The organism is Acuticoccus sediminis (assembly GCF_003258595.1).
Classification (GTDB): domain Bacteria; phylum Pseudomonadota; class Alphaproteobacteria; order Rhizobiales; family Amorphaceae; genus Acuticoccus; species Acuticoccus sediminis.
Genome location: NZ_QHHQ01000001.1, coordinates 1 through 57,671 on the forward strand (window position 1 = coordinate 1; position 57,671 = coordinate 57,671).

Sequence of the window (57,671 nt, forward strand, 5' to 3'; positions counted from 1 at the left end):
CACCTTGATGCCGCCGCTACCCGGCCCGGGGCCTCGTCTCCGCCCGGCCGGCTCCGGAAATCCGGCGCCGCGCCATGCGCGTCGGTCCCGAGCCTCGCCTCCGGCGGCCACAGTCCCCGAAAACCGCCGCATGCCATGCCCGCTGCGAGGGCCCGGGGCCCCGCCGGCGCCCGCCGGCTGTTGCTGCAGCCTCGCGCCATGGTGTTGCAGCAAGGATGCGGCGGGCGGGCAACATGTGTCCACTTCGTGCGCGTGGTGCCGTGGATGGTGGCACAACCGTGACTTTCAATGCCGGCTGAGCAAGAGTAACGTTATAAAACCATAAGGCGATGCGCATGCACGATCAGAACTCTCCGAACCTCGGCTCAGGAACGTTCGTGCCGCGTGTCCGCTCGTCACCGGTGGCAGTGTTCGACCGCCCCCTCAGAATTGCCCTCGTCTGTCCAAGATTCGAGCCGTCGTTCTACGGCGACGACTACTATGTACCGCTCGCCTCGAGCAGGGCGCGGGCGACGATGGCGCCGGGGGTGCTCCCGCTGCTGGCCGCCCTGGTACCCGGCCGGCACGAGATCGTCCTCTTCGACGAGAATACGGACGCCCTCGACTTCCAGGAGCTGAGAACCTTCGACGTCATCGGCATCACCGGGATGATCGTGCAGCGCATCCGACTGCGGGAGATCCTGGCGGAACTGCACGACTTCGACGGCATCCTCGCCGTCGGCGGACCGTACGCGAGCATCGACGAGGACTTCTTCTCGCACCGCTGCGACGTGATCTTCGTCGGCGAGGCGGACGAGTCCTGGCCGCGGTTCGTCGAGGACGTGGTGGCCGGCCGCCCCCTCCCCCGGCGCCTCGAGCAGTCGGCCAAGACGGACATGACGAAGCTGCCGCCCCCGCGGTACGACCTCGTCGACCACACGAAGTACCTTAGCGCGTCGGTACAGTTTTCGCGCGGGTGCCCGTTCCTGTGCGAGTTCTGCGACATCATCACGATCTACGGCCGCAAGCCGCGGGCGAAGGATCCCGCCGCGGTGATCGCCGAGCTCGACGTGCTCCGCAAGCGCGGCGTCGGCACGGTCTTCCTCGTCGACGACAACCTGATCGGCAACAAGAAGCTCGCCAAGGGGCTGCTGGTCGAGCTGGTGGCCTGGCAGAAGGCGAACAACTATCCGCTGAAGCTCGCGACCGAGGTGTCCATCAACCTCGCCGACGAGCCGGAGCTGCTCGAGCTCATGTACGAGGCGGGGATGAGCTCCATCTTCATCGGGATCGAGTCGCCCAGCGAGGCGGCGCTCGCCGAGACGAAGAAGGTGCAGAACATCCGTGGCGACAGCCTGGCGGACAAGCTCACCCGGATCCGCGAGGCGGGACTGCTCGTCACCGGCGGCATGATCGTCGGGTTCGACAGCGACGGGCCCGAGATCTTCGCACTGCAGGAGGAGTTCGTGCGGGAGGTGGCGCTGGCCCGCGTCGGAATCGCGACGCTGACGGTGCTACCGACGACGCCGCTCTTCGACCGGATGAAGAAGGAGGGCCGGCTCAGGCTCGACAATCCCAACTGCAACTTCCAGCCGCTGCAGATGACGCCGGAGGAGCTGTCGGCGGGATGCGCCGCGCTGAATCAGCGCCTGTTCGAGCCCGAGGCGTACTTCGACCGCTACTTCTCGACCATCGCCAACTTCCCGGGGCTACGGCAGAAGCGAAAGGAGCTGGCGGCACGGCGGGGCAAGCCTCCCGCCGCCATGCGCGCGCTGGCCTACGTCGGCGCGATGCGCCAGCTCTGGCGCCTGACGAAGGCGGCGAAGTCCGCGGGCGAGCTCGGCAACGTCATGCCGCGCTACGCGAAGATCTTCCGTGGCCGGACGCGTTATGCCGGCGGGTCGGAGACGTCGTTCCCGATCTTCGTCAATGCCTGCGCACAGCACTGGCACCTCTACTACCTCTACAAGTCCTTCCGCAGCCAGAAGCACACGATCACGAACACCTACGCCTACGGGTCGGACACGCCGGTGCCGCAGATCGTGGAGCGCGAGCCGGCCAAGCTGAGCGCCTAGCGCGCCAGGGAGCCGGTCCCGCCCGGGTTATCGCATCGGAAGGGTGCCGCATCCGCGTCGCGCAGAGGCTGTCGACGGCCAGTCAGGCGACGGTCCTGACGTTCAGCGTCACCGGGACGTTGCCGCGGATCGCCTTGGAGTAGGGGCACATCTGGTGCGCGGCCTCGACGAAGCCCTCCGCCGTCTCCTGCGGCAGGCCCTTGATGGTGACGTCGAGCGTGACGGTGAGGGTGAAGCCGACCGGCTCGACCGGGTCGAGGCCGACGGTCGCCGCGACCTCGATCATGTCGTTGTCGACCTTGATGTCCTTGCCTCGCATCAGGAACATCGTCGCGCTCTGGAAGCAGGCGGCGTAGCCGGCGGCGAAGAGCTGCTCGGGGTTCGTGGCACCGCCGAGGCCGCCCATCTCCTTCGGCATCGCGAGCTTCAGGTCGAGGATTCCGTCGTCGCTCCTCACCTCGCCGCGGCGTCCGCCGGACGCGGTGACGCGGGTGGAATAGGTCGTTGCCATGTGTGGCCTCTCTGGAGTTGGGCCGGCCGGCACGGGCCGACCGGCGGAGACGGCGTTGACCCGCGTCTCCCGGAAGGGGTTGGTCAGGCACGGGCCTGGCGCGCGGCGGCGAGACCCGCGAGGCGCCCCAGCGCGACCGCCGTGAGCAGCCCGTTGCCGGACAGGTAGCCCGCGGCCGAGCGGCCCGAGACGCCGCACGCCGCCCCGCCCGCAGCGTAGAGGTTGGGAAGGAGCGTGCCGTCGGCCCGGGTCACATGCGCGTCGCCGTCGACCACGAGGCCGCCCTGCGTATGGAACAGTGCCCCGGTGACGCGGACGGCCCGGAACGGTGCGGCGAGCGGCGCGACGCCGGCGAAGGCACGCCCGAACGTGTCGGCGCGCTCGCCGCGCTTGGCCGCGTCGACGGCAGCCGCCGTCCGCTCCAGGGCGTCGGGGGGGAGATGCGCGGCCTCGGCGAGCGCCGCGACGGTGTCGCCCTCGACCACCGCGCCGGCGGCGACGGCGTTGCGATAATCCTCGAACTGGCCGGCGATGTCGGCGATGCGGGCGTCGAAGATCGTCCACGCGACCCCGTCCTGCTGCTCGAGGACCCGCGCGGCCTGCTCGGAGTAGCCCGTCGCCTCGTTGGAGAAGCGCTCGCCGGACGCGTTCACCTGGAAGCCGCCTTCCATGACGGTCGCCCAGGTCAGAAGGATGCCCGCGGGGTGGGCGACGGACCCGTGCCCCTGATGGCCCGAGAGGTCGCGCACCGTGGCCCCCAGCGCCTCGCCCCACAGGAGCGCGTCGCCCTGGTTGCCGGGATGGCCGAAGTAGAGCGCGTCCGCCAGCTCGGGGATGTGCCTCGCGACCAGCGCCCTGTTCCCGCCGTAGCCATTGCAGGCGAGGATCAGCGTCTCGCAGCCGATCTCCTCGGCCGTCCCGTCCGGCCGCCCGGCGACCACGCCGCGGACCCGGCCGTCGGGCGCCGCGACCAGGGTCGTCACGTGCGCGTCGCAGATCATGTCGATGCCAGCCGCCTCGGCCGCCTGGCGCAGCCGGTCGATCAGTTCCTCGCCGGAGCGGGAGGGCAGCCCGTGCATGCGGTAGGCCGAATGGCCCGGATAGCGGAAGTTGTCGACCACCGAGAACGGCAGCCCGTGCGCCTCGCCCAGCCACTCCAGCGCGGGACCGACGGCCCCGGTGACGGTCGCGATGAGCGCCGGGTCTGGCTCGTCGTGGGCCTTGGCCATGATGTCGGCGGCGAAGCCGGCGGGCGCGTCCTCGATCCCCGCCTCGCGCTGCCAGCGCGTGCCGGCGGCCGGGACCAGCCCGGCGGATAGCGCGGTGGAGCCGCGCGGCAGGCTGTCGCGCTCCAGCACCAGCACCTCGGCCCCCGCCTCGTGCGCCGAGAGCGCGGCCACGAGGCCCGCCGCTCCCGCGCCGATGACGAGCACCGGCACGGTCAGCGCGAAGTCGCGATCGGAGACCTCGACGGTGCTCACGCGGCGAGCACCTCGGCGGTCATCTCCGCGACCGTGGCGACGCGGCACACCGGGCGCAGCGCGTCGATCGCCGTGTCGTGCACGTGCTCGGAGAAGGCGGCGGTGCCGTCCGACAGCACCACCGGCTCGAGGTCGCGCACGTGGGCGTCGCGCACCGTGGAGGCGACGCCGCCGTTGGTGACGATCCCGGCCACGATGAGCTTATGGATGTTGCACTTCTTCAGTACCCACTCCATCCGCGTCATGTAGAACGCCGAATAGGCGATCTTCTCGACCGTGAGGTCGGCGGGCTGGAGCGTGTCGACGAGCTGATGGCCCCAGGCGCCCGGTGCGAAGTCGCCCTTCTTCAGGAAGGGGCGGAGCTGCTTCAGGTGCGGGGAGATGATCGGCTCGCCCCCCTTGGCCGGGACCAGCGTGAACTGGGTGGAGATCACCCAGCCGCCCTTCTGGCGCAGCGCATCGGCGAGCGGCTTCACCCGCTCGGGCAGCGCGGCGATCGGGGCCGCCGTCTGGCCGGCGCGCCCGTAGGCGCCCTCCGGGTGGACGAAGTCGTTCTGCAGATCGACGATCAGGAGCGCCGTCTGCTCCACGGGGATGGTTGCGTCGCTCATTTCCGCTCCACGATCACGTTGCCGAACCGGTCGACGCGGGCCTTCAGGTCCGGGTCGACGACGGTTGTGGCGTCGGGCTGTTCCAGGATGGCGGGGCCGTCGATCTCGGCCCCCACCGGCAGGTCGAGGCGGGCGTAGATCGCCGTCTCGTGCCAGGCGCCGGAGAACCACACGTCGCGCGTGCCTGTTCGGGCGGCGGCGATGGTGGTCGCGTTCTGCGGCGCCAGCGCGGCCATGTCGAAGCTCGGCCGAATGCCGATGGCGCTGGTGCGCAGGTTGACGATCTTCATCGGCACGCCCGGCAGCAGACGGCTGAACGAGCGCTGGTAGGCCGTCTCGAACGCCTCGCGGATCATCGCCTCGGAGACGCCGGTGGTGTCGCCCTTCAGCTCGGCCGGAACGGTGACGCTGATGGTGTGCGTCTGGCCGATGTAGTGCATGTCGAGCTCGAAGCGCGTCTCGATTCGCTCCACGGCGAGGCGGGCGTTCTCGACCACCTCGCGCGTGGCGCGCGCCTCGTGCGCCATCCGCCTGTCGAGCGACTCGATGTCGATGCCCTCGAGGGCGACGTTCACCGTCTGCACCTGGTCGTGGCGGATGTCGGCGATGACGCAGCCGAGCGCCGACGTCACCCCGGGATAGCGCGGGACGAGCGCCGCCTTGAGGCCGACGTCCTTGATCAGCGCTCCGGCATGGAGCGCGCCGCCGCCGCCGAACGGCATCGCCGCGAAGCGTGCCGGGTCATGGCCCCGCTCGATGGACATGAGGCGGATCGCACCCGCCATCTTGGAGTCGGCGATCCGCACGATCGCCTCCGCCGCCTCCATGACACCGAGACCCAGCGGCTCGCCCACCTGCCTGGCGATGGCCGCCTTCGCGGCCTCAACGTCGAGCCTGGCGAGCTTGCCGCCGATCGGCTTGTCGGCGTTGATGCGGCCAAGGACGACGTTGGCGTCGGTCAGCGTCGGCCGGTCGTTGCCGCCGCCGTAGCACACCGGGCCCGGGACCGAGCCCGCGCTCTCCGGCCCGACCTCCAGCAGTCCGCCACGGTCGACGTGCGCGATGGAGCCGCCGCCCGCGCCGATGGTGGTGATCTCGATCATCGGGGTGCGGATGACGAGACCGAAGTCGATGGTCGTCTGTGCGGAGAGCGCCGTCTTGCCGTCCACCACCAGCGAGACGTCGAAGGACGTGCCGCCGAGGTCGCCGGTGATGACGTTCGGGAAGCCGGCCTCCGTCGCGATGGCCGCCGCCGCGATGACGCCCGCCGCCGGCCCCGACAGCGCGGTGCGCGAGGGGAGCTGCCGCGCCATCTCGGTCGACATGACGCCGCCGTTTGACTGCACGATATGGAACCGGCCGGCGAAGTCGTTCTCGGCGAGCGCGCCTTCGAGGCGGCCGAGATACGAGCCGACCACCGGTTGCAGGTAGGCGTTGAGCACCGTCGTGGACGTACGCTCGAACTCGCGGATCTCGGGAAGGATCTGCGACGACGCGGCGACGCAGTCGTTCGGCCAAACCCTGCGGGCGGCCGCCAGCGCGGCCTCCTCGTTGGCGGGATTGGCGTAGGCGTTGACGAAGACGATGGCGAGCGCCTCCGCCCCCTTCGCGATCAGCGCCTTCGCCGCTTCCTCGACCTCGGCGGGGTCGAGCGCGACGCGCACCGTCCCGTCGGCGAGGGTGCGCTCGGCCACCTCGAGGCGCATGTCGCGGTCGACCACCGGCACGAAGTCGCCCCAGAGGCCCCACGTCTTGCGGCGGTCGCGCCGGCGCATCTCGAGGACGTCGCGGAAGCCGGCGGTCGTGATGAGGCCGGTCCTCGCCCCCTTGCGCTCCAGCAGCGCGTTGGTGCCGACCGTGGTGCCGTGGACGATGGAGGAGAGGTCCGCCACCGCGCCGAAGCTCGACAGGCCGTCCATGAAGCCGACGGCCTCGTTGCCGCGGTTCGATGGCACCTTGTTGGTGCGGAACGCGCGCGCGTCCTCGTCGTAGTAGAACAGGTCCGTAAACGTGCCGCCGACGTCGACGCCGACGATCTTACCCAGCGCGCTCACTCGGCCGCCTCTTTCATTCCGTAGACATCACGCGCCACCTCGGCGCTGACGAAGCCGAGGCGCACGTCGCGCCGCACGGCCTCGGGGTCGCGCTTCGACGGGTCGCCCCAGCCGCCGCCGCCGGGCGACTCCAGCCGTACCCGCTGCCCGGCGCGGACGCGCACGCCGGTGATCTTGGACACCATCGGCGGCGACTTCTCGCCCTCGTCCGACTGCCAGGTGAAGCGGTTCGTCGCCGCCTCGCCGCCGCCGACGACGCCGAACGGGGCCGCCTTGCCGCGTTCGCCGAGCAGCGACACGTCCGCGTCCGTCAGCGGCTCGATCTCGTAGATCGCGCCGACGCCGCCGCGGTGCTCGCCCGCGCCCGCCGAGTCCGGCCGCAGCGCCCACTGGGTGAACATCACCGGATAGGCGGCTTCCAGGATCTCGATGGGCGGGATCGTCGCCGTGGAGATGGGGTTGTTGGCGTGGTTGAGGCCGTCCGTCTCCGGGTTGCCGCCGAGGCCGCCGCCGAAGAACGAGAACATCACCCAGCGCGAGCCGTCGCCACGGTAGCCCGCGATGGAGAGCGCGTTGATGGTGCCGAACGGGGCGGCCATGGCGCGCGACGGATCCGCCTGGGCGATGGCACCGAAGACGACGCCGATGAGGCGCAGGATTGTCTCGGTGTAGCCCGCCGTCGGCTTCGGCGCCTTGGCGCCGAGGAGGGAGCCGTCGGTGATCTCGAACGAGATCGGGCGAAGGCACCCGGCGTTGGCCGGAACGTCGGTGAAGACGTGCTTCAGCGCCACGTAGCAGGCGGCGATCGTCGTCGCGCGCGAGATGTTGATCGGCCCCTGCGGCCCCGGCGAGGATCGCGAGAAGTCGAGCGTCATCGTGTCGCCGGCGATCGTGAGGTCGAGCGCGACGGTCAGCATCTCGTCGACGATGCCGTCGTTATCGAGGACGTCCTCGAACGAGTAGCGCCCGTCCGGCAGCGCCTCGATGGCCGCGCGCATCAGCGCCTCGGCACGATCCGAGAAGGCCTCGAACGCGGTGGAGATCGTCGCGTCGCCGTACTCGTCGAGCAGCGCGACGAGGCGCTTCTCGCCGAGGTCGAGGGCGTTGAGCTGGCCGTTGAGGTCACCCCAGTTGGACATCGGCACGCGCGCCATCGCATCGATGATGTCGAGGATGTCCTGCTGCATCTCGCCGGCGCGGATGAGCTTCACCGGCGGGATGCGCGCGCCTTCCTGGAAGCTTTCGGTGGCCTTCGGGTTGTAGCCGCCGGGGACGTTGCCGCCGACGTCCAGCCAGTGGCCCACCGATGCCATCCAGCAGAAGAGCGTGCCGTCGCGGAAGATCGGCCGCACGAGGCGGAAGTCGTTGAGGTGCGTGCCACCGTCGTACGGGTCGTTGAAGATGAAGGTGTCGCCCTCCTTCAGCCCGCCGTCCCTTGCCACCTTGTCGATGACCGCCTTCACCGCGAACGCCATCGCCCCGACGAAGATCGGCAGGCCGTTGGCGCCCTGCACCAGCGTCTCTCCGGTCTCGGCGTGGTAGAGGCCGTGACAGGCGTCCTTCGCCTCGGCGATGGTCGGGTTGAAGGCCGAGCGGTAGAGCGTCGCGTCCATCTCGTCGACGATCTGCTCGAGCCGCCCCTTGAGGACGGCGAGGGTGACTGGATCGAGCGCGCTCACGCCACGTCCTCTTCGGTGTCGGGGGTCTCGTAGGCCCTGCCGCGCTCCAGCATCTCGGGCGTGCCGATCAGCGCGTTGAGGTTCGTGAAGTCGAACATCCTGTCGGCGAACGGACGGTTGGAGCCGTTCGTGGCCAGCGAGCGGTAGTAGTCCTGCGCGTGGCGGGCGAGAGCGCGGACGATGCCGCCGGGGAAGATCACGATGGAGAAGCCCAGCGCGCCCAGCTCGTCGGCGGAGGAGATCGGCGTGTCGCCGCCCTCCACCATGTTGGCGAGAAGGGGCCTCATGCCGCCGAGCGCCGCGGTCACGGCCTTGAGCTGGTCCTCCGAACGCGGCGCCTCGACGAAGAGGATGTCCGCCCCCGCCTCGGCGTAGGCGCGCGCGCGGTCGATGGCGCGCTCGAAGCCTTCCACCGCCACGGCGTCGGTCCGCGCGACGATCAGCGTGTCCTCGCTGACGCGCGCGTCGACGGCGGCCTTCACCTTGCCGACCATCTCGCCGGCGGTGATCAGCGACTTGTCGCGCAGGTGCCCGCAGCGCTTGGGCATCGTCTGGTCTTCGAGCTGGATCGCGGTTGCGCCGGCGCGCTCGAACGTGCGCACCGTGCGCTCCACGTTGAGCGCGTTGCCGTAGCCGTTGTCGGCGTCGACGATGAACGGCGTCGGCACGCGGTCGCGCACCAGGGCGATGGTGTCGGCGACCTCGTTCATGGACACGAGGCCGATGTCGGGCCGGCCGAGCCGCGTGTAGGCGATCGCCGCACCCGACAGATACAGGAGCTCGAAACCGGCATCCGTGGCGATCGAGGCCGTCAGGGCGTCGTAAACGCCGGGCGCCACGACCGGCCGCTTGTCTTGAAGTCGCTCCCTCAAGCGCATTCTTGTAGTCCTTGGTTTGAAGCCCTCAGAGGCCCAGATACGCGCGCTTCAGCTCGGGATCGTCCCGCAGCGTCTCGGCCGGACCGGACAGTGCGACCTGCCCGTTCTCGAGGATGTACGCCCGCGACGCGAGCTGAAGCGATTGGACGACGTTCTGCTCCACCAGCATGATGGGCAGACCGCTCGTGTTGAGCTCCGCAATGAGCGCGAACATCTCCTCCACCAGGAGCGGGGAGAGGCCGAGCGAAGGCTCGTCGAGGATGAGGAGCTTTGGCTCTCCCATCATGCCGCGGCCGATGGCCAGCATCTGCTGTTCACCGCCCGACAGCGTCCCCGCCGACTGGCGGTGACGTTCCTTGAGGCGCGGGAAGGTCGCGAACACCCGCTCCAGGTTGGTTTTGCGCGCCGCCCCGGCCCGGCGGTAGCAGCCGCACTCGAGGTTCTCGCGCACCGAAAGGTTCGGGAAGATCCGCCGCCCTTCCGGCACGTGGATCAGCCCCCTGGCGACGATCTCCGGCGCCGGGAGGCCGTCGATCCGCTCGCCGTCGAACACGACGGCGCCGCTGTCGCGCTTCACGAGGCCCGACAGCACCATGTTGAGGGTCGTCTTGCCGACGCCGTTGGCGCCGAGCACGGCGACGATCTCGCCGGCGTCGACCTTGAGGTCGATGCCGCGCAGCACCTCGGTGCCGCCGTAGCCGGCGCGGATGGCGGAGACCTCAAGCATGGGAGCCCGCCTGCTGCTGCATCCGCCCGGCCGCGCCGTGGCCGAGGTAGGCCTCGATCACCGTCGGGTCGACGCACACCTGCTGCGGCGTGCCGGCCGCGATCACCGCGCCCTGATTGATGACGGTGACGTGCTCGCAAAGGTCCATCACGGCCTGCATGATGTGCTCGATCATCAGAATGGTGACGCCGTCCTGGTCGCGGATGGCCCGCACGATCGGCAGGATGTCGCGGATCTCGGACGGGTTGAGCCCGGCGAGCACCTCGTCGAGCAGGAGCAGCCTGGGCGACGTCGCCAGCGCCCGGGCGAGCTCCAGCCGCTTGCGCCCGGCGACGGTGAGCCCGGACGCGGGCCGGTCGAGCTGGGAGCCGAGGCCGACGCGCATCGCCACGTCCTGCGCCTTCGCCATCGCCTCACGCCGGTGGCGGGTGTGCAGATAGGCGCCGACCGCGATGTTCTCGCGCACCGACAGGCCCGCGAACGGCTTCACGATCTGGAACGTCCGCGCGAGGCCGCGGCGGGCCCGCACGTGCGGCTTCTCGCGGGTGATGTCCTCGCCCTCGTAGACGACGCGGCCCTCGGTCGGCGGCAGGAAGCCGGCGATCATCGCGAACAGCGTCGTCTTGCCGGCGCCGTTGGGGCCGATCAGCCCGGCGATGGCGCCCTGCGGCACCTCCAGCGAGACGTTGTTGACCGCGACGAGGCCCGAGAAGCGCTTGGTCAGTCCGTCGACCTTCAGCATCACGCGTCCTCCGTCCGCGTCCGGCGACGGCCGAAGAGGCGCGACGCGAGGCCGGTGATGCCCGTCGGCGCGAACGCCACGGTCAGCACCAGGATGACGCCGAAGACCGCGAGGTCCAGCCCGGGGATGTTGCCGGAGAAGGTCTTGGTGATCTCCGACAGGCCGTGCAGCACGACCGCGCCGAGGAGCGGCCCCAGCATCGTGCCGAGCCCGCCGACGATGGCGGCGAACAGCGCCTCGATGGAAATCCACGTGCCGTACGCCACGTTGGCGTCGATGAAGAGGTAGTTCTGGGTGTAGAGGCAGCCCGCCGCCGCGGTCACCGCGGCTGACAGCGTGATGCCGCCGAGCTTGACGCGGAAGACGTCGACGCCGAGCGCCTGCGCGGCCTCCTCGTTCTCGCGCACCGCTACCAGGTGGGCGCCGAACCGCGAGCGTTCGAGCCAGCGCGTGATCAGGAGCACCACGCCGACGAACGCGACCAGGATGAGGGCGAAGATGCGGCGGTCCTCGAACTGAAGGTTCCACGCGCCGTAGTCGATCGGGACGAGCAGCCCCGCGGCGCCGCCGGTGAAGGACGCCGAGTTGGCGCAGATCCGCAGCACCTCGGCGAAGGCGAGCGTCACCAGCGCGAAGTACGAGCCGCGCAGGCCCGAGCGGAACGACACCGCGCCGATGAAGGCGCCGACGAGCGCGCCCGCCGCGATGCCGGCGACGAGACCGGCCCAGGCGTTGATGCCGAAGGTGATCTGCAGGATCGCCGTCGTGTAGGCGCCGGTCCCGAAGAAGGCGGCGTGGCCGAACGAGGTCTGACCGCCAAAGCCGCCGAGGATGTTCCAGCCCTGCGCCGTCATCGTCACGATCAGCGTGAAGATGAGGAGGTTCATCAGGCTGCCCGACAACCCCGCGAACGGCAGCGCGGCGAGGATGACCAGCGCGACGAGCGCCGGAATGAAGTCGCGGGTGCTCACTGGCGCGCTCCGAAGAGGCCCGTCGGCTTGAAGAGCAGGACCAGGATGAAGATGAGGAAGATGCCGATCTGGCCGAGGCTGTCGCCGAGATAGAGGCTCGACGCGCTCTCCACGACGCCGATCAGCAGCCCGCCGACGAGGGCGCCGGTGATCGACCCCATGCCGCCCAGCACCACGATGGTGAAGGCGACCAGCACGAACGCCGCGCCGGTGCGCGGGTTGACGTAGAAGGTCGGCATCAGGAGGCCGGCCGCGACCGCGAGGCAGGTGCAGCCGAGCGCGAAGGTGATCGCGTAGATCTTCGGCACGTCGATGCCGGAGAGGCTGGCGCCCGTCTTCTCCTTGGCGACGGCGCGGATGGCGCGGCCGATCCTGGTCTGGTTGAGCACGATCCAGAGGGCGATCGCCGTCACGATCGCGACACCGAGCCCGATGACGCGCGGGTACGACAGGAGCAGCGGCCCAGCCTCGATCACCTCGAAAGCGTAGTCGGTCGAGATGGTGCGCGTGTCGGACTGGAAGACCGCGAGCAGCACGTTCTCGATCACGATGGAGAGGCCCAGTGTCACCAGCAGGATGTTGTTGTCGCTGCCGTGCGAGGCGGGGCCGATGATGTAGCGCTGCAGGCTGTAGCCGATGCCGAACATGACCGGCCCGACGACGAGGATCGACAGGTACGGGTCGAGGCCCAGCGTGGCGGAACAGATCCACACCCCGAACATCGCCACCGTCAGCAGCGCGCCGTGGGCGAAGTTCACGATGTGGAGGACGCCGTAGATCAGCGTCAGCCCGAGCGCCACGAGCGCGTACACCGCTCCCAGCATCAGGCCGTTGATCAGGGCTTCAGCGACTATGATCGGCGAATACATACGCGCTTTCGCTCGGACAATGGGGAACGGGGGACCGTCGTGCCCCCCGCCGCGGGGTCCGGGAGGGGCCGTGCGGCCCGCTCCGGGGTGTTACTTGTTGGCCGGGAAGACCGGCGCGGCCTGCGCGAACTCTTCCGGGTAGATCACGTTGATGTCGCCACCCTGCACCTGGGTGTTGAGCGGCAACGCGCTGGTGTTCTGGCCCGTCTCGTCGAACTTCGACATGCCGTAGGGCATCACGCCGCTCTCGAACTCCTGGGTGGAGAGCGCCTCGATGATCGCCTCCTTGTCGGTGGAGCCGGCCTTCTCCAGCGCCTGGGCGAACACCTTCACGACCGAGTAGTTGATCGGCGTGTTGTAGGCGTAGAACTTGCCCTGCTCCTCGACGATCGTCTTCAGCTCGGCCGACTTGGGGTTCTTCGGATCGCCCCAGTGGTTGCAGTCCATCACGCCCTCGGCCGCCTCCGGGAACTCGTTCACGAAGCGGTAGGAGGACGCCGCGCCGCCGAATACGGCGTAGACGCCCATCGGCTTGACGCGCTGCTGCTGCATGGTGCGGGCGAGCAGCACGAACTCGTTGTAGTACATGGACGGGATGACGAGGTCCGGACGCAGCGAACGCAGGCGCAGCACGACGTTGGACATGTCGCGCGCCGGGGTCGGGTGGGAGATCGTCTCGATGATCTCGAAGCCGAGCTCGGGCAGGCGGTTCTTCATGATGGTCGCGAGACCGGAGCCGAACAGGCCGTCCTCGTGCACCAGCGCGACGGTCTTGGCCGGCTTGCCGGCGTCGTCGTTGAGCTTCACGAGGTTCTTGAGCGCCGTGTCCGTCGCCATCGAGAAGTTCGGGTTGAAGCGGAAGGTGTTCTTCAGGCCGCGCTGGGTGATCGTGTCCGACACCGCGCAGTCGACGATGTAGGGCAGGTTGTAGCGCGAGGCGGCCTGCGTAGCGGTCAGCGCGATGCCGCTGGCGAAGCCGCCGAGCACGCCCGCGACGCCGGCCGCGTTGAGGTCCTCGGTCGCCTGGGCGCCGGCCTCGGCGTTGGAGCGCGAGTCGCCGACGACGAGCTCGATCGGAGCGCCGTCCAGCGCCTTGATGCCACCGGCCTCGTTGATTTCCTTGACGGCCTGCTCGGCGCCGATGCGGGCGAGGTCACCGTCGAGCGCGAAGGCGCCCGAGATCGGCTGCAGCAGGCCCACCTTGACCGGCGCCGGGCTCTGCGCGCGCAGGATGCCCGGGGCGGCCAGCACCGCCGCGGCGGCTACACCACTCTTGAGGACCGTCCGGCGGGACTGTCCGTACAGTTTGTTCGTCATGCTCTCCCCCTTTTTTATCGATCCTGATCGCCCGGCGTGGGTGCCGCCGGGACGGTCGCAGCCGGGCTCCAGCGGCTTTCGCCTTCGCCCCTGGTCCGAACGAGATCCATCTGCAGGCTGTACCGGTCGGGCCGGTAGAGCGCCTGCAGGTATTCGAGCCCCTCCCCGTCGCGGCCGTACACCGCGCGGGTGAGCGAGATCAGCGGCGCGCCGACCGAGAGGTCGAGCGCCTCCGCGACGTCGGGGCTGGCGAGCGTCGCGCTGATGTCCTGCGTCGCGGTCTCGGCACTGTGGCCGCTGCGCTCGATCAGCTCCAGCAGCGGCAGGGCGGCGAGGTCCTCGCGCGAGTAGGCACGGCCGATGCGCTCGGGGACGGACGCGGTGAGGTACGAGAACGGCACACCGTCCACGTGGCGCACGCGCACGGACACCTGGACGCGCTCGTCGTCCTCCATCCTGAGGGCGTCGCGGATCCATTCCGTCGGCATCTGGTAGGCGAAGGTGAGGAGCCGCGCTTCCGTCGAGCGGCCCATCTCGCGCAGGTGCGTGAAGACGTTGGCGACATCGGCGATGATGCCCTGGCGCTTGGCGACGTCCTTGCGCACGAAGGTTCCGGAGCCGGGCCGCTTGTCGATGAGCTGTTCGGCCGCCAGCCGCTCCAGCGCACGGCGGATGGTGACGCGGGAGACGTTGAAGGCGTCGGCGAGCGCGGGTTCTGCGGGAAGGCGGCTGCCCGCCGGAAGCTGTCCGGCGGCGATCTGGTCGCGGAGCAAGAGGTAGACGCGTTGCGTCTTCAACGGCTCCGTTGCCTCCCTCATACCGCGGCCTCCATCGGTATCAATCTTGATACAAGCATTGTATGAAAGGCGTGACAGCTCTCGTCAAGCCGAATATGATGCCTGCGTGTGCATGACCAAACACCGAGCACCGCTCACGGTCACGCGCCAATCCTACGAACGGACTTTGGCTGAGCTTATGGCAGAGCACCTGTCGCGTGTCTTGGAACCGCTCCGGGTCGGCAATCTGACCTTCCGCAATCGGATCTTCGTCCCCGCCCATACCACCAACTACGGCGAGGACCACCTGCCGAGCGACCGCCACCGGGCCTACCACGAGGCGCGCGCCAGGGGCGGGGTCGGGGCGATCATCTTCGAGTCGATCCGGGTTACGGCGAACTCGCTCGGCCGCCCGCAGGCCGTCTGCGGCTTCGACCCGGCCTGCATCGCCCCGTTCCGCCGCGTCACCGACGCGGTGAAGGCGCACGACACGCGCATCCTCGGCCAGATCATTCACCTCGGCCGGCAGGTCGAGGGCGACTTCGAGCGCACCGTGTCCTGGGGCCCGTCGCCGATCCCGTGGTCGACCACCGCCCTGCCGCCCCGTCCGATGGACGAGGACGACATGGCCGAGGTGATCGAAGGCCACGTCGTCACCGCCCTCAATCTCGTGGAGGCGGGGTTCGAGGGGATCGAGCTGCAGATGGGCCATGGCCACCTGCTGCAGCAGTTTCTCTCCCCCCTCTCCAACCAGCGCGAGGACACGTACGGCGGCACGACGGAGAACCGCCTGCGCTTCCCGCTCGCGGTGCTCGCCGCCGTGCGCGCCGCCATCGGCCCGGACATCACCCTCGGTATCCGCGTCAGCGGCGACGAGTACGTGGACAACGCCCTCCATATCGAGGAGGTCGAGCGCATGGTGCCGATGCTGGCGCAGGCCGTCCCCGTCGACTTCGTCAACGTGTCGCACTCGGCCTACCACGCGAGCTATTCCCTCGCGACGCAGATGGCGGACATGGCCATCGACCCGGCTCCCTTCCGCACGCTCCCCGAGCGGATCCGGGCCGCCCTGCGCGCCGCCGGGCACGAGACGCCGGTCTTCGCCGTCTGCCGCTTCTCCCGCCTCGCCGAGGCCGAGGAGATGATCGCCTCCGGCCGCGCCGACGCCGTCGGCATGGCCCGCGCCCACCTCGCCGAGCCCGCCATCGTGAAGAAGACGCTGGAGGGGCGGGAGGACGAGATCCGCCCCTGCATCGCCTGCGACCAGGGCTGCGCGGGGATGCTGGAGAAGAACCTCCCCATCCGCTGCCTGGTGAACCCGGTCGCCGGGCTCGAGGCCGAATGGTCCGAGCCCGAGGATGCGCCCGCCACCCAACCGCGCCGCGTCCTCGTCGTCGGCGGCGGCCCGGCCGGGCTCGAGGCGGCCCGCGTCGCCGCCAGCCGGGGCCACAACGTCACGCTCTGGGAACGCACCGACGGCCTCGGCGGCCAGCTCGCCACCGCGGCCGCCATGCCGAAGCGGTCGAAGTTCGGCGACTTCCTCGCGTTCGAGCGGAGCGCCCTCGCCCGCCTCCAGGTGCGCGTCGCATACGGCGAGGCCGCTGACGCGGACGCCATCGCCGCCTTCGGCGCCGACACCGTGGTGCTCGCCACCGGCTCCGACCCCGTCCGCCAGCACGTTCCCGGCGGCGGGCGGACGGTGACGGTCACCGAAGTGATCGCCGACCCGGATGCCCTGGGCGGCGCCGTCGCGGTGGCGGACGTCACCGGCGAGTGGACCGCGCTCGCCGCGATCGAGCACCTCGCCGACCTCGGCAAGCGCGTCACCGTGTTCCTGCCGATCAACGCCTTCGCCTGGCGCACGACGATCTACTCCACGCTGGCGACCTCCAGGCGGCTGCGCGAGCGCAAGGTGAAGCTGATGCCGCTGCGCAAGGTGCTCGCCTGGGACGGCACGACGCTCGACGTCGAGGACGTCTCCACCGGCGAGCGCGAGGCCCACGGCCCCTTCGGCGCGCTCGTCTTCGCCCAGCACAATTTTGCGGACCAGTCGCTCTACCGCGAGCTCAAGCGCCGTGGCATCCCGGTCCGCCAGGTCGGCGACAACGTCGCCCCCAGAACCGCCCTCGAGGCCGTCTTCCACGGCCACAAGACCGCTCGGGAGATTGCGTAAGTGTCGATACTGGTGACCGGAGCCGGCGGGTTCGTCGGCCTCAACGTGGTGGAACGCCTGCTCGACGACGGACACACCGTCGTCGCCCTCGGCAACCGCCCGCTGCCGCAGATCGTGCGCGACCGGTTCGCGCGGCGGCCGGGTACGCTGCATCCCGTGACCGCGGACGTGCGCGACGCCGCCGCGATGCGCGCGGTCCTGAAGGACTACGGCGTCGACCGCATCTTCCACGGCGCGGCGATCACCCTCGGCGTCGCCGGCACCATCGCCCCGGCGACCGACGTCGTCGACATCAACGTCGTCTCGACCGCGGTCCTGCTGGAACTCGCCCGCGAGGTGGAGATCGTCCGCTTCGTCTACCCAAGCTCGACCGCCGTCTACACCGGCTACGCGTTCGACGCCGGCCCCGTCACCGAAGCGCACGCGCCGACGCCCACCGCCCTCTACGGCTTCACCAAGCTCGCCTGTGAGCGGCTGATCCGCGACGCCGCCGCGCGCCACGGCCTCTCCGCGGTGTGCGGGCGCATCACGGCCGTGTTCGGTGCGTGGGAGCACGACACCGGCGCGCGCGAGACGCTGAGCCCGCCCTACCAGATCGCCCGCAAGGCGCTGACGGACCAGCCGATCGTCATCTCGCGGGGCGGCTGGCGCGACTGGACCTCGGCCCGCGACGTCGCCCGCGTCTTCTCGCTCCTGCTGACGCGGGACACGCTGCCGCACGATATCTACAACATCAGCCTCGGCGAAACGTGGGACCCGGCGCTGCTGTGCGAGGCGCTAAGCGCGCGGATCCCCTCGATCGACTGGTCCGCCGGGGAGACGAACCTCTCCTACAACGACGACCTGACGCGCAAGCGCTCGGCCCTCTCCAACACCCGCCTCGCCGAGGACTTCGGCTTCCGCTTCATGCCCCCGGCCGAGGCCGCGGCTGACTACGCCGAATGGGTCGCCGAGTTCGGCGCCGCGGGCTTCGAGGCGCTGGAAAGCCGCTGAGCCCGGCCGGGGCGCGCGGGGCCGCGTCAGGTCGCTGTGTAGCCGCCGTCCACCAGCATGTCGGTGCCGGTCATGAAGCTGGCGCCGTCGCTGGCGATGAACAGCGCGGCCTCGGCGATCTCCTCCGGCCGGCCCACGCGGCCCAGCGCGTGGAGCTTGCCGAGCCGCTCCTGAACCCCGTCCTCGCCGCCCATCACGCTGGTCAGCCGGCTCGTCATCACGGCGCCCGGCGACAGGCTCACCGCCCGGATCCCGTCCTCCGCATGGTCCACCGCCAATGTCCGCGTCAGGGAAATCAGCCCCGCCTTGCTCGCCGAGTAGGGCGCGCGGCCCTTCGTCGTGACGGTGCCGAGCTGCGAGGCCACGTTGACGATCACGCCGCCCCCGCCAGCCGCCATGTGCGGGATCACCTGCTGGCACATCAGGAAGGCGCCGGTGAGGTTGATCTCCAGCGTCTCGCGCCATGTGGCCGCGGTGATCTCGGTGACCTTGCCCACGAGCACGGGCCCTGCGGCATTGTTCACCAGAATGTCGATGCGCCCGTACGCGTCGAACACCGCCGCCACGGCCCGCGCGACGGCCTCGTCGTCGGCGACGTCGCAGGCCATCGCCATGCCGCCTTCGGGCGCGGCCGGCACCCTGCCCTCGATATCGAGCGCCGCGACGCGCGCGCCGGCCTTGGTGTAGCGCGCCACGATGGCCGCGCCGATGCCGCCGCTGGCGCCCGTGACGATCGCCACGCGCCCGTCGAGGAGTAGGTCCGCCATGAAGTCCGTTCCTTTCGTCATGCCGCCCGGTGTCGCCGAACCCTCTCGCCGACCCGGGCGATGCACCTTAACTTGGATGCTGTATGGTGTTTAATACAGGAAACAATGCGACCCCGGCTCGGGCGTCGCAGGCCGCGGAGGAAGTGTGATGTCGGCCCCCGACACCCCGAAGACGCTCTACGACAAGGTGTGGGACGCCCACGTCGTCGTGACCCGAGAGGACGGCGAGAGCCTGTTGTGGATCGACCGGCATTTCGTCCACGAAGGTTCACACCACGCATTCAATACATTGAAATCGCGGGGCGCAAAGGTCACGCGGCCGGATCTCACGTTCGGCATCGCCGATCACTATGTGCCGACGCGCGGGCGGGCCACGATGGCCGGCGCCGATCCCTCCATCGCCGGCATGGTGGAGAAGCTGACGGCCAACTGCGCGGCCAACGACGTCCACATCTTCGGCCTGACGGACCCGCGGCAGGGCATCGTGCACGTCGTCGGTCCTGAGCAGGGGCTGACCCTGCCGGGCCTGACGATGGTCTGCGGCGACAGCCACACCTCGACCCATGGCGCGTTCGGCGCGATGGCGTTCGGCATCGGCGCGTCCGAGGTGGCCCACGTCCTCCTCACGCAGACGATCTGGCAGCGCAAGTCGAAGCGCATGCGGGTGACGGTCGACGGTGCGCTCGCTCCCGGCGTCAGCGCCAAGGACATCGCTCTGTCGTTCATCGCGAGAGTCGGCGCGGACGGCGCGCGCGGCCACGCCATCGAATATGCCGGCTCGGCGGTGCGCGGCCTGTCGATGGAGGGGCGGCTGACGCTGTGCAACCTGTCGATCGAGAGCGGCGGCCGGCTCGGCATGGTGGCTCCGGACCAGACGACGGTCGACTATGTCCGTGGCCGCCCGATGGCCCCGCAGGGCGCCGTCTTCGATGCCGCCGCGGAGCTGTGGCTCTCCCTCGCCAGCGACGCGGACGCAGCGTTCGACCGCGAGGTGGTGCTGGCGGGTGCGGACATCGTGCCCGTCGTCACCTGGGGCATCAGCCCGGAGGATGCGCTCCCCGTCACCGGCACCGTCCCCGACCCGGCCTCGATCAGCGACGAGGCGCGCGCGGCACACGTCAGGTCGGCGCTCGACTACATGGGACTGACGCCGGGCATGAAGCTCGAGCAGGTGCCGGTGGACCGCGTCTTCATCGGCTCCTGTACCAACGCGCGGATCGAGGACCTGCGGGCCGCGGCCGCCGTCCTCGCCGGGCGCAAGGCGCGGGTGCCGGGCCTCGTGTCGCCGGGCTCGTCGCTTGTGAAGCGGCAGGCGGAGGAAGAGGGTCTCGACCGGATCTTCGCCGACGCGGGGCTCGAATGGGTGGAATCCGGCTGCTCGATGTGCGTCGGCATGAACGGAGACCTGGTGCCGCCGGGCGAGCGCTGCGCCTCCACCACGAACCGCAACTTCCGCGGCCGCCAGGGACCGGGCGCGCGCACCCACATCATGTCGCCGGCGATGGTCGCCGCCGCGGCCGTCACCGGCCATCTGACCGACCCGCGCCCGCTGCTGCACGGCCGGCCCCTGGAGACCCAAGGCGCATGACCCCGTTCACCACCCTCACGGCCACCGCCTGCCCCCTGCCCTACTCGGGGATCGACACCGACCAGCTGATCCCGGCGCGCTTCATGAAGCGCCCGCGGTCCGAGGGCTACGGCCAGTTCCTGCTCCACGACCTGCGGTTCGACGAGGCGGGGGCACCGCGCGCGGACTTCCCCCTCAACGCCCCGCAATACGGGGATGCAGCGATCATCGTCGCCCGGCGCGGCTTCGGCGGCGGCTCCTCGCGCGAGGCGGCGGTCTACGCGCTGGTCGACTACGGGATCCGCTGCGTGATCGCGCCGAGCTTCGGCGACATCCACGCCTCGAACGAGGTGAACAACGGCATGCTCCCGGCCCGCGTCACGGAGGAGGACGCCGAGCGGCTGCTCGCCCGCGCCCCAGAAACGAAGCTGACGGTGGACCTCGAGGCACAGACCGTCACCGCCGGCGACATCGTCGTGCCCTTCGAGGTGGAGCCGGTGTGGCGCACCAAGCTCCTCAACGGCTGGGACGACCTCGACCTCACCGCGAGCTTTGCCGACGCCATATCCGCGTTCGCCGCGAACGACGCCGCGCAGAACCCCTGGAAGACCCCCACCCGCACCGCCTGATCCCGGTCACGGCGCCGCCGCTCCGCCTCAGCGCCGGCGGTCTTCTCCCTGGTGAGCGCGGTTCGCGACCGCGCTCCGTCGTTGCGGAGAGGTGGTGGGCTACGCCGCAAGGCCACGGCCGATACCGCGAGCGGCGGCCGCGCGCCTAGCGGGAGCTCCGGGCCGGAACGAGGGTTCCGCTCTGGAACGGGCCGGCGGCCGGGCGCCGCGTCAGGTGGTGCCGCCGTCCTTTTCCGCGGCCGCGCCCTTGCGGCGCCGCAGCGGGAGGACGTTACCGGCCTTGTTCATGAGGTCGGTGACGCGCGCGCCAAGCGACAGGAGCTGGATCAGCCGGTCGGTCTCGAGCCCGTTGATGTCGTCGTACCAGCCGGTGAGGAGCTCGATGAGCTGGGTCAGCTCCTCGATGCGGTGGTTGGCGTACTCGTCGCCGTCCAGCTTGTCGCGAGACATCTGCAGCTCGCGCAGCTTCGTCAGCGTCGGGTCGATCTCGCGGCGCTTGCGCTCCTCGACGAGGGTCCGCACGATCTCCCAGAGGTCCGTCGGGGTGGTGAAGTATTCGCGCCGGTCGCCGGGGAAGTGCTTGAGGCGGACGATCTTCCAGGCCTGCAGCTCCTTGAGGCCCATGGAGACGTTGGAGCGCGAGAATCCGAGGCTCTCGGCGATCTGCTCGGCGTTGAGCGGGTGCTCGTTGACGAAGAGCAGCGCGTAGATCTGGCCGACCGTGCGGTTGATCCCCCACCGCGACCCCATCTCGCCAAAGTGGAGGACGAACTCCTCCTGCAGCGGTGGCAGATTCACGGCGGCTCCATTGTCATGCGGCGTCCCGTGCCGCGTCCTCGCCCGGTGCGGGCGCCGGTCGCGCCGCCCGCAACACTCCAGATTGGCAGTGTCGCCCTTTCCGCGTCGCGGACGAAGTCCGGGATTTTGGAAAACGCTCTTGCAGATAAGGTGCACTTGACGCCGACCACAATCCCAAAAGAGGGATCGTGAGCCGGCCAACTGTTAATCAAGATCGATCGGCGGGGCCAGAACGTCCGTCCGCCGTCCCCGGTGCGGTCCCGCGCCGGCGACCGGAGAGCGGCCCGGGCCGCGTCAGTTCGTGTAGAACGAGGTCACTGTATCCTGCGCGACCTGCCGGAGGAAGGCGGCCGTGTCCGGGTCGACGCGGCCGAAATAGTCGTACGTCAGGTCGACCGGGGACCTGCCGTAGACGCTCGCATAGACCGTCGCCGCGGCGAGGTAGGTGCCGGCGAGCGTCGGGTGCGAGTGGTCGTAGTCCTGCTGCAGCTCGAGGTCGGGACGGCGGCGTCGCGCCTCCTCGAAGGCGAGGCCGACGGGGATCACGAGGGCGTCCGCCCGGGCGCCCGCCTCGTTGTAGAGCGCGCGGATCTTCTCGATGTTGTCCGGGTCGTACTGCTTGTGACCCTCGTCGTAGGCGTGGGTCATGTAGAGCGCCGGAGTCGCGCCGGCGGCCTTGATCTTCGCGGCCGCCGCGTCGACCGCCTCGTCGAAGGCCGCGGTGCGCTTCTCGCTGAGGGCAGCGGCGCTGTGGCCCTGGAGGATCACGAGGTCGAACGGCCGGTCCGCGCCGACGTTTCCGCTCTCGAGGTAGTGGTCAATCGGATGGTAGCCGAGCGAGCCGCCCGAGATGGTGATCGACACGTACTTCAGGTCGCCCATCGGCACGCCGAGCCCTTCGGCCACCATGCGGCGGACGTGATTGTGCAGACTGTCGTTGTAGTAAAAGTAGCTGTTGCCGATGAGCAGGACGTCGTCCGGCGCGTCGATGCCGAGCGACGCCGCGCTCTGCTGTGCGATGGCCGGCCCGCCGAGCAGCGGGGCGGCCAGGAGAATCGCAGGCAAGATCCGTTTCATGGGCCGTTCCTCCAGCGTCTTCTTATGTTGTGCGACGATGGTGGACCGGATTGCAGCGGATGGCGAGCGGAGATTTACCAAAACCCCCGCCCAACCTGACGTTACTTGTAGCCGACCTCGTTGTAGATCTTCTGCGCCGCGCTGCTCGCCGCGGCGACCTTGCCGATGTCGACCGTGTCCGGGGTGAACTCGCCCATGGACGCGACCGCCTCGGACGCCGGGACGCCCTCGAGCACCGGGAACTCGTTGTTGTCGGACGCAAGCAGGCCCTGCGCCTCGGGCGTCAGGGTGAACTCGATCAGCTTGCGGGCGGCCTCCGGGTGCGGCGCATACTTCGCGACGCCGATGCCCGAGATGTTGATGTGCGTGCCGTTCGTCTCCTGGTTCGGCCAGACGATGCCGATGCCGTCGACGCCTTCGGTCAGCCCGGCCACCTCGCCCGAGAGGCCACGCGCGAAGTAGTAGTGGTTGGAGAGCGCGATGTCGCACTCGCCGGAGACCAGGCCGCGAAGCTGGTCGGTGTCGCCGCCCTCGGGGTCACGGGCGAGGTTGTTCTTCACGCCCTCGGCCCACGCGCGCGCCTTCTCCTCGCCCTCGTTGACGATGATCGAGGCGAGCAGCGACTGCATGTAGACGTTGGAGGAGGAGCGGGTGCAGATCAGGCCCTTGTACTTCGGGTCCGCGAGGTCGTCGTAGGTCTGCGGCGGATCGGTGACGTCGGCCTTGTCGTAGAAGATGATCCGCGCGCGGCGGGAGAAAGCCGTCCAGTCCTTGGTGTGGAGGTTCGCCGGCACCACCTCCTTCACGACGTCGACGTCGAGCGGCTGGAAGATGGCGGCGTCGTCGGCCCGGGCGAGACGGCCCACGTCCACGGTGATGAAGACGTCGGCGGCGCCGAGGTCGCCCTCGGAGCGGATGCGCTCGATCAGCACGTCGGCGTCGTCTTCGATGCGGTTCACCGTGATGCCGGTCTTCTCGGTGAAGGCGGCGAAGAAGGCGTCGTCCGTATCGTAGTGGCGTGAGGAGTAGACGTTCACCTCCTCGGCCAGGGCGGACGAGGCACCGAGGACGGTTCCGACAAGAAGGGTTGCAATCGTCAGTCTCTGCACTCTCAGGCTCCCTAGAATCGAGAGCCCGGGCCTAAGCTGCGCGCAATCTTTCGTCAATCCGACGCAAGCATCTCAACATTATAGCGAGTCAAAACTCGCATCAGATCAGAATAACTCTAAGCCGTAAGTCCGCACTAATACTCGCGTTCATAGTAGAGACCGATGGTCGACTCGTCCGTCATCGCCTCACCCCGCGCCTTTAAGCCGCGGGTGATGTCGATGCTGACGGTGACGCCGGAGGACTTCTCGCCCGCCCGGACGCCCACGTAGACGTTGTCGGCGATGTACCGGCCGGCCTGGACGGCGGTGCTGCCAGTCTCCGTGGTGATGATCTCCAGGTTGTCGAGACCGGAGAAGGCGCGAACCTGGTCGATGATCGACGGGCCGTTGCCGACGCCGGCGAGCTCGGCCACCGCGGCGGCGAGCTGGGCGAGCTGGAAGGGCGACAGGTCGTCGATCGACTGGCCGAAGATGAGCTGCGACAGCACCTCGTCCTGCGGCAGGTCCGGGACGGACTCGAAGCGCACCTGCGGGTCGTTCGCCGGACCGTCGACGATGACGCGCACGGTCACCTGATTGCGGCTCGTCTCGGCCACCAGGTAGATCTGCGGGTTGAGGTCGCCGAACAGCGTCACCCGGCCCTCGTCCAGCACGATGCGCTGGGTGAGGATGTTCATCTGGCCGCGGATGAGGTGGAACTCGCCGACGGGCTGGATGTCCGACACCGGACCGGTCACCCGCAGCTCGCCGCCGAGCTCGGCGTCGATGCCGCGGCCGCGCACGAAGATCCGGCGCGGCGCGCTGATGGTGACGTCCAGCGTGAAGCCGGATGCGTTTGAGCCGCCGTCGTCGTCGCTGTCGGTGAACGGGCCCGCGTGGGCGCGGCGCAGCGTCTCGAGCACCGGCGACGGCGTGTTGAAGTTGGACACCTCGAGCAGCGCGGCGGTGCCGGAGAGGCGCGTCGGCACGGTGATCTCGGCCCGGTCGATGTCGACGCGGCCCTCGACGCGCGGCCCGGTCAGCGGGCCCTTGATGCCGAGGTTGGCGCTCAGCGTCACGGCGACGAGCTGGCCGTCGGAATACCGCGCGTTGTTGGCGACGAAGGTCAGGTCGGCGGGGAAGCCCGCGCCGAGGCCGATGCTGCCGGTCACGCTGACCGTCCCGTCGCCGAGCGAGGCGGTGAGCCGGTCGACGACGATCCGGTTGCCGTCCATGCTGGCGACGAGCTGCCCGTTGTTGAGCACGAGGTTGCTCAGCGGGTCGCGCACGGTGAAGCCGGAGGAGCGCACGCTGCCGGAGACCGTGGGGTTGGAGAGAGATCCTCGCGCCCGCACGTCCGCCACCACGTCGCCGGAGAGCGACGAGCCGCGGGAGGCGAGGAAGTGATTGGCGAGCGACAGCGGCGCGTTCGCCCGCACCGCGACGTCGAGCCCGCCACCCGACAGCGGCACGAACCCGGACGCGGTGACGTTGAGCCCGCTGCCCTCCGCCCGCGCCGAGGAGATCGTGATGCCGCGTCCGCCGTATGAGCCGGCCGCGTTGACCGTCAGCACGCCGACGCCGGCGTCCTGCAGCGGCAGGGCGGAGATGCCGGTGCCCGACAGGTTGAAGTTCGCGGACGGGTTGCTGAGCGAGCCGGTGGCGGTCGCCGAGCCGGACAGGCGCCCGGTGAGGCCGAGGTTCGGCACGAAGCCGTTGGCGATCGCCACCGGCAGGTTGGAGAGGTCCACCGACAGGTTCAGCCGGCGGCCCACGGTGCCGCGCGCGTTGAGCGACCCGCCGCCGAGGTTCACCGCGGCGCGGTCGATCGTGACGGTCTGGTTGCGCATCGAGCCCGCGGCGTCGATGGAGCCCGGCCCCATCCCGGCGTCGCGCAGCGGCGCGGCCGAGACGGAGGGCGCGTTGATGGTGAAGCGCACCTGCGGGTTGGAGGGCGAGCCCTGCGCCGTCACTTCGCCCGAGAGCGCGCCCGCGACGCCGAGCTCGGGGGCGAAGCCGTTGGCGATCGCCAGCGGGATCTGGCTGAGCTTGACCGTCAGGTCCATTGCCCGCGCGCTGACGCTGCCGGTGGCGGACAGGGTGCCCTGCCCGAGGCGCGCCTCGGCAGTCGTCAGGGTCGCCGTCTCGTCCGCGTAGCGGCCGGCGACGGTGGCGTTGACGGCGCCGACGTTGGCGCCCTCGAGGAGCCGCGCCGAGGCCCGGTCGACATTGATCGAGAAGTCGGCCGCCGGGTCCTTCATCGAGCCCGACACATCCGCCCGGCCGGTCACCGTGCCGGAGAGGCCCAGCGACGGGTCGGCGGCGTTGGCGAGCGCCAGCGGCAGGCGGTCGACGTTGACGGTGATGTCGAGCGCGTCGCCGATGGTGCCGGCCGCGCGGATCGCGCCGCCGCCCACGGTCGTCTCGAAGGTCTGCAGCGTCGCCACCTTGTTGGCGTAGGAGCCCCGCGCCGTCGCGTTGAGCGGCTGGATCCCGCTGCTGCGAAGCTGCGCCACCGTCGCGCCGTTCACGTCAACGGCGAACTCGGCGGAGGGATTGTCGAGCGTGCCGGACGCGCTCACCCGGCCGGACAGGGTGCCGGAGGCGTCAAGGCTCGGGTCCACCGCCTCGGCGAGGGCGAGCGGCAGGTTGATGATCTCGGCGGTCACGTCGAGCTGCTGGCCGACCGAGCCGCTCGCGGTGATGCGGCCGCCGCCGATAGTGGTCTCGAACGTCTGCAGCACCGCCGTGCCGTTGGCGAAGGTGCCGACGGCGGTGGCGTTCAGCGGATCGAGCCGGGCGTCGCGCAGCGGCTTGGCGTTGGCGTCGACCACGCGCACGTCGAACTGGGCATTCGGCTCCTCGAGCGTGCCCGTCGCGGTCACGTTGCCCGAGAGGCTGCCGGACACTTCGAGCTCGGGACGCACCGCGTTGGCGAGCGCCAGAGGCAGGTCGCTGACATCGGCCTTGATGTCGAGCGTCTTGCCGACCGTGCCGGAGGCGTTGATCTCGCCGCCGCCCACGTTGGTGTGGAAGGTCTCGAGCGTCGCCACCTTGTCGATGTAGGAACCGCGCGCCGTCACCGTCAGCGGGTCGATGCCGCGCTCGGCGAGGATCGCGGCGGTGACACCGTTGGCCTCGATGTCGACCGTGGCGTTCGGCAGGGCGCGCGTGCCCGTCAGCGCGACCGTGCCGCTGACGACGCCGCCGACCTTCAGCTCGGGCTGGATGAGGTTGGCGATCCTGAGCGGCAGGTCCTCGATCGTGGCGTTGAGGTCCAGCTCGTTGCCGAGTTCGCCTTCGACCTGAACGGTGCCGTCGCCGATGTTCAGCACCGTGTTGCCGATGCTGATCGAGCGCTGGATACGGTTCACGCCGATCTCGGTCGGACCGCGCAGCTCGGCCTCGAAGTCGCCCTGCGCGAGGCGCAGCGTCGCGACGCGCGCGGAGAAGCCGTCGTCGGTGCGGCTGAGCGCGCCGGTGCCGGAGAGCTCGCCGGAGCCGAGGTCGGCGTCGAGCGCGAGGTTCGAGGTCTCGCCCTGGCGCTGCGCGGTAAGGTCGGCCGACACCACCTCGTAGCCCGCCACGTCCAGCTTGCGCAGGTTCGCCCGACCGTCGAGCGCCGGAATGCCGAAGACGTCGTCGACCACCATGTCGATGTCCGCCTCGGTGAGGCTGATCCCCGACGCCGTGACGTTGCGGGCCGCGCCGTCGAAGGCGACGACCTGGTGGCCGTCGGCGACCGACAGGGTGACGTCGGCCTTCAGGCTGCCCGTCGCGTCCTGGAGGGCGAGCGATGCGAGCCGCGAGAGGTCCGGGATGTCAACTTCGAGGTGACCGGCGAGGGTGCCGACGTTCTGGAAGGCGATGTCGCCCGCGAGCGTGGCCCCGGCGATGGCGGCGGAGAGGTCCTGCAGCGCGCGCGCGTCCGGCCCGGTCTCGAGCGTCGCGTTGACGCTGACCGGGCGCCCGTCGAGCGAGCCGGTGACGGCGAGCGTGCCGTCGAGGTCGAACGCGACCGTCTCGCTGCGCGTGTAGACGCCGTCGAAGTTCAGCGCGAGGTCGGAGAGCTTCTGGCCCGACAGGGTGATCTCGGTGCCGGTGACGCCGGCGTTGACGGCGGGACGGGCCGGATTGCCGGTCACGGCGAGCTGCGCCTGGATGCCGCCGGCCATCTCGCTGTTGACCAGCGAGAGGTCCTGCAGCGAGGCGTCGACCTTGAGGTCCGCCTCCGCGGCGGTGGCGCGGCCGTCGGCGCTGACGTTGAGCTGCGGGTTCTCGAGCCGGAAGGTGTCGAACACGAGTCCCGTGTCGGTGCGCGCCGCGCGGCCCGAGAGGCGCGTGCGCCCGTCGAGGAGCCCGTCCAGCGCCTCGCTGCCCGCCTTCACGTTGGTGGCGGTGCCGTCGAGGATGAGGTCGAACGTGCCGTCGAACCCGACGTTGCCGTCCGCCGCGATGTCGATGGCGCCGGCGAGGTCGCGCCCGGCGACGGCCGCGAAGGCGGAGATGTCGCCGGTCGCTAGGCGCATCCGCCCGTTGACGGAGTTGAGGATCGTCCCGGCGAACGAGGCCTCGACGGTGTCGGTCTGCAGCGACAGCGTCTCGACGGTGAGCGGCTCGCCGCTCGACCAGGAGCCCGCGGCCTCGAGGTCGAGCGCGGAGCCGAGCGCGTCGCTGACGCCCTCCTTGCCGGAATCCATGCCGGTCGCGTTGCCGGTCAGCTTGAACGTCACGGCCCGGCGCGCGGCGTCGCCGAGGTTCGTGGCGGTGCCGGTGGCCTGGATGGTCGCCTCGGGGGCGGAGAGGACCGAGGTGTCGAGCTCGTTGAGCGTGATCTCCGCGGAGAAGTCGTCCGACCCGCCGCCCAGCGAGGCGCGGATCACGGCCGAGCGGATCGTCGACGCGCCGCCGCCGCCGGGTAGCGCGATCTCGTCGCCGTCGGCCCGGCGGAGGTCGCCGTTGAGGGAGAGCGCGGTCGGCACGCCGTCCGCACCGACGTCGGCGGTGAAGTCTATCCGCGCCACGCCGGAGACGAGGCGCCCCTCCGACACGGTGATCGCCCCGTCCGGCGCCCGTGTCGCATCGATCTTGAGCTCGGAGCCGCCCTCCACGAACGAGCCGTAGACATCCGGCACGAGGACGCCGACGTTGCCCTTGATGTCGGCGATGAAGCGGAACCCTGCGTCGGTGTTGTCGATGGTGGTGGTGCCCGACAGCAGCGTCTCGCTGTTCGCCGCGAGAAGGATGTCGGCCTTGAACTCCGCCAGCGGGCCTTCGCCCTTGATCGTGAAGGAGAGCGGCGGACGGCCCTCGATGTCGAGGGCGTTGGCGATCACGCCGTCTTCCGGCTCGGAGATCTTGAAGTCGATCGCGAGGTTGCGGCTCGAATTGTCGAAGCTCGCGGCGAGGTTCAGGTCACCCGGCCGGTCGAGGCGCTTGATCGCGAGGTCGGTGTCGAGCGCACCGTCGGCCAGCGTGATGTTGCCGTCCACCGAAAGCGAGGCCGGCGGACCGATGATGCCCTCCGCGATGTCCACCTTCGGCACGGAGAGTTTGCGCAGGATGACCGAGACCGGGAGGCTCGGCACCTCGAACTGCTCCGCCCCGCTCTCGAGCGGCGTGTCGTTCTCCACCGGCAGCGGCGTGCGGGAGATGGTGATCGACTCGGCTTCCAGGAGATCGATGGAGAGCCGCCCGCGCAGCAGCGCGAGGCGCGACCAGATGAGGTGCGCGCCGTCGATGCGCAGCCACACGCCCTGACGGTCGGCGATGGTGATGTAGCCGATGCGCACGTCGGAGGAGAGCGCACCCTGGATCGGGCCGAGGTTGATGCGGCGGTCCGGCGTGGAGATCTGGCGTTCGATGAAACGGACGAAACGGCCCGACTCCTCGTCCTGCGCCAGCGCGTACTTGGTCGCGACGACGCCGATCGAGGCGAGGCCGAGCACCGCGAGGGCGATCAGGATCCTCTTCATCGTTCACTCCCATCAGAACGCCGCCGCTGCGGCGTCGATTTCGTTGCACCGAACGGGCGCATCCCCAGCCTCAGAACGCCTGGCCGAGGCCGATGTAGAAGGCGACGTTCGGGTCGCCGTCGTAGGGGTCGAGCGGCACCGCGACGTCGAAGCGCAGCGGGCCGAGGCCGGTGTAGTAGCGCAAACCCAGACCCACCGAGGTCTTGAGCGGCACGTCGAAGTCCGGATATTCGCTGTCGAAGGCGTTGCCGAAGTCGAAGAACGGCACGACGCCGATCGTGTCGGTCACCTTCACGCGCGCCTCGAGCGAGCCGACCAGGTAGCTGCGGCCGCCGTGCACCTCGTCGGTGACCGGGTCCACCGGGCCGACGCCGCGATAGGGATAGCCGCGGATGGAGCCGCCGCCGCCGGCGAAGAACATCTTGTTCGCCGGCACTTCCTGCAGCGGCGCGCCGACGATGGAGCCGACGACGCCGCGCGCGGCGAGCACCACGCGGTCCTTGGCGAAGCCGTAGTAGACGCGCCCGTCGATCTGCGAGATCGCCCCGATGTTGCCGTTCACCGCCTCGTAGAAGGGCTCGAACGAGCCGATCAGGTGGTAGCCCTTGGTCGGGTTGTACTGGTTGTTGGAGCCGTCGTAGTCGACCGACAGCGGCAGGGAGGCGAACAGGAAGTCGCCGTCGCCGTAGTCGGTCTGGTCGATCGTGGAGGCCTCGAACGAGGCGTAGCCGGCGAGCGTGATCTTCGTCGTCGGTCGGTGCATGAAGCCCATGCGGCCGCCGACGGCCCGCGCCCGGTAGGTGTCGGGGGAATCCTGCTCGGCGTAGATCTTCGCCAGGAAGTCCGTGTACGGCGTGAAGACGCCCGGCTTCAGGAAATTGGCTTCGAGCTTGTAGTTGTAGGAGTCCGGGTCGTCGGCGTCCACGCCGCCGATCGACGCGTTCAGCTCCAGCTGCTCGGCGCGGCCGAAGAGGTTGCGATGCCGCCAGTAGGCTTCGGCGCCGGCGCCGTCGAGGGTCGAGTAGTTCACGCCGCCGCCGATGACGCGCAGCGGCCGCTCCGCGACCTCGATCCCCATGTCGAGGGTGCCGTCGGGGTTGATGGTCTCCCCTTCGACGATCCGGGCGGCCTTGAACACGCCGAGGCGGCGAAGCTGGTCGCGCGCGCGCTCGACGGCGTCCGGATCGAACCGCTCGCCATACTTGAGGCCGGCGTACCAGGCGACGAATTCCGGATCCATCCGCGCGGTGCCGGAGACGCTGGTGGTCCCGAAGACCGCCGGCCGGCCTGGCGCGACGTCGATCATGACGCCGAGCTGGTCCGTCTCGTGGTAGGCCGATGCGGTCCGGCGGGCGATCTGCGCCTTCGGGTAGCCGAGCTCGCGCCAGCCGCCGACGAGCGCCGCCTCGCCGGCGATGATCTTGTTCGCGTTCGCGACCCCGCCGGGGACGAGGCCCAGCTCCTCGAGGCTCGGCGGCACCGTCTCGTCGTTCGGGATCTCGCCGGGGCGGTTCTTCACGTCGACCTCGCCGAACGTGAACACCGGGCCGGGGTCGACCGTGACGACGACGTCGGCGGTGTCGCCGAACTCGGTGTCGATCGGCGTGCTGGAGACCTCGCGGCCGTCGACCTTGATGGAGATCGTCGGCCCGTAGCGGGCATTGTCGTAGAGCGCGGCGAGGATGCGCTGGTAGTCGGTGTTGGCACGCGACAGCAGGGCGGCCGAACCCGGGCTCGGCTCGCCCTTCTCCTCCTCCAGCACCGAGGCGCGCTCGACGCTCTTGAGCAGGTCGCTCTCGCCGCCGACGACGTCGAACTGGACGTTGTACGTGACGGAGCCTTCCGGCGGCGGCGGAGGCGGGCCTTCGAAGAAGCGGAAACCGAACAGCTCGAACGCCTGCGCCGCTCCCGGCGTCAGGCCGACGACGAGCGCGAGCGCCCCCGCTCTCCAGGTCTGGCCGATCGAAAGACGCACGTTCTCCACCCTTGCTCCGCAGTTCAATAGGCTTGGAAGAGCCTGGGCTGACAAGACGATCGGGTGTTACGGGCGCGCCTTGAGGTAGTCCTGCGCCATATCAGCAACACTGCGACAAGCTGAATCTGGAAGAGCTTAACGCTTCATTCGCCGACCGTTGCTGAACTGTCTTGCATCCGACGGATAGCGTTATTGCTTTTGATATGAAATGTAAGGGCGTTCTCGAGCGTTGGAGGCGTTGCGATGAGTGCGGCGATTCTGCAGTTTCTGGGCCTGTGGGCGTTGACCTACGCCCTGGTCTTCGGAACCTATCTCGGCTTCGGCTGGGCCTTCACCGCGTGGTCCCAGCGCCATCCCGAGCGCAAGATCCAGCCCAAGCGCGACGGGCAGAAGCGCCGCGCCAAGGAAATCCGCGCCTCGGCGCGGTCGCTGGTCGTCACCTGCGGCTGCTTCGCCGGCGGCCTCTTCTGCATGCTGAAGGGCTGGACGCTGTTCGACCCGTGGCCGCTCACGTGGTGGTCGGCGCCGCTGATGTTCGTCGCGTCGGTCATCTTCTATGATGGCTGGTTCTACGTCGTGCACCGCCTCGGCCACACCGGGCCGTTCATGAAGTACCACGTGCTGCACCACCAGTCGGTCGCGCCGACGGTGTGGAGCAACTACTCCGACACCTTCTTCGACGCCTTCACCCAGCAGGGCTACTTCCTGATCGTGCCGCTGATCGTGCCGTTCGGCTGGCCGATCTTCGTGGCGCACCGGATCTTCGACCACTTCAACGGCATGATCGGCCACTCGGGCTTCGAGTTCGCGGCGGGGCCGTCCTCGCGCACGCCGTGGCCGCTCGCGTCGGTGACGTTCCACGACATGCATCACTCGACGTTCAATTATAACTACGCGAACCATTTCTCCTTCTGGGACCGGGTGTTCGGCACGATCCATCCGGAGTACGATCACCGCTGCGCCGAAATGGAGGAGAAGATCGCGTCGGCCGGCAAGTCCGGCGGCTCACAGACCCCGCTGCCCACGTCCTGAGCGCAAGCCGCGGCGTCGTAGGCGCCGCGCGCATCCTCCACCGGGGCACGTCCTGGCGCCTGACCGGACCGCGCGACCGCGCCGTGCTGGACAGGCGTTCGGCGTTGGGCAGAGACTGAAGGCGCCACATGCGGCCGCGATGCGCCGCGGCGTGGCCTGGACTGCGCCGGCGAGACCTGGCCTCGTCATGCACTGCAACATGAACCGACTCTCACGAGCCGCACGGACACGCTCATGAACATACAGATCGCCCCCAACGACATCAGCCACGTGATCGAGGCCGACAAGGCCAACGTGTGGCACCACCTGATGCAGCACGCCGCGTTCGAGACGGTGGACCCGCGCATCATCGTGGAAGGCAAGGGCCTGCGTGTCTGGGACGCGACCGGGCGCGAGATGATCGACGCGGTGTCCGGCGGCGTGTGGACGGTGAACGTCGGCTACGGCCGCGCGCGGATCGCCGACGCGGTTCGCGACCAGCTCGTGAAGATGAACTTCTTCGCCGCGGCGGCCGGCTCGATCCCGGCGGCCCTATTCGCCGAGCGCCTGATCGAGAAGATGCCCGGCATGAGCCGCGTCTACTACTCGAACTCGGGCTCCGAGGCGAACGAGAAGGCCTACAAGATCATCCGCCAGATCGCCCACAAGCGCTACGGCGGGAAGAAGCACAAGATCCTCTACCGCGAGCGCGACTACCACGGCACCACCATCGGCGCCCTCGCCTCGTGCGGGCAGCCGGAGCGCGCGGCCCAGTACGGCCCCTTCCCGCCGGGCTTCGTGTCGGTCCCGCACTGCCTCGAGTACCGCAGCCAGTGGGGCGACGTGCCGGACTACGGCGTCCGCGCCGCACGCGAGATCGAGCGCGTCATCCTCGAGGAAGGGCCGGACACCGTCGGCGGCATCGTCCTGGAGCCGATCACCGCGGGCGGCGGCGTCATCGTCCCGCCGGAGGGCTACTGGGAGACCGTGCAGGAGATCTGCACCAAGTACGACGTCCTCCTCCACATCGACGAAGTGGTCTGCGGCCTCGGGCGCACCGGCCAGTGGTTCGGCTACCAGAACTTCGGCATCAAGCCGGACCTCGTGACGATGGCGAAGGGCGTCGCCTCGGGCTACGCGGCGATCTCCTGCACCGTGACCACCGAGCGCGTGTTCGACATGTTCAAGGATGATCCGAGCGACCCGCTCGGCTACTTCCGCGACATCTCGACCTTCGGCGGCTGCACCGCCGGCCCCGCCGCCGCGCTCGAGAACATGGCCATCATCGAGGACGAGGACCTGCTCGAGAACACGCTGGTCCGCGGCGAGCAGCTCGGCAACGGGCTCGAGGCGCTGAAGTCGCGCCACGCCATCGTCGGCGACGTGCGCGGCATGGGCCTCTTCTGGGGCGTCGAGCTGGTGGCGGACCGCGAGACGCGCGAGCCGCTGCCGGAGAAGACCGTCGCGGCCGTCGTCGCGGCCGCCGGCGCGCGCGGGGTCATCATCGGCATGACCAACCGCTCGCTGCCGGGCTACAACAACACGCTGTGCCTCAGCCCCGCGCTGATCGCGACCGCCGCCGAGATCGACACCATCGTCGAGGCCATCGACGGCGCGCTCACCGAGGTCGGCGCCACCCTCTGAGCACCCGCCACCGAAGCGCGGCGGTCCGCCGCCACGCATCGGACGCACCGTTTCCTGACGCTCCGACCCGCCGCGAACCGGCCCGTCGGAGCGCACATTCCCACGCCACCGCGCCGCGCGTCCCGTCCACCGGGCCCGCCGACGCGCGCCTCATGCGCGAGAGGCCGACTTGAGTTCCATCCTCGCGGCGCTTCCGGCGCCGCATATCCTGGCCGCGGTGCTCGGCTCCGTGCTCGCCGCCGCCATCCTGCGCGGCCTCACCGGGTTCGGCTTCGCGCTCGCCGCCGTCCCCCTCCTCTCGCTGGTCGTCAGCCCGGAGCAGGCGGTGACGCTGGCGATGCTGCTGCAGCTCATGATCGGTATCCGCGATTCCATCGCGCTGCATGCCGTCCTCGACCGGCCGTCCCTCGCCCGCCTCTCCATCGGCGCGCTCCTCGGCACGCCCGTCGGCGTCGCCTTCCTGACGGTGCTGGAGCCGTCGGTGATGCGCGTCGCCATCGCGGTCATCGTCATCGTCGGGCTGGTCTTCATCCTGCGCGCGCCGAAGAAGGCGGCAGCCGACCGGCTGCGCCTCGCGGTCCCGACCGGGATCGTTGCCGGCCTCTTCGCGGGTCTCGCCGCGATGCCCGGGCCGCCCGCCGTCGCCTACTACCTCGGCACCGACCGGCCGGCCAACGTCACCCGCGCGTCGCTCATGATCTTCTTCTTCGTGACGTCGCTGATCGCGGTGCCGCTGCTGTTCCTCAACGGCGCCGTGGACCTCACCATCGCCGGGGCGAGCGTCGTCGCCTTCCCGGTCTTCATCCTCGGCACCGCGATCGGCACCCGCCTCTTCAGGCGCACCAGCGAGACGGGCTACCGCTCGCTCGCCATCGCGACGCTCGTCTTGATGGCGCTGGCCGCCGGCATCCGGGGGATCGCCGGCCTGCTCTGACCGCCGGAGCGCGGTCCGCCCAATCCGAGAGGACACGAGCGCGCTCGCCCCATAGCTCCGGCGCGATTGCTCTTCGCTCAGGTTGCTCCAACCTGAGCGGCAAGCGCGCTAGCGATGGCTCGCCGCCCACTTCAGCGGCTCGAGGCGCGCCTTGCGGACGGTCATGTCCTCCGGGTCGGCCGTGTCGACGAAGCCGAGCTCGCGGACGAAGTCGAGCATGAAGCGATTGGACGACAGGACGTCGCCGTACATCTCCTCGATGCCCTCGGAGGCGGCGTACTCGATGAGGCGGACCATCAGCGCGCGGCCGATGCCCTGCCCCTTGAGGTCGCTGCGCACGAGGACGGCGAACTCGGCCGTGCGGTAGTCCGCGTCCGCCGCGAAGCGCGCCACGCCCAGCATGGCGCCGTCGTCGTCGAGGCCGATGAAGGCCATCGCGCGGGCATAGTCGATCTGGGTCAGCCGCGCGATCTCCTCGTGGGTCAGCGTCGAGAAGAGACGGAAGAAGCGCCGGCGGATGTCCTCCTTGGAGACCTTCGCGAGGAAGTCGGGGTAGAGCGCCTCGTCCTCCGGGCGGATCGGGCGGATCTGGATCGTGCCGTACGGCACCTTCTCCGGCTTGTCCCACTCGCTGGGGTACGGGCGGATCGCGAGGCGCGGATTGCCGCCGGGGGCGACCCGCTCGGCCGGCGCGACGCGGATGCGCGCATCCACCGCCACGACGCCCGTCGCGTCGGCGAGCAGCGGGTTAATGTCGAGCTCGCGGATCTGCGGCATGTCGGCGACGAGCTGGGAGAGGTGCACCAGCGCGAGGGCGATCGCCTGCCGGTCGGCCGCCGGCTTGTCCCGGTACCCGGCGAGGAGCTTGCCGATGCGGGTGCGGTCGATCATGTCCTCGGCGAGGAGCAGGTCGAGCGGCGGCAGCGCGAGCGCCTTGTCCTTGACCACCTCGACCGCCGTACCGCCCGCGCCGAACAGCATCACCGGCCCGAATGTCGCATCGTCGGAGATGCCGAGGAGCAGCTCGTGCGCGTTGGGGCGCTTGACCATCGGCTGGACGACGACGCCGTCGATGTGCGCGTCGGGCCGCCGCTTGCGCACCCGGTCCAGCATCGCCGCGGCCGCCTCGCGCACCTGGTCGGGGCCGGACAGGTTGAGCTGCACGCCGCCGACGTCGGACTTGTGGGTGATATCGCGCGACAGGATCTTGATGGCGAGCAGCGGATGCTCGGCCATCTGCTCGGCGAGCGCGGCCGCCTCGTCCGGCGTGCGGGCGATGCGCGTCTCGTTGACCGGCACGCCGTACGCGGCGAGAACCGCCTTGGCCTCCACCTCGGAGAGGATCTCGCGCCCCTCCTTGAGGGCCGAGTCGATCGCCCACTGGGCGGCCTCGCGGTCCGGCTCCGGCCCCGGCGGAAGGCTCGCGGGGGTGCGCATCAGGTGGATCTGCGACTTGCGGTGACGCACCAGCGTGTCGAACGCGTCGATGGCCTGGCGCGGGGTCGCGTGGGTGGCGATCCCCGCCCGCTCCAGCACCTGCGCGGCCTGGGTGGCCGTCGCGCCGCCGAGCCAGGTGGCGAGCACCGGCTTGCCCTTCGGGTTGGCCCGGCCGATCGTCGCGACCACCGCCTCGGCCGCCTCCGACGATGAGGCAAGGCCGGTCGGGCAGTTGATGACGAGAATGGCGTCCGCCTCCGGCTCCGCGAGCAGCGACTCGAGGGCGGCCTCGTAGCGGTCGGGTCCGGCGTCGCCGATGATGTCGACCGGGTCGCCGTGCGACCACGTGGACGGCAGGCTCGCGTCGAGGGTCGTCATGGTGCCCGGCGAAAGCTCGGCGAGCCGGCCGGACGTCTTCGCCAGCGCGTCGACCGCGAGGACGCCCGCGCCGCCGCCGTTGGTGAGGATCGCGAGACGGTCGCCCTTCAGCGGCCGGTGCCGCGCCAGCGCCTCCGCGGCGTCGAATAGCTCCTGCAGGTCGTCGACGCGCAGGACGCCCGCGCGGTCGAACGCGGCCTCGTAGACGTCGTCCGCCCCGGCCAGCGCCCCGGTGTGCGACGCGGCCGCCTTGGAGGCCGAGGCGGAGCGGCCCGCCTTGATCACGATGACCGGCTTGGCACGCGCCGCAGAGCGGGCCGCGGACATGAACTTCTTCGCGTTGGTGACGCCCTCGAGGTACATCAGGATCGCGCGCGTCTGCCGGTCCGCCGCCATCTGGTCCAGCATGTCGCCGGTGTCGATGTCGGCCATGTCGCCGAGCGAGGCGACGGTCGAGAAGCCGATCCCGCGCGCCTCCGCCCAGTCGAGCATCGCGGTGATGATCGCGCCGGACTGGGAGAGCAGCGCCACGTGGCCGCGACCCGCCGTGAGGTGCGCGAAGCTCGCGTCGAGGCCCATGTGCGGCACCTGCAGGCCGACGCAGTTCGGCCCCATGATGCGCAGCGTGAACGGCTTGGCGGCGTCCAGCATCTCCTGGCGCAGCGCCCCGGTGACGCCCGCGGTGATGACCACCGCCGCGCGCGCCCCCTTCTCGCCCAGTTCGTGGATGAGCCCGGGGACGGCCGTCGCCGGCGCGACGATCACGCCGAGGTCCGGCACGAACGGCAGGTCCATGACGCTCGGATAGCAGGGCTGGTCGCCGATCGCCTTGTACTTGGGATTGACGAGACCGATGGATCCGCGGAAGCCCGCGCCGGTCAGGCGGCGCAGGACGACCCCGCCGAGCGAGCCCCTCCTGTTGCTGGCGCCGATCAGCACGACGCTGCGCGGCTCGAGGAGGTACTCGAGGTTACGTACGGTCATCGTTGGACTCCCTGCCGTCAGGTCAATGTCTTAGCGTCCCGGCACGGTCGTGCCTTGACGGGGGTCAACTTTGTTGACAAGGCGCCGGAAGCCCGAGGGCCGCACCCGCCCGCGCCACCACGTCCTCGATGCCGCCGTCCGCGTCCACCTCGTCCCAGTCGAGCGGCCCCAGCGGCCGGGAGAGCTGCGCGTCGACGACCGCCACGTCCGCGTCCGATGCGTCGCCGGTGCGCGCCTCGACCCGCCGGTGCAACGTCCGGGCCGGGGCGGAGAGCCACAGGCCGGCGAACGGAACGCCCCGCTCCTCGGCAAGACCGCGCGCGAGGCCGCGCATCGCCGCGTCGGCGAAGGTGGCGTCGAGGATCACGGTGGCACCTGCCCGCAACGCGCGGCCGGCCTCGACCATCATGCGCCGGTAGACCGCGCGGTTGGCCTCCGCCGTATAGGAGCCGGCGCCCAGCCGTTCCTCCGGCGCGACGCCCGCGAGGCGCTTGCGGACGGTGTCGGAGCGGACCACCACCGCCCCCGCCACCGGCGCGAGGGCACGCGCCACCGTCGACTTGCCGCTCCCCGAGAGGCCGCCGACGGCAATCAGCCGCGCTGCCGCCGGACGCTCCAGGTAGTGCCGCGCCATCGCCGCGGACGGCGCCGCGTCCTGGCCCTTGGCGAGCCGGGTGAGCGCCCGCACCATCGCCCGCTGCGACAGGAACAGCGGCATCACCGCAAGTCCGCAATAGTCCCGCGTCGCCTCGAGATAGCGCGACAGGAGCCGCCAGGAGAGCGCCTCCCGCTGCCGCGAATCGAGGTCCACCAGCACGAAGGCAAGGTCGTAGAGGACGTCGATCGTGGCGATGTCCTCCGAGAATTCGATGGCGTCGAACGGGGTCGGCCGCCCGTCCCAGAGGCAGATGTTGGAGAGATGCAGGTCGCCGTGGCAACGCCGGGTGAACCCGTGCCGGCCGCGCCGGTCGAGGAGCCCGCGATGCTCGGCCGCCACGGAGCGGGCTGCCGCGTACCAGGCCTCGACATCGTCGAGCACCGGTCCCGGCTTCAGGCCCGCCGCCACGTCGCGGTGGAGCTGGTCGGAGCGGGCGGCGACCGGATCGGCCCCCGCCACGTGCACGACGGGCGCGGTCCGGTGCATCGCGGCGATGCCGTCGGCGGTGGCGTCGATGATCTCCGGCGTGAGGGTGCCGCGGTCGGCCATCACGTCGAGCTGTTCGTCGGCCGCGAACCGGCGCATCTCGACCAGCCACTCGACGACGTCGCCCTCGCCGCCGAGGGCGAGGCCGTCAGGCCCCCGCGTCACCGGCACCACGCCGACATAAAGGTCGGGCGCGAAGCGACGGTTGACCTCGAGCTCCCTGCGGCAAAAGCCCTCGCGCTTGTCCAGCGACGAGTAGTCCACGACCGCCCAGGCGATCCGCTTCTTCAGCTTCAGGACGCGGTCGCCGGCGAGGAAGAGGTGGGAAAGGTGCGTCTCGACGTGCTGCGGCGTCTCGCCCCCGTGCGCCGCCGGGCTCCCCAGGAACCGCACGATCGCGGCCTCCTCGGTAAGGTCGTCGCCGCCGTCTGTCGCGGGACCTGCCATCGTCGTCACCTCTCCTGTCCTCCGGCGCGAGGCGGCGGTCCGATGGTGCGACGGCCCGCCACGGCAGACGTTCCCCCATGGAACCACCCCAGGGAAAGCACCTATGTCTTCGACCGGGGATTTCACACTGGTGTGACATACCGGTACACCGTTGGACCGTGGAGCGGATTGCCCTTGCCATCGGGGCACCGCGCGAGGCTAGACGGGACGGGCAGACCTTCGGAGCGGACGTCGGCACCCGGCTCGGCCGTCCGGCACCCGCTCCGCCACGGGAGGACCGGGCCGCTCGCCGGCGCCCGGGTCGTTCCGACAGCGGCAACCAGGGAGGTCCCGCGCGGGCCGCCCGTTCGGGGAGATCATGGACGGGATCAGGGACATCCTATCCTCGGTGGAGTTCAACGGTCTCGCCGACCTGCTGGAGCTCGGCGGACCGGTCGTCCTCCTGTTGCTCGGCCTCTCCGTGGCGGTCGCGACCATCGCGCTCGCGAAGATCATCGCGTTCGTCACCGCCGGGGTCGGGCGCCACCAGCCCGCCCGCGAGGCGGTGCAGCTCTACCTCGCAGGCGACGCGCCCGCCGCCCGCCGCCGGGCGTCCGGGCCGGTGAGCGCGCAGATCGTTCGCTACGCGATCGACGCCTCCGCCGCGATGGCACCCGAGGCGGCGCGCGACGCAACCGAGGCCGTCGCCATCCTGCGCCTCCACCGGCTCCGCGCGATGACCGGACTGCTCGACATCATCGCCCAGATCGCCCCGCTCCTCGGCCTCTTCGGTACCGTTCTCGGCATGATCGAGGCGTTCCGCGCGCTGGAGGACCGGGGCGCCAGCGTCGACCCGTCCGTCCTCGCCGGCGGCATCTGGGTGGCGCTGCTGACGACGGCGGTGGGTCTTGCCGTGGCGATGCCCGCCTCGGTGCTCACGGCGTGGTTCGAGGGGCGCCTCGAAAGCGAGGAGATCGCCATCGAAGGCCTCGTCACCGCGCTCTTCACCGGCGCCCTCCCCGAGGAGCGGCCCGGCAGGCGCGGCCGTGGCGCCCATGAGGCGGACACCGTACCGCCCGCCGGTCCAGCGACCGGCTCGCCCAGGCCCCGACGGCCGATCCGCAGCCGATGACGCCACACCGCCACCGCACGCGCACGCTGTCGATCCTCGACGCCGGCGGCCTTCAGCCGAGGGCCGCGCGCCGTGCCCGCGCGACCTGGATCTGGAGCGTCGCTCTCGCGATCGCCGTCGTGGCGCACCTGGCGTTCTTCGTCGACTTCAACCGCAAGGCGGAGCAGACCGAGCAGCAGGAGGCGGCGAACACCGTCCCGATCGTACTGTCGCCCGACAGCCTGGAGGCGCTCCTCGGCGAGAACCAGGCCGAGTCCGACACCGCCGAGGAGGACGGCGCGAAGGCAGACGAGACCGACGCGCCGCCCTCGCCGATGGAGGGCGAACCGGAGACCGCGCAGGAGCCGGAGGCGGCGGACCAGCCGGCCCCCGAGACCCAGGGCGCGCAGGAGGCCGAGACCGCCGCCAACCTCCTGCCGCAGAAGCAGGTGGAGGACACGGCCGACGACCCCTCCGAGCCGATGGCCCCGCCGGAGGAATTCGACGTCCCGGACCTCGACGCCACGTTCACCTCGCTGGTCGACGGCGAGGCCTCCAACCCGGCGAGTGTCGAGGAGGCGGCCCCGCCCGAGGCCGAGCCCGCACCCGAGACACCGGAGGAAACCGCCGAAGAGCCGGCCGATCCTCCACCCCCGCCACCCGACGCCACCGAGGCCGCGCCGCAGGACGTCGCCGCCCCGGAGACCAGCGACGCCGCGACGGACGATCCGATCCCCGCCGAGGGCCCCGCGAACGCCGACCCGGGCGGCACGCCCACCGACGATCCCGGCACGCCCGCGCCCGCGCAGCCCTCGCTGGCGCTGCCGGATATCCGCTCCGCGTTCGAGGTCGTGAGCGGCGCCAGCACCGACCTCGCGGCTGCCCTCCCGGACATCGCCGCGCAGGAGGCGGTGGAGGCGCAGCCGGACGCCGACGCCGGCACCTCGACCGCCGGCGAGACGACGGAGCGCCCGGCGGACACGTTCTACCCGTTCCCCACCCCGCGCCCCGGCGCCGGTGCCCGCAGGTCGACGTTCTCGCAGGCCGACCCCAGCGCGCTGGAGGCCGTTCCCGTACCGCAGCCGAACCCCGAACCGGCGTCCGAGCGCGCAGCCGCCCGGCCGCAGGCCACGCAGGAGCCGACGCGGACGGCCGCCGCCACTGCCTCCGGATCCTCCGACGGCGAGGAGGCCTCATACGCGCGGGCGGTCCGCGCGATCGTCGGTCGCGCCTTCTTCAGCGCCGCCCGCCTCGGCCAGGTCGGTGCGGGAACGGCCATCGTGACGGTGACGATCGGACGCGACGGCCGGCTGATCGGCGCGGAGATCACCACCCCATCCGGCAACGCGTCGCTGGACAGGGCCGTGCTCTCCGCAGCCTACAACGACTTCCCCCGCCTGCCCGCACTCGTCGCCGGGAACTCGTTCTCCGTCTCGGTCCCGATCCGGGTCCGCTGACGCCCGCGTTCGACCGCCGCCGGGTATGGCAGCGGAGATGGCAGCGCCGTGCAGGCGGGACGGCGCGGCGGCAGAAAGCGACGGCCGGTCACATCGAAGCGGTTGGTTCGGTCCAGAGCTGATCCTATGCTTCGGGCGAACGTCCCGCCCGCCCGCGCGCGCGCATCGATCGACAGGAGCACTTTATGGCTGACCGACCCGTTCTTCTCGTGACCGGGGGCGGTCGCGGTATCGGCGCGGCCACGTGCCGGAAGGCCGCTGCGGCCGGGTTCGACGTCGTCGTCAACTACGTCCGCGACGCCACCGCCGCCGAGGCGCTGGTCGCCGAGCTGCGCGGCATGGGCGCGCGGGCCGAGGCCTATCAGGCGGACGTCTCGAAGGACGAGGACATCGCCGCCCTCTTCGCCAAAATCGACGAGCGCTTCGGCCGCCTGACGCACTTCGTCTGCAATGCCGGAATGACCGGCCGTGTCGGCCGGCTCGACGACGCGGATCCCGCCATGCTGCGCCAGGTCGTCGACCTCAACGTGACCGGCGCGCTCCTCACACTGCAGGCGGCGGTGAAGCGCATGTCCACCAGGCACGGCGGCAGCGGCGGGGCGATCGTCATCCTCTCGTCGGTGGCGGCGCGGCTCGGCAGCGCCAACGACTTCGTCTGGTACGCGGCCAGCAAGGGCGCGATGGACAGCCTCACCGTCGGCCTCGCGCGCGAGGTCGCGGGCGAGGGAATCCGCGTCAACGCCGTCTCGCCGGGGATGATCGACACCGAGATCCACGCGACCGCCGGCGACCCCGGCCGGGCCGAGCGTGCGGTGGCGGCGATTCCGGCGCGCCGCGTCGGCTCTGCCGAGGAGGTCGCCGAGGCGATCATGTACCTCCTGTCGGAGTCGGCGTCCTACGTGATGGGCGGCAACCTCGACGTCAGCGGCGGCCGCTGAGGCCACCGGTCCCGCCCGGTCCCCGGACCGGGCGGCCGTCCGAGCGAGCCGCCCTAGCGGCCGTAGTCCTTGAAGGCGTCCAGCACGCGGTCCATCTCGTCGTCCGGCAGGATCACCGGTTCGCCGGCGGCGAGCGCCATCCGGTAGACGCTGGCGAGAAGCTCCACCTCGCGCGCCAGGTCCATCGCCTTCGCGAGATTGACCCCCGCCGCGACCACGCCGTGGTTGGAGAGGAGGCAGGCGTTGACGCGCGCCATGGTCGCGCAGATCGCCTCCGACAGGGCCTGCGTGCCGAAGGTGGCGTAGGGGGCGAGCGGGATCTCCTTGCCGCCGGCCATCGCCACCATGTAGTGCGACGCCGGGATCGGCTTGCGCAGCGTCGCGATGGCCGTCGCGTTCGGCGAATGGGTGTGCACCACCGCCTTGAGGTCCGGCCGGGCGAGGAACAGGTCGCGGTGGAAGCGCCATTCGGACGAGGGCCTGCCGGTCGCCTCGCCGTCGAACGGCACCACGGCGATGTCCGCCGGCTCCATCTCCGCCGCCGGCACGGCGCTGGGGGTGATGAGCAGCCCGTCCTCGATTCGCACCGAGACGTTCCCGGCGCTGCCGACGATGAGCCCCTCCGCGAGCAGTGTCCGGTAGGCGGTGACGAGGGCGGCGCGCTCGGCCTTATGGGACATCGTCGGCCTCCTCCACCAGGGCTTTCGTCGACGGGTGTTGCGGGCGCTCGAAGATCTCCTCCGGCGTCCCCTCCTCTACCACCACGCCGTCGTCCATCACCATGATACGATCGGCGAGCGTGCGGACCAGGGCGAGGTCGTGCGCGATGAAGACGAGGGCGAGGCTGTCCTCGCGCGACAGGCGGTCGAACAGCGCCACGATCTGCCCCCGCAGCGCCGCGTCGAGCGCCGAGACCGGCTCGTCCGCGAGCAGCACCTTCGGCCCGGCGACCAGCGCGCGGGCGATGGCGATGCGCTGGCGCTGCCCGCCCGAGAACGCGTGCGGCCGCCGCTGCAGCGCCTCCGGCGGGAGGCCGACGCGTTCCAGCGCCTCGACCGCCCGCGCCCTGCGCTCGGCCCGCGACAGCGTCGTCGCATGAAGCGGCTCGGTCACGATCCGCAGCACCGTGTGGCGGGGGTTGAAGCTCGTCGCCGGATCCTGGAAGACCATCTGCGCGTCGCGGCGCAGGATCGGCGAACCGGGCGCGACGGGCGTGCCGGCGAGCGTCAGCGCGCCTTCCATCGGCAGGAGGCCGAGCATGGCGCGGACCAGGGTCGTCTTGCCGCTGCCCGACCCGCCGACCAGCGCGATCCGCTCACCCGGCTCCACCGCGAACGACACGCCCTTGACGATCGCCCGCCCGCCGCGCGCGACACGGATGTTTTCCGCCTCCAGCACCGGCGCGCGCGGCGCCGCATCGGGCCGCGGCGGCAGCGTGACGACGCGCGAGGCGGCGAGCGCGCGGCCCGCTTCGCTGCGGGGATGGGTCAGTGCATCGGCCCCCTCCTCCGCGATTGCCCCGTCCGCCATGACGACGACCCGCCCCGCACGCCGTGCGACGGAGAGGTCGTGGGTGATGAGGACGAGCGCGGTGCCCCGCTCCGCGGTCAGCCGCTCGAGAAGGTCGAGAACACGCAACGAGGTCACGGCGTCGAGCGCGCTCGTCGGCTCGTCGGCGACGACGAGGCGGGGCGAGAGTGCCACCGCGATGGCGATCGCGACGCGCTGACGCTGCCCGCCCGAGAGCTGATGCGGGTAGCGCTCCGGCCCGACGCCGGCGTCGGTGAGACCGGTCCGGTCGAGGAGTTCCATCACCATGCGCGCGCGCTCGCGCGAGGGCGTGTCGGTATGGAGGCGGATCGCCTCGTCGATCTGCGAGCCGATCCGCTTGACCGGATTGAGTGCCGTCGCCGGTTCCTGGAACACCATCGACACGACCGCGCCGCGCAGCCTCGCCACCTCGCGGTCGGGCATCCCGAGGAGCTCCCGCCCGTCGATCCGGACGGTGCCGGTGTACCGCACGCCCGCCGGCGGCAGCGCCAGCATCGCCCGCGCCGTCAGCGACTTGCCCGAGCCGGAGGCGCCGACGATGGCGACACGCTCCCCCGCCCCGATCCGCAGCGAGATGTCCCGGACGAGGGTGTCGCCACCGGCCCTCGCGGTCAGCCGTTCCAGCTCGAGCATCAGGCGCCGCCGGCGAAACGCGGGTCGAGACGGCGGTTGAACGCCTCGCCGAGGGTGGTGGCCGCGAGCACCGTGACGACGATGGCGAGGCCCGGCCAGACGGCGAGCTGCGGCGCGAGTGCGATCAGCGTCTGCGCCTCGGCCAGCATGCGGCCCCACGAGACGGTCGGCGGCTGCGCGCCGAGACCGACGTACGAAAGGCTCGCCTCGGCGAGGATGGCGATGGCGAACTGCGTCGCCGCCTGCGTCATGACGAGGGGTGCCACGAGCGGCGCCACGTGCTCAACCGCGATGCGGGCGCGCCCCTTCCCCGCGAGGCGTGCCGCGTCGACGAAGTCGAGCGCCAGCACCCGGCGCGCGGACGAGGCGGTCAGCCGCATGAACACGGGAATGTTGAAAATACCGATCGCGATCAGCGCGTTGAGCGCCGACGGTCCGTAGAAGGTGGTGAGGATCGCGGCGACGATCAGCGCCGGGAAGGCGAACACGATGTCCCCGCCCAGCATCAGCACCGAATTGCCGAGGCGGCCGGAGGATGCGGCCGCGAGCCCCAACGGCGCGCCGATCCCGACCCCGATGAGGATCGCCCCGGCCCCGACGCCCAGCGAGGTCCGCGCCCCCGCCATCAGCATGGAGAGGATGTCCCGGCCGTAATGGTCGGTGCCGAGCGGGTGGGTGAGCGCCGGCATGGCGAACCGGTGCGCCATGTCGAACCCGTCGACCGGATAGGGCGTCCAGACCAGCGCGGCGAGCGCGGCCGCGACGACGACCGCGAGGACGAGCGCGGCGGCGAGCCTCATGCGGCGCTCCTCTGCCGCGGGTTGGTCCACGCCGCGATCGCGTCGCAGAGCGCGTTGACCACGACGACCGTCGCGACGACCACGAGGCAGATGCCCTGCACGAGCGTCACGTCACGCTGCGCCACGGCCTGGAACAGCAGCCGCCCGAGGCCGGGCAGGTTGAACACGGTCTCGATCACGATGGCCCCCGCCACGAGGAAGCCGAACTGCATGCCGACGATCGTGAGGATCGGCGCCCAGGCGTTCGGGAGCGCGTGGACGATCACCGCCCCCGCCTCGCGCCGCCCCTTGGCTCTGGCGAGCGCGACGTAGTCCTCGTCCATCGCCTCGGTGACCGCGGTGCGCACGATGCGGGTCAGGATCGACGCCTGCGGGATCGCCAGCGCGATCGCCGGCAGGGCCAGCGCGCCGAGGCCGGGCCACAGACCCGCCTGCCATCCGGGAAAGCCACCGGAAGGCGCCCAGCGGAGGTAGACGGCGAACGTATATATAAAGAGTAGCCCCAGCCACAGCGCGGGGATGGAGAGGCCCACCTGCGCGGCCGTCTGCACCAGCCGGTCCGGGAGGCGGCCGCGGCGGATGGCGGCGAGGAGCCCCATCGGCAGCGCGACCCCCACCGACAGGGCGAGCGCCAGCAGCGCGAGCGGCACCGACACCTCGGCCCGCTCCGCCATGAGTTCGACCACCGGGACGTCGTAGGTGCCGGACATGCCGAAGTCCCCGGTGGCGACGCCGCCGAGCCAGCGCACGAAGCGCTCCGGTACAGGCTTGTCCAGCCCCATCTCCGCCCGGAGCGCCGCGACGGCCTCGGGCTCGGCGTTCATGCCGAGGCGAAGCTGGGCCGCGTCCCCGGGCAGCACGCTCATCGCCACGAAGACGATGGCGCTGGCCACGAGGAGTGTGCCGAGGAGCTGGGCGAGGCGCGTCAATGCCCCCACGGATGCCGCCCGGTCACTCCTTCCATTCGACGTGCGTGACGTCGTTCGCCTGGATGGGGGAGTCGTGCCAGAAGCCGGTCAGCCGCGCGTCCCAGACGCCGATCTTCGGCAGGACGAACAGGAATGCGTTCACGGCATCGTCGGCGATCAGCTTCTGCGCCTCCTGCAGCAGGCCGATCCGCGCGTCGGGGTCCGCCTCGGTGCCGAGTTTGGCCAGAACCTCATCCAGCCGGGCGTTTGCCACGTGGAAGTAGTAGTCCGGACGGCCATAGATGCCGATGTCGTTGGGTTCGGTGTGGGCGACGATGGTGAGATCGTAGTCCTTGCCCTTGAAGGCCGAGGACAGCCACTCGGCCCACTCCACCGGCTTCAGCGAAACGTCGATTCCGACCTGCCGGAGCTGCGCGGCGATGAGCTCGCCGGAGCGGCGGGCGTAAGCCGGCGGCGGCAGGGTGATCGTCAGCGAAAGGTTGGTGACGCCCGCGTCGGCGAGCAGGGCCCTGGCCCGGTCGGGGTCGTAGCCGTTCACGCCGGTGAGGTCGATATAGGCCGGATTGTGCGGCGGCATGTGCGAGCCGATCGGCGTCCCGGCACCGTACATCGCGCCCGCGATCAGCACGTCGCGGTTGATCGCGGCGGAGATCGCCTGGCGCACCTCCAGCTTGTCGAACGGGGCGCGGGCGGAATTGATCGCCAGGATCACCTCGCCCTCGGTGGTGCCGATCTCGACCGTGAAGCTCTCGTTCGCCTCCAGCACCGGGACCTGCTCCGGCGCGGGGAAGTTCGGGTAGGCGTTGACGTCGCCGGCGAGCAGCGAGGCGAGCGCGGTTCCGGGGTCGGAAACGAAGGCGAACTCCACCCGCGGCACGCGCGCGGGCTCGCCCCAGTAGCCGTCGTAGCGGGTGAGAATCACGCGGTCGCCGCGGCGCCAGTCCTCGAACATGAACGGTCCGGTCCCGACCGGGGCCTGCTTGTTGCCGTCGGCGCTGTCAGGATGGACCATCACCGCGTCACCCCAGCCGAGCGAGTACGGGAGGTTCGCGTCGGGGCGCGACAGGGTGATCTTCAGGGTGGTCGGATCGACCGCCTCGACCGAATCGATGGCGGCGAAGAGCTGCGGCTGTGCATTCTCGGCGCCCGCCGCCCGGAAGCGGTCCAGCGCGAACTTCGCGACCGAGGCGTCGAACGGCTTGCCGTCGTGGAAGGTGACGCCTTCGCGCAGGGTGAAGGTCCAGGACATGCCGTCGTCCGCGACCTCCCAGCCGGTGGCGAGCTGCGGCTGCACGGTGCCGTCCGCCGCGATCTGGGTCAGGCCCTGGAAGACATTGTCATAGAGCACCTCGTCGATGGCCGCGGCGGCGCCGGCGGTGGGATCGAGATGCGGTGGCTCGAGGGCCATTCCGACGACGAGCGGTCGTTCAACCTGGGCCATCGCACTGAGCGGGAGGACGAGGAGCGCAACGGCGAGACAAAGACGGCTGAGCATGACGTGCCCCGATATTTCGTGGTCGAGGCAGGTGTAGCGCGAGGCTCGGCGCGGCACCATAGAGGTTCCGATACGCGCCATAAGGACCCGGCTGTTGGCAAAGCGTTAAGCGTGATCCATTTGCAACACGCAATGGAACTTCGCATTCGCTACCGGGTTATGGTATGAGTTTTTGCGTCGCAGCAGTGTTGCAGCGGCACCATCCGGGGGAATGGATGGCATTGGGCAGGCGCGCCCCGCGAGGTTCGGCAGTTTCGGCTGCCGGGCCTTTTTTCTTATGCTCGCTGCCCTGAAAACGAAAAAGGGCCCGGCGTTGCCGCCGGGCCCTCCATCCGGGGGAAAGGATGGAATTAGAAGGTACGCTGAGCGCGGAGGAAGCCGGCCAGAGCGTTACCGTCACCGAGGTGGTCGGTGTCGACGTACTTGTACTGCAGACCACCGGCGAAGACGAAGCCGGAGACGATCTCGTAGGAGAGCATGCCGTCAACCGTGATGCTCTGGATGTCGCCAGCGTCGGAGTCGTTGGCCTGGTCGTAGTAAGCGTAACCGCCGCCCAGGGTGTAGGACAGAGCCGGCGTGAAGCTGGTGGAGAAACCACCGGCGACCGAGAAGGCGTCTGTCAGGTCGAAGTTACCCGAAGCGTCGTTCCAGTAGCCGTCGATCACGTCAGCAACCGGCGTCTCGTTCACGTAGGCCGCCGAACCATGCGAGTAAGCCGCCTGGATGCCGACCGTGGTGTCCGTGCCGAACGGAACGTTGATGGTCACGCCACCGCCGACACCGTAAGCGATCTCGCTCTCGGAGTCAGAGTAGATGCCGTTGCCGTTCAGGCGACCGGCCTCACGGTAGCCGACGAAGCCCATGATCTGAGCCGAACCCCAGCCCTGATCGACGCGGATGTTCGCGACCAGATCCGGAACCCAGGCCGTCTTGTCGTACGCCTCATCATCACCGCTGCCGACGTCGATGTCGGACTGGATGCCGAGCTGGCGGCTGCTGGAGTCTTCGATCGACAGCGAAGCGGAGAAGCCGTTGCCGAACGCGGCGGTGTAGGCCGCAACCATCGTGTGATGGTCAGACGTCGGGGCTTCCCAGAAGAACTGCGAACCGAAGAAGGCGTCGCTGTAGTCCCAGAACGAACGGGTGTTACCGAAGGTCAGGCCGCCGAACTGGATGAAGGCGCGCTCGACGTCCGTCTGCTGGAAAGAGTTACCGTCTTCCCAGTTCCACTGCAGTTCGGTGAAGGTACGCAGAAGACCGAACTCGGTGGACGTGCGGGAGTCGAGGTAGAGGTACGCACGAGCACGGAAGCGGTAGCCACGCTCGTTGTCACGGTCGTAACCACGGTTGGTGATCTCGTAGTCGCCACCGTCGGCGGAGAGGTCACCGAAGAACTGGTAGTCGGCACGGATACGGCCGGCAACGCGCAGGCAGGTCTCCGTACCCGGGATGTAGTAAAAGCCCGTGCCGTAGGCGTCGCAGATGCGAACGTACTCGACAGGCTCGACGACGACCGGAAGGTCCGCCGCCTGCGCCCCGGTCACCGCGAGAGCACCCGCAGCCGTGCCGAGGACAAGACGCTTAATGTTCATGTCTCGATCTCCAAAGATGTTCACTTGTAGAGGCCCTTTGACTTTCGTTCCGGCGGTGACCCGAGGGCCGAAAGTCGCCGGACTTCCAACTGATTTGATCAAGCCGCTGCGGCCCGCCCAAACCGCGATGGGGTCGTTGCCGCCCCGTCGCAAAGCCACATTGCTCAGGTGCCTCGCTCACGGCAACGGAAAGCGTGCGGGTGAAACTCGCTGAACCCCGCACGCAATCTGCGATGTTGCACGGACAACACGTTTTCGCCCGCAACCCGGACAAAATCGCCCCAAACGGCAAGGATCCATTAGGATTTCGGGGGGAGGGGACGTGCCCCTTTGTGGATAATCCGATGCCGCCAACGGTGGTATCCGCTTGCTGGTCGGCCCGCCGGTCGCGCCGGGCCCTGTCCTCGATATCGCATGAGATTACCGCATCGGCTGGGGCGGGGCTGATCGCTCCCGCGCGGTCCCGTCGCCGGACCGGGTCCGGTCGGGGCGATATGGCCGAAATGCAACACGACCTGTAGCTGCCGTAGCAGCCGCCGCACTACCAGTTTGTGGCGATGACGACGGGCAGATGCTCGAGCGCGGCCATCAGGCCGCCTTCCCCGTCGAGCGGGCGGCCGGAGAGGCGATCGGTCAGGCCGTGAGCGTCCGCCAGCCCCAGTCCGCGCAGCGCGTCGGGGGCGAGACCCAGGCCCGCGGCGCCCAGCATCGCCATCGGCCGAGTTGCCACCAGCGCCAGCATCCAGTCCCGCTCGCTCCGCCGCTCGAACGCTGCGAAGGCGCCGGCGGCCGGGCCCGACAAGTCCACCCTGGTGAGCGCCGTCCCGGCGAACAGGCGTGGCCGTTCGCGGCGCAGGGCCAGCCCCTCGATGAGGATGCGCGCCTTGATTGCACCCGACTCCCATCCGGCGGCGAGCGAGGGCGGGTCGGAGGCCATTGCGGCGTTGCACAATTGCTCTTCGGCAACGTAGTCGACCGGGCGCCGGTTGTCCGGATCGACCATCGCGAAGTCCCAGCCGAAGCAGCCCTGGTAGATGTCGGGCGTCGGCCGGCCGACCGTCTTCAGGAGCGCCTGGCCGAGGCCGATGGCGGCGCCCGCCCGCGCCACCGGCGCCAGCGGGGCGAGCCGGTGCCGCTCTGCCGCCACCGCCTCGGCCGCTTCGGCGACGCGATTCTCGAACCCCTCGTGCGTGCGGGTCCAGCTCGTCTGCTGCTTGGCCTCGCGTACGGTCTTCAGCGCCGTCTCGCGGAAACGATCGGTGAAGTCGGGATCCTCCGCGAGCGGGTCGGCCGCGAACAGCATCTGCACCAGCGCCCACTTTAGCTTGTCCGGCACCTCGCCCGGGAAGGTCGGCCAGAGCGCCTCGAAGATCGGCACCGCCTCAGGATCGGAGAGGGCGTAGAGGCGGGCGCGCGCATCCTCGCCGCGCTTGGTGTCGTGCGTCTGCGTCGTCGCGAGGCCGTCGGCGGCGGCCACCTTCAGGAAGCGCTCGGGCCCCAGGGCCGGCTCCAGCTCGCCCCCCACCTCGTTCAGGCCGACGAGGCGGTGGTGGCGGTAGAACAGCGTGTCCTCGAGCGACTTCGCCATCAGCGGGCCGGACGTCTGCTGGAACCGGGCGATGAACTCGCGTGCAATCTCCGGGTGCGGGTCGTCCTCGGGGTCGGCGGTCAGCAGCGCGACGAGGTCGTCGAGGATGCGCTCGTCCTCCAGCCGCGCCGACGTGGCGGCCGCCCGCGCCTCGGCGAGCACCGCCCGGTCCTCGGGGTCGTCGCTCGGCAGGTAGGTGCGATAGACCGAGAGGCCCTTCATCAGCGCGACGATCCCCTCCCGCACGGTCGCCGTCCCGTGGTCGCGCGCAGAGAGGTCGTCCGCGAACAACGTGAGGGCGAGCGCCGTGAGGCGCTCCAGCTCGCCGGCGAGGTTGCGCGTCAGGATCACCGTCTTGGCCGCGTTTGTCATCGCCGCGAGGTCGTTGCGGGCGATCGCCCCGTAGGCCTGGTCGAGCGTCTCGAGCCCTTCGCCGTCGGTGAACAGCGCGGCCATCGCGGCGATGAACTCGTAGCCCGTCGTGCCGACGACCGGCCAGTCGCGCAGCGTCTCGCTCGCCTCGAGGATCTTCTCCACCAGGACGGGAACGCCAGCGCGCTCGGCGAGGCGCGCGAGGTACCCCGCCGGGTCGGCGAGACCGTCGACGTGGTCGACCCTGAGGCCCGTCACCACGCCCAGCGTCGCGAGGCGCAGGATGGTGCGGTGGACGTCGTCGAAGACGGCCGGATCCTCGACCCGCACGCCGACCAGCCCCGTCACCTCGAAGAAGCGGCGATAGGTGAGACCGTCGCGCCCCAGCCTCCAGTAGGCAAGGCGATAGTTCTGCGCCTCGTGCAGCGCATGGACGTCCTTGATGTGCTCCGTCCCCGGCGCCAGCGGCAGGTCGGTACCGGGAACCGAGAGGACGACCGAACCCTCGCTCTCGACGCGCTCGATGTCCCCGTCCGCCAGAGCCTCGCCGTAGGGCTTGCCGAGGATCGGCAGGATGAGCTTGCCGGCGTTCCAGTCGATGTCGAAGTGGCCGGCGTAGTCGGACCGCTCGCCGTGCATGGCGACGTCGCACCACCAAGGGTTTTCCATCGACGCGGCCATGTGGTTCGGCACGATGTCGAGGATGAGGCCGACGCCCGCCGCCTCCAGCGCCTCGACCAGCACGGCGAAGCCCTCCTCGCCGCCGAGCTCCGGGTCGAGCTCGTTGTGGTCGGTGACGTCGTAGCCGTGGGTCGAGCCGGCCGTCGCGGCGAAGATCGGCGACGCGTAGAGGTGGGTGATCCCGGCCCGCGCGAGGTGCCGGACGATGGCGGCGGCATCCTCGAAGCCGAAGCCGTTGCGGAACTGGACCCGGTAGGTCGCGCCGATCATCGTCCCCCTCCCCTCACCTCGCGCACGGCGGCCAGCGTCGCGGCGAGGCGCGGCGAGCGGGCGATCTCGGCAACGGTCAGCGGCAGGGTGCGGCGCCAGTTGGGATGCTCGCGGTCCGTCCCCGGCAGGTTGACGAGGCGGCGCCCGCCGACGACGTCCTCCAGCCTGACGGCGAAGAGGCGTGAGGCGGTCCGGGCGCCGAGCCGGTGGAAGGCGACGATTATGGCGTCGTCGATCGCGCCGGACGCGCGGGCTGGCGGCAGCCCCGCCATCGCCAGGATGTCGCGCTTGTCGCCGAGCCGGGCGCGATGCTCGACCTCCGCCACCCGGCCCGAGATCCGGCCGAGCGTCAGGCGCAGGTCGATCTCGTCGCCGCGCCACCATGCCTCCAGCGGAGCGATATCGTGCGTCGAGAGACAGGCGAGCGCGTCCGCAGGGTAGCGTGCGGGCGGCGTCATGCCGCCCGGCCCCCGCTCGAAGGCGACGATCCGCATCGAGAACAGTCGCCGCGCGGCCATCCGCTCGCGAAATCCGGGCGGCACCACGCCGAGGTCCTCGCCGATGGCGAGCGCCCGGTGGGCGTGGGTCGCGGCTACCACCTCGTCGGTGAGGTTCGGCTGGCGCACGTAGGCGCCTTCCGCGGCGGTCATGCCGTCGGGGATCAGCCAGAGCCGTTCCAGGCCCATCGCATGGTCGATCCGCATGGCGCCGGCGTCGCCCATCACGGCGTCCATCACCGCGCGGTAGGGGGCGAAGTCGCGCTCCACCAGCGCCGTCGGCGACAGCGGCGCGAGGCCCCAGTCCTGCCCGTCCAGCGAGAAGAGGTCCGGCGGCGCGCCGATCCTCAGCCCTCGCATCGCGAGGGACGGATCGGCCCAGGTGGAGGCCCCGTCCGGCGCCTCACCTACGGCCAAATCAAGGTAAAGTCCGATCCGCATTCCGGCGGCGAGGCACGCTGCGTGCGCCCCGGCGAGCTGCGTCTCGGCGATATGCTGGAGCCAGAGGTGAAAGTCGATCTCGTTGCGGTGCGCCTCGGCGAAGGCGCGCACGGCGGCGCTCGACCGGTCGACGTACTGGGACGGCCACGCCGTCCAGCCCGCGGCCTTCCCGTTCGCGACCATGTGGTGCGACAGCGCCTCGAACAGCGCGAAGTCGGTGACGGCATTGCCGCAGGTCGACGCATACCGGGCGGCGGCGGACCTTGCCTCCTGCGGCACCGACGGATCGCCCGCACGCCACGTCTGGTGGATCTTCGCCAGGATGGTGAGCTTGGCGTGAGCGGCCGCGGTGTAGTCGACCTCCTCCATCATGGAGGGGACGGGCACCATCTCGGCCATATTGGGGTGGAATCCGGGCACCTCGTCGACGGCGATGATGAACGGATTAAGGCGCCGCCGGTCGGACGGGGAGAACGGCGAGGCGCGCTCGGGCGCCGCCGTGAAGAGCGCATGGAGCGGGTTGAGGCCGATGAAGTCGACCCCCGCGTCCGCCAGCATCGGCACCAGCGCCTTGAGGTCGGCGAGGTCGCCGACGCCGAGGCTGCGCGGCGAGCGGAGCTGGTAGAGCTGCAGCGCGAGGCCGAACGCGCGCGCCGTGTCGAGCCACGGGGGCACGTAGGCGGGTCCGGTGCCCGTCGGGGGCAGGCTCGGCGGCTTGCCCAGGATGTCGACGAAGGCGCGCTTGGCGGCGTCCGAGACCGGCACCGCGTCCTCGCCCGGGCGCTCCAGGACGACGCCGGCCGCCCGGGCCGCGGCGTCGAGCGCCATCGTCATGCGCGGTCCAGGGTGAGGATGACGGAGTGACCCGCGCGCGACGTCGGCTGCGCCACGAGTTCGCCGCCCGCCACCGCCGCCAGCACCTCGCCCTCCGGCACCGGGCCGACGTCCTCGGTCGTCATGTTGATGTACATCGACATCACCGACCCGTCCGCCAGGGTCCAGGAGACGTCGACGACGCCGTCCTCCGCCCGCAGCACCTTGCCGACCTTCGGCGCCTCGCCGGTGAGGCGGGGCACGATCTCGCGCGAACGCACGCCCAGCAGCGTCGCGTAGAGGGCGAGCCAGGCGCGTCCCTCCGCGGTCCCGGCCTTCGCCCAGTCGACGCGGCTCGCCTCGAAGGTGCTGAGGGCGTTGGGGTCCGGAATGTCCTCGCGCGAGTCGGGGTCGATGAAGGCGTCGAACTTCGAGAACTCGTTGCGCCGCCCCTTGCGCACCGCGGCGGCGAGCTCGCCGTCGAAATCGCAGAAGAAGCAGAACGGGTTGGTCTCGCCCCACTCCTCCCCCATCCACAGCAGCGGAATCTGCGGCGAGAGAAGCAGGACGGCGGTGAAGACGACCACCATCTCCCGCTCGGAGAGGTCGATGAGGCGTTCGCCGAAGGCGCGGTTGCCGACCTGGTCGTGGTTCTGGTTGAACGCCACGCAGGCGATCAGCGGCTGGTCCCTGGAGTCCTCGCCGCGCGGCTCGTTGCTGTGGCCCTTGGACGGCTCGCCCTGAAAGATGAACCCTTCGGTCATCGCCCGGCCGAGCTTCTCCCAGCGATGCTCGGTGAAGTCGATGTAGTAGCCCTCGGTGTCGCCGGTCGCGATCGGGTGGATCACGTTGTGATAGTCGTCGTTCCACTCGGCGGTGAAGAGCTTCGGCTTGCCGCCCTCGTAGGGGTGCAGGAAGACGACGTTCCTCTCGTCCTCCGTGTGGAGGTGGACCGGGCGGTCGAAGACCTCGCGGACCTTGCGCGCCATCATCCTGAGGATGTGCTCTTCCGACGGGTCCTTGATGTGGTCGATGGCGTCGAAACGCAGCCCGTCGAGCCGGAACTCCGTCAGCCAGTAGATCGGGTTCTCGACGAAGTAGGCCCGCACGGCCGGGTTGTCGAACGCGATGGCCGCGCCCCAGGGCGTGTGCCGGCCGGCGTCGAAGAATTCCTTGGCGTACTTGCCGAGATAGTTCCCGTCCGGACCGAAGTGATTGTAGACGACGTCGAGAAAGACCATCAGGCCTTCGGCGTGCGCGGCGTCGACGAAGGCGCGGAAGTCGTCCGGCGTGCCGTAGCACTCGTGCGGCGCGTAGAGGAGCACGCCGTCGTAGCCCCAGCCGCGGCGGCCGCCGAACTGGGCGAGCGGCAGGACCTCCACCGCCGTGATGCCGATGGCGGCGAGGTGGGGCAGCTTCTCGATCGCCGCGCGGAAGGTCCCCTCGGGCGTGAAGGTGCCGACGTGCATCTCGTAGATGACGGTCTCGCGCCACGGCCGGCCGGCCCACTCGGTCTTCCAGACGTAGGCGTCGGGGTCGACGAGCCTCGACGGGCCGTGGACGTCGCCCGCCTGGGCACGGGCGGCCGGGTCCGGCACCACGAAGCCGTCGTCGAGCACGAACGCGTAGCTTCCGCCGACGGGGACGGCGTCCGTCACCAGCTCGAACCAGCCGTCCTCGATCCGGTTCATCGGAAGATCGCCGGCATCGGTCCGCAGCTTCAGGGCGGTCTCGTCGGGTGCCCACAGACGGAACCGGGCGCGGCCGTCGCCCAGAACCGTGGCACCCCAGGTGGTCGGAGATGCGTTCGTCACAAGGTCTCCCCGGTGGTCCTGACGGGATGATGTGGCGCAGGGCGCCGTTAATGCGAGCGGTTTCCGATCAGCGCGAGCATCGAGCGTCCGGGCACCGTGAACGGCGTTCCCGCGGCGGGCCCGGTGCCGGGCCGGTAGACGGCGCCGGTCATCGTCTCGAACAGCACCGACCAGTTCATCTGCGAGAGCGGGTCGCAGAGGTGGAAGGTCATCTCCTCCTCCAGCGCGTTGAAGAAGACCACCGCGCGGAAGGACTGCTGCGCCAGCACCATGCCGAGCACCTTGGGATCGACCGCGTGCCAGTCGTCGTGGTTCATCTCCGCGCCGTCGGGCCGGAGCCAGCAGATGTCCTTGGCCTCGTCCTGTCCGGCGAGCCCGTCGCCATGCAGGAACTTCGCCTGGTGGAAGACGCCGACCTCGCCGCGGGCGCGGATCAGGTCCGACACGAACGTGCGGAACCGGACCTCCGAGTCGCTGTCCTCGCCCCAGTTGAGCCAGGACATCTCCGTGTCCTGGCAATAGCCGTTGTTGTTGCCGAACTGGCTGCGGCCGATCTCGTCGCCCATCAGCAGCATCGGCGTCCCCTGGCTCACCAGGAGCGAGGCGATGAGGTTGCGGCGCATCCGGTCCCGCAGCGCGTTGATCGCCTCGTCGTCGGTCGGCCCCTCGACGCCCCAGTTGCACGAGCGGTTGTCGTTGTGGCCGTCGCGGTTGTCCTCGCCGTTCCCCTCGTTGTGCTTCTCGTTGTAGGTGACGAGGTCGACGAGGGTGAACCCGTCGTGCGCGGTGACGAAGTTCACCGACGCCCAGGGCTTGCGGCCGTTGTGGTCGAAGATGTCCGCCGAGCCCAGGAGGTTGCTGGCGAGCGGCGGCAGGTAGTGCGAGTCGCCGCGCCAGTACGAGCGGATATCGTCGCGGTAGCGCCCGTTCCACTCGGCCCAGCCGGGGGGGAAGTTGCCGACCTGGTAGCCGTCCATGCCGAGGTCCCACGGCTCGGCGATGAGCTTCACGCCCTGCAG

The 57,671-nt window shown here is 70.3% G+C and carries 41 protein-coding genes (1 of these 41 running past the window's edge); 11 read left to right on the forward strand and 30 right to left on the reverse strand.

Annotation, left to right across the window (positions count from 1 at the left end):
- The first annotated feature begins 335 nt into the window (after positions 1-335).
- The gene (locus DLJ53_RS00005; protein WP_162408733.1) at positions 336-2,054 is read left to right on the forward strand and encodes a B12-binding domain-containing radical SAM protein; all 1,719 of its coding nucleotides are present in this window, start codon (positions 336-338) and stop codon (positions 2,052-2,054) included.
- 82 nt (positions 2,055-2,136) lie between these two features.
- On the opposite strand, the gene DLJ53_RS00010 is transcribed toward DLJ53_RS00005, so the two are convergent.
- The 12 genes from DLJ53_RS00010 to DLJ53_RS00065 form a co-directional block, all read right to left on the reverse strand.
- The gene (locus DLJ53_RS00010; protein WP_111341104.1) at positions 2,137-2,565 is read right to left on the reverse strand and encodes an organic hydroperoxide resistance protein; all 429 of its coding nucleotides are present in this window, start codon (positions 2,563-2,565) and stop codon (positions 2,137-2,139) included.
- An 83-nt stretch (positions 2,566-2,648) separates the two neighbouring features.
- A complete protein-coding gene (locus DLJ53_RS00015) occupies positions 2,649-4,046 on the reverse strand; it encodes an FAD-dependent oxidoreductase (RefSeq protein WP_111341106.1) in 1,398 nt (465 codons plus the stop codon).
- The gene (locus tag DLJ53_RS00020) at positions 4,043-4,657 is read right to left on the reverse strand and encodes a cysteine hydrolase family protein (RefSeq protein ID WP_111341108.1); all 615 of its coding nucleotides are present in this window, start codon (positions 4,655-4,657) and stop codon (positions 4,043-4,045) included. The genes DLJ53_RS00015 and DLJ53_RS00020 overlap by 4 nt, the downstream gene beginning before the upstream one ends.
- Positions 4,654-6,711, reverse strand: coding sequence for a hydantoinase/oxoprolinase family protein (locus tag DLJ53_RS00025; RefSeq protein ID WP_111341110.1), 2,058 nt, complete (start codon positions 6,709-6,711; stop codon positions 4,654-4,656). The genes DLJ53_RS00020 and DLJ53_RS00025 overlap by 4 nt, the downstream gene beginning before the upstream one ends.
- Positions 6,708-8,390 carry a hydantoinase B/oxoprolinase family protein gene (locus DLJ53_RS00030; protein WP_111341112.1) on the reverse strand — a complete coding sequence of 561 codons (1,683 nt, stop codon included), beginning with the start codon at positions 8,388-8,390 and terminating at the stop codon, positions 6,708-6,710. Before DLJ53_RS00030 ends, DLJ53_RS00025 begins: the two co-directional genes overlap by 4 nt.
- Positions 8,387-9,268, reverse strand: a complete 882-nt coding sequence (locus DLJ53_RS00035; protein ID WP_111341115.1) for an isocitrate lyase/PEP mutase family protein — start codon at positions 9,266-9,268, stop codon at positions 8,387-8,389. Before DLJ53_RS00035 ends, DLJ53_RS00030 begins: the two co-directional genes overlap by 4 nt.
- Positions 9,269-9,293: 25 nt before the next feature.
- A complete protein-coding gene (locus DLJ53_RS00040; protein WP_111341118.1) occupies positions 9,294-9,995 on the reverse strand; it encodes an ABC transporter ATP-binding protein in 702 nt (233 codons plus the stop codon).
- Positions 9,988-10,737 (reverse strand): ABC transporter ATP-binding protein, encoded by a 750-nt coding sequence (locus DLJ53_RS00045; RefSeq protein WP_111341119.1) that lies wholly within the window; start codon positions 10,735-10,737, stop codon positions 9,988-9,990. Before DLJ53_RS00045 ends, DLJ53_RS00040 begins: the two co-directional genes overlap by 8 nt.
- Positions 10,737-11,708 (reverse strand): branched-chain amino acid ABC transporter permease, encoded by a 972-nt coding sequence (locus DLJ53_RS00050; RefSeq protein WP_202912934.1) that lies wholly within the window; start codon positions 11,706-11,708, stop codon positions 10,737-10,739. Before DLJ53_RS00050 ends, DLJ53_RS00045 begins: the two co-directional genes overlap by 1 nt.
- Positions 11,705-12,577 carry a branched-chain amino acid ABC transporter permease gene (locus DLJ53_RS00055; RefSeq protein WP_111341122.1) on the reverse strand — a complete coding sequence of 291 codons (873 nt, stop codon included), beginning with the start codon at positions 12,575-12,577 and terminating at the stop codon, positions 11,705-11,707. The genes DLJ53_RS00050 and DLJ53_RS00055 overlap by 4 nt, the downstream gene beginning before the upstream one ends.
- 90 nt (positions 12,578-12,667) lie before the next feature.
- Positions 12,668-13,894 carry an ABC transporter substrate-binding protein gene (locus DLJ53_RS00060; protein WP_111341123.1) on the reverse strand — a complete coding sequence of 409 codons (1,227 nt, stop codon included), beginning with the start codon at positions 13,892-13,894 and terminating at the stop codon, positions 12,668-12,670.
- A gap of 14 nt (positions 13,895-13,908) precedes the next feature.
- Positions 13,909-14,712, reverse strand: coding sequence for a GntR family transcriptional regulator (locus tag DLJ53_RS00065; RefSeq protein ID WP_111341126.1), 804 nt, complete (start codon positions 14,710-14,712; stop codon positions 13,909-13,911).
- 145 nt (positions 14,713-14,857) lie between these two features.
- Here DLJ53_RS00065 and DLJ53_RS00070 point away from each other — a divergent pair, with 145 nt between their 5' ends.
- Positions 14,858-16,843, forward strand: a complete 1,986-nt coding sequence (locus DLJ53_RS00070; RefSeq protein ID WP_202912935.1) for an oxidoreductase — start codon at positions 14,858-14,860, stop codon at positions 16,841-16,843.
- A complete protein-coding gene (locus DLJ53_RS00075; RefSeq protein WP_111341131.1) occupies positions 16,844-17,836 on the forward strand; it encodes an NAD-dependent epimerase/dehydratase family protein in 993 nt (330 codons plus the stop codon). It abuts the gene before it with no gap.
- Positions 17,837-17,862: 26 nt separating this feature from the next.
- Here the strand turns inward: DLJ53_RS00075 and DLJ53_RS00080 are convergent, their stop codons facing one another.
- Positions 17,863-18,603 carry an SDR family NAD(P)-dependent oxidoreductase gene (locus tag DLJ53_RS00080; protein ID WP_111341134.1) on the reverse strand — a complete coding sequence of 247 codons (741 nt, stop codon included), beginning with the start codon at positions 18,601-18,603 and terminating at the stop codon, positions 17,863-17,865.
- Positions 18,604-18,751: 148 nt separating this feature from the next.
- Here DLJ53_RS00080 and leuC point away from each other — a divergent pair, with 148 nt between their 5' ends.
- Positions 18,752-20,191, forward strand: coding sequence for a 3-isopropylmalate dehydratase large subunit (gene leuC / locus DLJ53_RS00085; protein ID WP_111341137.1), 1,440 nt, complete (start codon positions 18,752-18,754; stop codon positions 20,189-20,191).
- Entirely contained in the window at positions 20,188-20,799 is a 612-nt protein-coding gene (gene leuD / locus DLJ53_RS00090) for a 3-isopropylmalate dehydratase small subunit (protein ID WP_111341140.1), read from the forward strand. Before leuC ends, leuD begins: the two co-directional genes overlap by 4 nt.
- Positions 20,800-21,009: 210 nt before the next feature.
- Here the strand turns inward: leuD and DLJ53_RS00095 are convergent, their stop codons facing one another.
- From DLJ53_RS00095 to DLJ53_RS00115, 5 genes are all read right to left on the reverse strand, one after another.
- Positions 21,010-21,597, reverse strand: a complete 588-nt coding sequence (locus tag DLJ53_RS00095) for a GbsR/MarR family transcriptional regulator (RefSeq protein WP_244934969.1) — start codon at positions 21,595-21,597, stop codon at positions 21,010-21,012.
- 294 nt (positions 21,598-21,891) lie between these two features.
- Positions 21,892-22,674 carry a DUF4886 domain-containing protein gene (locus DLJ53_RS00100; protein ID WP_111341143.1) on the reverse strand — a complete coding sequence of 261 codons (783 nt, stop codon included), beginning with the start codon at positions 22,672-22,674 and terminating at the stop codon, positions 21,892-21,894.
- A 101-nt stretch (positions 22,675-22,775) separates the two neighbouring features.
- Positions 22,776-23,783, reverse strand: a complete 1,008-nt coding sequence (locus DLJ53_RS00105; RefSeq protein ID WP_226573017.1) for an extracellular solute-binding protein — start codon at positions 23,781-23,783, stop codon at positions 22,776-22,778.
- A gap of 134 nt (positions 23,784-23,917) precedes the next feature.
- The gene (locus DLJ53_RS00110; RefSeq protein ID WP_111341146.1) at positions 23,918-29,737 is read right to left on the reverse strand and encodes a translocation/assembly module TamB domain-containing protein; all 5,820 of its coding nucleotides are present in this window, start codon (positions 29,735-29,737) and stop codon (positions 23,918-23,920) included.
- Positions 29,738-29,807: 70 nt separating this feature from the next.
- The gene (locus tag DLJ53_RS00115; RefSeq protein WP_146619842.1) at positions 29,808-31,712 is read right to left on the reverse strand and encodes an autotransporter assembly complex protein TamA; all 1,905 of its coding nucleotides are present in this window, start codon (positions 31,710-31,712) and stop codon (positions 29,808-29,810) included.
- Positions 31,713-31,955: 243 nt separating this feature from the next.
- Between DLJ53_RS00115 and DLJ53_RS00120 the strand changes: the two genes are divergently transcribed.
- The 3 genes from DLJ53_RS00120 to DLJ53_RS00130 all read left to right on the forward strand — a co-directional run bounded on the left by DLJ53_RS00120 (position 31,956) and on the right by DLJ53_RS00130 (position 35,301).
- On the forward strand, positions 31,956-32,744 hold the full coding sequence (locus tag DLJ53_RS00120; protein ID WP_111341151.1) for a sterol desaturase family protein: 789 nt from the start codon (positions 31,956-31,958) through the stop codon (positions 32,742-32,744).
- Between the two features lie 234 nt (positions 32,745-32,978).
- A complete protein-coding gene (locus DLJ53_RS00125) occupies positions 32,979-34,367 on the forward strand; it encodes an aminotransferase family protein (protein WP_111341154.1) in 1,389 nt (462 codons plus the stop codon).
- Between the two features lie 169 nt (positions 34,368-34,536).
- Positions 34,537-35,301 (forward strand): sulfite exporter TauE/SafE family protein, encoded by a 765-nt coding sequence (locus tag DLJ53_RS00130; RefSeq protein WP_211100524.1) that lies wholly within the window; start codon positions 34,537-34,539, stop codon positions 35,299-35,301.
- Positions 35,302-35,409: 108 nt separating this feature from the next.
- Here DLJ53_RS00130 and DLJ53_RS00135 read toward each other — a convergent pair whose 3' ends face one another.
- Both DLJ53_RS00135 and DLJ53_RS00140 read right to left on the reverse strand, forming a co-directional pair.
- Positions 35,410-38,100 carry a bifunctional acetate--CoA ligase family protein/GNAT family N-acetyltransferase gene (locus tag DLJ53_RS00135; protein ID WP_111341156.1) on the reverse strand — a complete coding sequence of 897 codons (2,691 nt, stop codon included), beginning with the start codon at positions 38,098-38,100 and terminating at the stop codon, positions 35,410-35,412.
- Between the two features lie 64 nt (positions 38,101-38,164).
- Entirely contained in the window at positions 38,165-39,691 is a 1,527-nt protein-coding gene (locus tag DLJ53_RS00140) for a bifunctional aminoglycoside phosphotransferase/ATP-binding protein (protein ID WP_111341159.1), read from the reverse strand.
- A gap of 358 nt (positions 39,692-40,049) precedes the next feature.
- On the opposite strand from DLJ53_RS00140, the gene DLJ53_RS00145 reads away from it, so the two are divergent.
- From DLJ53_RS00145 to DLJ53_RS00155, 3 genes are all read left to right on the forward strand, one after another.
- Positions 40,050-40,802: a MotA/TolQ/ExbB proton channel family protein gene (locus DLJ53_RS00145; protein WP_111341163.1), complete on the forward strand. Its 753-nt coding sequence runs from the start codon at positions 40,050-40,052 to the stop codon at positions 40,800-40,802.
- On the forward strand, positions 40,799-42,238 hold the full coding sequence (locus DLJ53_RS00150) for a TonB family protein (RefSeq protein WP_111341166.1): 1,440 nt from the start codon (positions 40,799-40,801) through the stop codon (positions 42,236-42,238). Before DLJ53_RS00145 ends, DLJ53_RS00150 begins: the two co-directional genes overlap by 4 nt.
- A 185-nt stretch (positions 42,239-42,423) precedes the next feature.
- Complete coding sequence (locus DLJ53_RS00155) at positions 42,424-43,176, forward strand: SDR family oxidoreductase (RefSeq protein WP_111341168.1); 753 nt, start codon at positions 42,424-42,426, stop codon at positions 43,174-43,176.
- A 53-nt stretch (positions 43,177-43,229) separates the two neighbouring features.
- Here DLJ53_RS00155 and DLJ53_RS00160 read toward each other — a convergent pair whose 3' ends face one another.
- The 10 genes from DLJ53_RS00160 to glgX all read right to left on the reverse strand — a co-directional run.
- Positions 43,230-43,856: a class II aldolase/adducin family protein gene (locus tag DLJ53_RS00160; RefSeq protein WP_111341171.1), complete on the reverse strand. Its 627-nt coding sequence runs from the start codon at positions 43,854-43,856 to the stop codon at positions 43,230-43,232.
- A complete protein-coding gene (nikE, locus tag DLJ53_RS00165) occupies positions 43,846-45,360 on the reverse strand; it encodes a nickel ABC transporter ATP-binding protein NikE (RefSeq protein ID WP_111341174.1) in 1,515 nt (504 codons plus the stop codon). The genes DLJ53_RS00160 and nikE overlap by 11 nt, the downstream gene beginning before the upstream one ends.
- The gene (locus DLJ53_RS00170) at positions 45,360-46,160 is read right to left on the reverse strand and encodes an ABC transporter permease (protein WP_111341177.1); all 801 of its coding nucleotides are present in this window, start codon (positions 46,158-46,160) and stop codon (positions 45,360-45,362) included. The genes nikE and DLJ53_RS00170 overlap by 1 nt, the downstream gene beginning before the upstream one ends.
- Complete coding sequence (locus tag DLJ53_RS00175) at positions 46,157-47,098, reverse strand: ABC transporter permease (protein ID WP_244934970.1); 942 nt, start codon at positions 47,096-47,098, stop codon at positions 46,157-46,159. Before DLJ53_RS00175 ends, DLJ53_RS00170 begins: the two co-directional genes overlap by 4 nt.
- A gap of 13 nt (positions 47,099-47,111) precedes the next feature.
- Positions 47,112-48,584, reverse strand: coding sequence for an ABC transporter substrate-binding protein (locus DLJ53_RS00180; RefSeq protein ID WP_111341180.1), 1,473 nt, complete (start codon positions 48,582-48,584; stop codon positions 47,112-47,114).
- Between the two features lie 350 nt (positions 48,585-48,934).
- Positions 48,935-50,176 (reverse strand): porin, encoded by a 1,242-nt coding sequence (locus tag DLJ53_RS00185; RefSeq protein WP_111341183.1) that lies wholly within the window; start codon positions 50,174-50,176, stop codon positions 48,935-48,937.
- A gap of 541 nt (positions 50,177-50,717) precedes the next feature.
- Entirely contained in the window at positions 50,718-53,087 is a 2,370-nt protein-coding gene (gene treY, locus DLJ53_RS00190; protein ID WP_111341186.1) for a malto-oligosyltrehalose synthase, read from the reverse strand.
- Positions 53,084-54,859 carry a 4-alpha-glucanotransferase gene (malQ, locus tag DLJ53_RS00195; RefSeq protein ID WP_111341188.1) on the reverse strand — a complete coding sequence of 592 codons (1,776 nt, stop codon included), beginning with the start codon at positions 54,857-54,859 and terminating at the stop codon, positions 53,084-53,086. The genes treY and malQ overlap by 4 nt, the downstream gene beginning before the upstream one ends.
- Complete coding sequence (gene treZ, locus DLJ53_RS00200) at positions 54,856-56,652, reverse strand: malto-oligosyltrehalose trehalohydrolase (RefSeq protein WP_111341191.1); 1,797 nt, start codon at positions 56,650-56,652, stop codon at positions 54,856-54,858. The genes malQ and treZ overlap by 4 nt, the downstream gene beginning before the upstream one ends.
- A gap of 47 nt (positions 56,653-56,699) precedes the next feature.
- Positions 56,700-57,671, reverse strand: the final stretch of a protein-coding gene (gene glgX / locus DLJ53_RS00205) for a glycogen debranching protein GlgX (protein ID WP_111341194.1). The gene runs 1,113 nt beyond the window's last position; the window shows 972 of its 2,085 coding nt (coding positions 1,114-2,085); its start codon lies off the right edge, out of view; it ends in the stop codon at positions 56,700-56,702.

Bases quoted from the DNA above. Each gene is read 5' to 3' on its own strand.
- DLJ53_RS00060 (WP_111341123.1), bottom strand. From the start codon at position 13,894: ATGACGAACAAACTGTACGGACAGTCCCGCCGGACGGTCCTCAAGAGT.
- DLJ53_RS00020 (WP_111341108.1), bottom strand. From the start codon at position 4,657: ATGAGCGACGCAACCATCCCCGTGGAGCAGACGGCGCTCCTGATCGTC.
- DLJ53_RS00160 (WP_111341171.1), bottom strand. From the start codon at position 43,856: ATGTCCCATAAGGCCGAGCGCGCCGCCCTCGTCACCGCCTACCGGACA.
- DLJ53_RS00155 (WP_111341168.1), top strand. From the start codon at position 42,424: ATGGCTGACCGACCCGTTCTTCTCGTGACCGGGGGCGGTCGCGGTATC.
- treY (WP_111341186.1), bottom strand. From the start codon at position 53,087: ATGATCGGCGCGACCTACCGGGTCCAGTTCCGCAACGGCTTCGGCTTC.
- DLJ53_RS00150 (WP_111341166.1), top strand. From the start codon at position 40,799: ATGACGCCACACCGCCACCGCACGCGCACGCTGTCGATCCTCGACGCC.
- DLJ53_RS00185 (WP_111341183.1), bottom strand. From the start codon at position 50,176: ATGAACATTAAGCGTCTTGTCCTCGGCACGGCTGCGGGTGCTCTCGCG.
- DLJ53_RS00125 (WP_111341154.1), top strand. From the start codon at position 32,979: ATGAACATACAGATCGCCCCCAACGACATCAGCCACGTGATCGAGGCC.
- leuD (WP_111341140.1), top strand. From the start codon at position 20,188: ATGACCCCGTTCACCACCCTCACGGCCACCGCCTGCCCCCTGCCCTAC.
- DLJ53_RS00120 (WP_111341151.1), top strand. From the start codon at position 31,956: ATGAGTGCGGCGATTCTGCAGTTTCTGGGCCTGTGGGCGTTGACCTAC.
- DLJ53_RS00140 (WP_111341159.1), bottom strand. From the start codon at position 39,691: ATGGCAGGTCCCGCGACAGACGGCGGCGACGACCTTACCGAGGAGGCC.
- DLJ53_RS00010 (WP_111341104.1), bottom strand. From the start codon at position 2,565: ATGGCAACGACCTATTCCACCCGCGTCACCGCGTCCGGCGGACGCCGC.
- DLJ53_RS00180 (WP_111341180.1), bottom strand. From the start codon at position 48,584: ATGCTCAGCCGTCTTTGTCTCGCCGTTGCGCTCCTCGTCCTCCCGCTC.
- leuC (WP_111341137.1), top strand. From the start codon at position 18,752: ATGTCGGCCCCCGACACCCCGAAGACGCTCTACGACAAGGTGTGGGAC.
- DLJ53_RS00045 (WP_111341119.1), bottom strand. From the start codon at position 10,737: ATGCTGAAGGTCGACGGACTGACCAAGCGCTTCTCGGGCCTCGTCGCG.
- malQ (WP_111341188.1), bottom strand. From the start codon at position 54,859: ATGACGATGGCGCTCGACGCCGCGGCCCGGGCGGCCGGCGTCGTCCTG.
- DLJ53_RS00135 (WP_111341156.1), bottom strand. From the start codon at position 38,100: ATGACCGTACGTAACCTCGAGTACCTCCTCGAGCCGCGCAGCGTCGTG.
- DLJ53_RS00080 (WP_111341134.1), bottom strand. From the start codon at position 18,603: ATGGCGGACCTACTCCTCGACGGGCGCGTGGCGATCGTCACGGGCGCC.
- DLJ53_RS00100 (WP_111341143.1), bottom strand. From the start codon at position 22,674: ATGAAACGGATCTTGCCTGCGATTCTCCTGGCCGCCCCGCTGCTCGGC.
- DLJ53_RS00005 (WP_162408733.1), top strand. From the start codon at position 336: ATGCACGATCAGAACTCTCCGAACCTCGGCTCAGGAACGTTCGTGCCG.
- DLJ53_RS00110 (WP_111341146.1), bottom strand. From the start codon at position 29,737: ATGAAGAGGATCCTGATCGCCCTCGCGGTGCTCGGCCTCGCCTCGATC.
- DLJ53_RS00040 (WP_111341118.1), bottom strand. From the start codon at position 9,995: ATGCTTGAGGTCTCCGCCATCCGCGCCGGCTACGGCGGCACCGAGGTG.
- DLJ53_RS00065 (WP_111341126.1), bottom strand. From the start codon at position 14,712: ATGAGGGAGGCAACGGAGCCGTTGAAGACGCAACGCGTCTACCTCTTG.
- DLJ53_RS00055 (WP_111341122.1), bottom strand. From the start codon at position 12,577: ATGTATTCGCCGATCATAGTCGCTGAAGCCCTGATCAACGGCCTGATG.
- nikE (WP_111341174.1), bottom strand. From the start codon at position 45,360: ATGCTCGAGCTGGAACGGCTGACCGCGAGGGCCGGTGGCGACACCCTC.
- DLJ53_RS00145 (WP_111341163.1), top strand. From the start codon at position 40,050: ATGGACGGGATCAGGGACATCCTATCCTCGGTGGAGTTCAACGGTCTC.
- DLJ53_RS00035 (WP_111341115.1), bottom strand. From the start codon at position 9,268: ATGCGCTTGAGGGAGCGACTTCAAGACAAGCGGCCGGTCGTGGCGCCC.
- DLJ53_RS00170 (WP_111341177.1), bottom strand. From the start codon at position 46,160: ATGAGGCTCGCCGCCGCGCTCGTCCTCGCGGTCGTCGTCGCGGCCGCG.